Origin of the sequence: Pseudophaeobacter flagellatus, from assembly GCF_021228235.1 — a bacterium.
GTDB lineage: Bacteria > Pseudomonadota > Alphaproteobacteria > Rhodobacterales > Rhodobacteraceae > Pseudophaeobacter > Pseudophaeobacter flagellatus.
In genome coordinates this window covers 226,380-283,146 of record NZ_JAJQRG010000005.1, presented here as the reverse complement: position 1 = coordinate 283,146, position 56,767 = coordinate 226,380, and the positions used below count along the sequence as shown (strand labels likewise).

The following is a 56,767-nucleotide window of genomic DNA, read 5'->3' as shown; positions in this document are numbered from 1 at the left end:
CACCTGGGCAATCTGGTTGGCAGTCAGCTTCCAGCTGATCTCTATGCCCGCTACCAGCGCAGCATTGGCAACGAAGTACTGTTTCTCTGCGCCACAGATGAACATGGCACCCCGGCAGAGCTGGCCGCCGCCAAGGCCGACAAACCGGTTGCGGAATTCTGCGCCGAAATGCACCAGATCCAGGCTGATATTGCCAAGGGGTTCGGCCTTAGCTTTGACCACTTTGGCCGCTCTTCCAGCCCGCAAAATCATGCCTTGACCCAGCATTTTGCCGGCAAGCTGGCCGAGGCCGGCCTGATCCGCGAAGTTGATGACAGCCAGATCTATTCTCATGCGGATGGCCGGTTTCTGCCCGACCGCTATGTTGAAGGCACCTGCCCCAACTGCGGCTTTGAAAAGGCACGCGGCGATCAGTGTGAAGAATGCACCAAACAACTGGATCCCACCGATCTGATCAATCCGCGCTCGGCCATTTCAGGCTCAACCGATCTGGAGGTCCGCGCGACCAAACATCTGTTCCTGTGCCAATCCCAGATGAAAGACCAGCTAAACGCCTGGATCGACAGCAAAGCTGACTGGCCGATACTGACCACCTCTATTGCCAAGAAATGGCTGCACGATGGCGACGGCCTGCAGGATCGGGGCATCACCCGCGATCTGGACTGGGGCATTCCGGTGAAAAAGGGCAACGAAGACTGGCCCGGCATGGAGGGCAAGGTCTTTTACGTCTGGTTCGACGCCCCCATCGAATATATCGCCGCCGCCGGCGAATGGGCCGAAGCCAATGGCAAAACCGATGCCGACTGGCAGCGCTGGTGGCGCACCGACATGGGCGCCGAAGATGTGAAATATGTCCAGTTCATGGGCAAAGACAACGTGCCCTTCCACACCCTGTCCTTCCCGGCCACCATCCTGGGCTCTGGCGAGCCTTGGAAACTGGTCGACCACCTGAAAAGCTTCAACTATCTGAATTATGATGGCGGCCAGTTCTCTACCAGCCAGGGACGTGGCATCTTCATGGATCAGGCGCTTGAACTGCTGCCTGCCGACTACTGGCGCTGGTGGTTGCTCAGCCACGCCCCCGAGAGCTCTGACGCTGAATTCACCTGGGAAAACTTCCAGCAGTCCACCAATAAGGATCTGGCGGATGTTCTGGGCAATTTTGTCAGCCGCATCACCAAATTCTGCCGTTCCAAGTTTGGCGAAGCCGTTCCCGAGGCCGGCAGCTACGGCGCAGCAGAGCAGGCATTGATGGAAGATCTGACCAAACGGGTCCGCGCCTATGAGCAGCACATGGAAAACATGGAAGTGCGCAAATCCGCGCAAGAACTGCGCGCCATCTGGGTGGCTGGCAATGAATATCTGCAAAGCACGGCCCCTTGGTCCACCTTCAAGACCGACCCCGACCAGGCCGCAGCACAGGTGCGCCTGGGGCTCAACCTGATCCGTCTTTATGCCGTGTTGAGCGCACCTTTCATTCCCACCGCCAGCGCCACCCTGATGCAGGCCCTGAACTGCACCGATAACAGCTGGCCCAGTGACATAGAAACCGCCCTGGCTGCACTGCCTGCAGGCCATGGCTTTACGGTGCCAGAAAACCTTTTTGCCAAGATCACCGACGAAGAGCGCGAAGACTGGCAGGCCCGGTTCGCCGGTAGCCGCGATTAATCCGCTCCCGCGCAACAAATTCCAATCCGGCGGGCCCTCAGGCCCGCCACAATCTGCAAAGCCCGCCTGACTTCAGGTGGGCTTTTCCTTTTGTTAGCCCCTGATCCACCGATGCCCGCCACGGCCGCGAGACATTCCGCGTCCAGTCCCCCCGCAAATATGACAAGCAGGTATGCATAGATATTTTCTTGAGATACTTTTTCCGATAAAAACAGTCAGAAAGGGTTTCCTGATTAAAATAATAAGATATAAAAGACCTAGCCAACCTGACTCGACAGGCCAGCCCACCGCAGCTTCACAACTTAGAAATCGCCGCAATGTCGACCAAGCCTCTCCAGTCTCGCACGGCCCTACCCCGCCTTCCCCCCAAGGCCAGGCCTGATACATATCAGACCACGCCGGGCGCCGACCGCGACCCCCTCTCCAGCCCCGAGCTGGCCGAGTTGTCCTTGATCGGGTTCCCCCCGGCGGACGCAAATCTGGAATGGCTCTTGGACAAGGCGGACTTCAACAATGGGCAATCCTTATGAACCAGATGACATCTGATCCGGTGGCAACCACCGCCACCCCCGAAGTTTTCCCGACCTATCACGCAGAGGACCTGACGCGCGGCGGCATTCAGGCGCGCATTCTGCTCAATGGTCAGATCTACAGCCTGCGCATCACCCGAGCCGGAAAGCTGATCCTGACAAAATGACTCAGCCGCAGACCTCCCTTCGCGGCGGCGCTGCTGTCGGCCTGCTGGCCGATCTTCCCCCGCTAGAGGCGGGGACGGTGCGGTATTTTCGCTATTGGTTCAGCGGCCCATCGGCCCGCGCCGATCTTCAGCAGGCCTTTTGCAACAGCCTTGGCCCCGACAGCGCCCAAAGCGCCTATGACAGCTTTGGCAGGCTTTGTGATTTTTGCGTCACCCATGGCCGCCGCCCGCTGATCCGTCACGGCATGACCTGCTCCTGCCTGGGCGCTGACGAGAATTGTTTTGCCAATCTTGTCGCTGCGGCAACCCAGGGCGAGGCCGCCGATGCCGACCTCCTTGCGGCGCTGCTTGTCGCACCGCAAAAGGCCCGGGCGCTCAGCGCCCTTGCGGCCCAGACCGGTCTGTTTTTGCAACATCTCGCCGGTAGAGCCCCATTACGGCGTCACTATCGTCCGGAAGCTGCAACCCTGCATTGATCCCCTTTTCAACCGACCCACTCCGCAAAACCATCAAGGACTTTATATATGAAATCTCTGTTTCTGACGGGCTCCGCTCTGGCAGGTCTTGCCCTTGGCAGCACCTCGGCCCTGGCCGCCGATGCCAGCGGTGTTTTGACCAACTACGCCAATATCGCCCAGGCGAAATACCAAGACAGCCTGTCGACGGCGCAGACCCTGCAGGCCGCCGTCGAGGCCCTGATAGCCGCGCCTTCAGCCGAGGCCCTGACCGCCGCGCGCCAGGCCTGGCTGGCCGCGCGTGTGCCCTATCAGCAATCCGAAGTCTTTCGCTTTGGCAATGCCATCGTCGATGAGTGGGAAGGCAAGGTAAACGCCTGGCCGCTGGATGAAGGTCTGATTGACTATACAGATGCCTCTTATGGCGGGGCCACCAACGAAAATGCCCTGGCGGCGCTGAATGTGGTGGCCAACCCGGCCTTTGAACTCTCGGGCAAAACCATCGACACCAGCGAAATCACCCCTGTCCTGCTCGCCGAGACCCTGCACGAAGCAGATGGCGTCGAGGCCAATGTGGCCACTGGCTACCACGCCATTGAATTCCTGCTCTGGGGGCAGGATCTGAACGGCACCAACCCCGGCGCGGGCCAGCGCAGCTGGACCGACTATGCGGCAGGCGAAACCTGTAGCAATGGCAATTGTGATCGACGTGGTGCCTACCTGAAGGCCGCAACCGATCTGCTGGTCGCTGATCTGGACTGGATGGCGGCGCAGTGGTCCGACACCGGCGCGGCCCGCAGCACCCTGCTGGCGGATGAAAGTGCAGGCATTTCGGCCATGCTGACCGGCATGGGGTCACTGTCTTATGGCGAGCAGGCCGGCGAACGCATGCGGCTGGGCCTGATGCTCAACGATCCGGAAGAAGAGCACGACTGCTTTTCCGACAACACCCACAACAGCCACTACTACGATGGGCTTGGGGTGCAGAACGTCTATCTGGGTGAATATGTGCGGGTGAATGGCGCACTGGTCTCTGGCCCGTCGCTGTCGGATCTGGTCGCCGCAGCCGACGCCGATCTGGACAGCGAATTGCGCCGCAAACTGTCCACCACCATGCAGGCCCTGGGCCGCATCAAAACCACCGCCGAGGCAGGCTTTTCCTATGATCAGATGCTGGAACAGGGCAATGCTGCTGGCGAAGCCCTGATCATGGGTGGCGTCAATGGCCTGGTCGATCAGACACGATCCATTGAACGCGTGGTTAAAGTTCTCGACCTGGATGGCCTGGCCTTCGAAGGTTCTGACAGCTTGGATAATCCCAATGCGGTTTTCCAGTAACCCTCTATAATAATACCAAAACATAAAAGGGGGCAGCCAGCGTGTCTGCCCGCCCGCCCCCTTTTCCAGCAAAGAAATCTCCTGAAATGACACGAAATACAACTGCTGCGCTGGCCTTTGGCGCGCCCCTGCTGCTGTGCGCCAATGTGGCCCTGGCGGAACAAGGTTTCTCCTGGGAAGGCGAAATCGAAATCGGCAACGAACAGGTTGTCTCTTCTGATGTTGCAGGCAATGAAATCCGCAACACCTATGCCATCATCACCGCCACCGGCACCTATACATTTGGCTCTGGCGTTTCGATCTTTTCCACCCTCACCGCCGAGAGCGTGACAGATCCAACTGTAGACCGCAGCTTTGACGATATGGGGCTCTATATTGAAGAGCTCGGCCTCAGCTTTGGTCTGGGTCAGTCCACCACGGTGACACTTGGCAAACTACACCCTGTCTTTGGCACCGCCTGGGACGATACGGCTGGCTTCTTTGGCGGCACCCTGGCCGAAGATTATGAACTGGCAGAGCAGATCGGCGTTTTGGCCGATGTGGAACTGAACGGCGCAGGCACCCTGTCCTTTGGTATTTTTTTCGCCGATGACACGGGGCTAAGCCGGTCCTGGGGCACAGATCGGGGCCGCAACAGGTCCGACGCAGGCGGCGCGGGCAACACTGGCAACCTCGACAACTTTGCCATTCAGTGGGCCCATGAAGTTGACGGGACCCGTTTCCACGCTGGTGCCCGCCACCTGAGCGCTGGAACCGGCGATGTGGATGACGAACGGGGGATCGTGGTTGGTCTTGGTCATAGCTTTGACATTGGCCTTGATCTCTTTGCCGAATTTGCCAGCTTTGACAATTTTGGCGGCGGCGTGGATGACGCGACCTTTGCCACCCTCAACGCCGCCTATGCTATCGGCGACCTGACCCTTTCTGGCACTCTGTCGCAACGGGATCTTGACGCAGGCGGCAAGACAGATCTGCACTCGATCGCGGCGGAGTACGAGTTCCAGAACGGGATGACCCTGGGTGGCGCACTGGCCTATCAGGACGACAGCGGCATCAAAGACACTATTCTTGGCCTCAATCTGGTGGTTCCATTGGGCAGCTAACCCCAAAAATCAGGCCTGACTGGCTGGCTATCCTTTTTTCGGGGTCGGCCGGTCAGGTTTTGCGGATCAGACCAGAAGCCGCGCATATAAACAGGCCAAAACCGAAAAGAAGGAGCGCGATTTTACAGGGGATACCGGCGAAAATTCGTGCCCGACTAAAACGCTCAGAATTTCACTCTTGAAAACCCATTATTTTTGTCGGATATTCAGACCACCCCCCACGAGACACATCCTTGGGACCCTCGCATGATTATCTGCCACTGCACCTCTATCTCTGATCACGATATCCACGCCGCCATCGACTGGATGCGCAGCGCCGACCCAGAGACCATCATCACCCCCGGCAAAATCTACCATGCCCTTGGGAAAGCGGCTGATTGTGGCGGATGCATGCCACTCTTCCTCGACACCATGCGCAGCAATGATAAGGTGAACGTACCGGCGCAATTACAGAACCTGCGCCGCCGCACAAATCAGGAGATCACCTATGAAGGGCGACCCCAAAGTCATCGACTACCTCAACAAAGCGCTGCGACATGAGCTGACAGCTGTCAGCCAGTACTGGCTCCATTATCGCCTACAGGACGATTGGGGTCTTGGCAGCATGGCCAAGAAAAGCCGCGAGGAAAGCATCGAAGAGATGCAGCATGCGGATAATCTGATCGAACGTATTTTGTTCCTTGGCGGTCATCCGAACCTGCAAAAGCTGGATCCGCTGCGCATTGGCCAGACGCCCAAGGAAACGCTGGAATGTGACCTGGCGGCGGAAGAAAGTGCCCGCGCACTCTACAAAGAGGCCCGCGAGATCTGCAACCAGGCGGGTGATTACGTCACCATGAAACTGTTTGAAACATTGATGGCAGACGAAGAAGGTCATATCGACTTCCTCGAAACCCAGCTAGACCTGCACGACCGAATTGGCGCCGAAAACTATGCACAGCTCAACGCCACCAAAATGGAAGCGGTCGAAGAGTAATTTCTTGGTGGTTACCGCTCTGGCGGTGGCCACCCCCTTTGCCGGTCTTGCCCCTGCATGCGCTGGGGAACCCGTCTTTAAACTCTCGTCGATCCCCCTGTCGGATCCGCATCTGAACAGCCTGCCTCGCAGCGCCGCAGAACAGACCCGTATCGCAGCCGCCACCGCGCCGACACTGGATTTCACCGCTCCCGAAGCCTTTGAGGCCCGTCCCGCCGGCAGCGCCACCGTGCCCGCGCGCAGCGACACCACCGCCTTTTCGCAACATGGTGCCAATCTCTCTTTTGAACAGGAACTGGCCTTCAAGCTGGGCAATGGATTGTTCAAAAAAATCTGGGTGTTTTCCCCGGCCTCGACGCTTGCGTCAGATGGGTTGGGGCCGCTGTATAATGCGCGGTCCTGTCAGCGCTGCCATATCAAGGACGGGCGCGGCCAGGTGCCGCAAGACCTGGATTACCGCGCCGCCTCGATGTTTTTGCGCGTCTCAATCCCTGCACCACCACCTGTGCAGATGCGCGCCGTGCGCGACTATATTGGCACCGCGCCGGACCCGAACTATGGCGGCCAGCTGCAGGATTTTTCCCGCCCCGGTGTGCCCGCGGAATACCGCCTGCGGGTCAGCTATACCCCGCAAACCCTGACCTTGGCTTGCGGCGAAAGCGTCACCCTGCGCCGCCCAACCTACACCGCCGCCGCGCTGGGGTATGGGCCGCTGCACCCGGATGCGATGCTGTCGCCCCGGCTGGCGCCGCCGATGATCGGCCTTGGCTTGATCGAGGCAATTTCAACCGCTGATATCCTGGCCAATGTAGATGAGGCCGACGCCGATGGCGACGGCATATCCGGGCGCGCCAACCTGGTTTGGTCGGCCGAGTACGACCAGATCATGCTGGGGCGATTCGGCCATAAGGCCGGAATGCCCACGCTGCATCAGCAGTCAGCGGCGGCCTTTTCCGGCGATATCGGCATTTCAACGCCGCTGTTTGGCGCTGCTGCGGGCGATTGCACCGCCGCCCAAACAGACTGCCTTACGACGCCGCACGGCGATGGTGATATACGCGGCACAGAAATCGATCAGGCCAATATGGATCTAGTGACCTTTTACGCCCGCAACCTTGCCGTGCCTGCCCGGCGCGACCTGGACGACCCGCAGGTGTTGCGCGGCAAGGCCCTGTTCTATGGCAGCGGCTGCATCGGTTGCCATCAGCCCAAATTTGTCACCCAGCGGCTGACAGATCGTCCGGAAAACAGCTTTCAGCTGATCTGGCCCTATAGCGACCTCTTGCTGCATGACATGGGGCCGGATCTGGCCGACAATCGCCCCGAGGGCCGCGCGACGGGCCGGGAATGGCGCACGCCGCCGCTCTGGGGGATTGGCCTGACGCGACAGATCAACCCCAATGCAACCTACCTGCACGACGGGCGCGCCCGCAGCTTGCTGGAAGCCGTGCTCTGGCATGGCGGCGAGGCAGAGCCTGCGCGCAACCGGGTCATCGCCCTTACCCCAGCGGATCGCGCTGCTCTTCTTCGTTTCTTGGAAAGTCTTTGATGTGAAACACCTCCTTTTTGCCGTCGCCGCCATTGTCTGCCTTGCCCCGCCTGCGCTGCGGGCTGATGTTGTGGATGAGGTTCTCGACGATCAGATCCTGCCCGGAATGCAGGCCTTGGTCGATAGCAGCGCGTATCTGGCACAGACCGCGCAGACCAATTGCACCCCCGAAGAGAGCACGCTGCGGGATGCCTATGATCAAGCCTTTGATGACTGGATCCGTGTCAGCCACCTGCGCTTTGGCCCTAGCGAGACCGAAAACCGCGCCTTTGCCCTGGCCTTTTGGCCCGATAGCCGTGGCAAGATCCCCAAAACCCTGACGACACACCTGCAAGCAGCGGATCCCACCCTGCTGGAGCCGAAAACCTTTGTGCAGTCTTCAATCGCCGGGCGCGGGTTTTATGCGCTGGAGTTCCTCTATTTTGATCCCGCAGCCGCCAAGACACCCGCAGCTTCCTATCGCTGCGCGCTGGCCGCCGTCATGGCCCAGGATATCGCCACAACCGCCAGAGCGATCCAGCAGGACTGGCAGAACAGTTATGCCGCGCAGATGCGCAATGCCACCGGGCGCTATCAGGACAAATCAGAGGTCAAGCAGGAGCTGTTCAAATCGCTGAACACAGGGCTGCAGATGCTGGCGGATATGCGGCTGGGGCGGCCGCTGGGGCGGTTTGATGCGCCGCGCCCCAAACGGGCCGAGGCCTGGCGCTCTGGTCGCAGCCAACACCATATCGTGCTGGCCCTGCAAGCGCTGCATCCGCTGGCAACTGCGCTGGCAGATGGCGATGCGGCCCTGATTGCCCGCCTTGATGCCGCCTTTGAAAAGCCGACCCTACGTGCGCTGCGACTTGAGGACCCCATCCTTGCAGGTGTTGCGGCCCCCGCAAAACGCATCCACATTGAGGCCCTGCAGCAAGAGATCAATGACCTACGTGCCCTGATCACCAGTGATCTCGGCACGGCGCTTGTGGTCTTGGCGGGCTTCAACTCATTGGATGGCGACTAGGCTCTGGCCCCACTCACCCTCTGTCAGATTGGGAACAACAGATGACAACACGACGTAGCTTTCTCGCCGGACTCTTGGCGACAAGCCTTGCCCCCAGCCCCACCTGGGCTGATCTTGGCGGCCCTGCCTTTCTGGCCGCCGCCAAAACCCCGCAGGGCGGCTATCTGCTCGCGGGGCTCTCTGATCAGGGGGCAATCCGTTTTACCTGCCCCCTGCCCGGCCGGGGCCATGCCGCAGCCGCCCATCCGCAACGCCCCGAAGCCGTGGCCTTTGCCCGCCGTCCCGGACGGTTTGCCGATGTGATCGACTGCCGAACCGGCGCGCGCCTTGCCCGACTAGAGCCGCCACAGGGGCACCATTTCTATGGGCATGGCGTCTTTAGCCCCGATGGCAGCCGGTTGTACACCACCGAAAATGATTTTGAAAATGGCCGCGGCATCATCGGCGTCTGGGAGATCGCACAGGGCTATCGGCGCAGCGCCAATTTTAGCTCTGGCGGGATCGGACCCCACGACATGCTGCTGCGTCACCACGGGACAGGCCTGCACATCGTCGTGGCCAATGGCGGCATTGAAACCCACCCCGACAGTGGCCGCGCCAAGTTGAACCTGCCGCAGATGCGGCCCAACCTCAGCCTGCTATCGCTGGAGGGCGATCTGCAGGACGTGATGGAGCTGGCCCCGGATCTGCGCTTGAACTCAATCCGCCATCTTGCGCTCTCTGCTGATGGGACGGTGGGGTTTGCGATGCAGTGGCAGGGGGATCTGGGCGCGGAAGTACCGATTGTCGGCCTTTACCGTCCGGACACGCCCCCCCAGCTAATGGGCGAAGGTGATCCCCGGTTGCGGCATCTGCAGGGATATGGTGGCTCCGTCGCCTTTACGCCGGATGGGCGCAAGATCGCGGTCAGCTCTCCGCGTGGCGGGCTGGTGCAAATCATGCAGGTCGAAAGCGCCGAAATCATTCAGGAAATCCCGCTGACGGATGTCTGCGGCCTAGCGGCAACTGCAAGCGGGTTGATGGCCAGCACCGGGCTTGGCAAGGTTCTTACCCTGGATGGCCCCACAGTCACCCAACAGCAGAGCCATGATCTGGCCTGGGACAACCACCTTATTCGCCTAGGGTAATCTGGCAGGTTTCATCCTGGGCTGATGTTGGGGCAAAAACTGTAATCCATGGCAAGGCGCGGTCTCTGATCGCGCCTTTTTTCTTTCGCTAGATTCTTAATTCGAAAGCCAAACGAAAACAAATGATGACTCCTGAAATAGAATAGGCTAAATCTCCGCATCAAAAGGAAAGCCAATGGATGCAGCGACTCGTCATTCTCACATTCTGGATCTACTGAACGCCCAGGAACGGGTCGAGGTGGAGGATCTATCGCGCCGCTTTGCAGTCTCGCTGCAAACCATCCGCACAGATCTGCGCGACCTTTCCGCGCGAGGCGCGCTGTCGCGAGTCCATGGCGGGGCAGTGCGCATCAGCTCGGCGGCCAATCGTGCCTATGCAGATCGGCGCAAACAAAACGCCAGCGCCAAACAGGCCATGGCCGCCGTTCTGGCTGATCTGATCCCCGATCGCTGCTCTGTGGCGCTGAATATCGGCACCTCAACCGAACAGGCGGCACGGGCGCTCAGCAGCCACCGGGGATTGACCGTTCTGTCTAATAATATAAATATTATCAACCTGATGATCGGCGGAGAGGCCAAGGAACTGGTTCTGGTCGGCGGCACTGTGCGGCAAAGCGATGGCGCAATTATTGGTGAGGATGCGGTTGAATTCATCTCGCGATACAAAGTGGATTATGCCATCATCGGTGCCTCGGCACTGGATGCGGATGGCGCCATTCTGGACCATGACGCCAACGAGGTTTCTGTCGCCCGCGCCCTGTTGAAAAATGCCCGCAACAAGATCCTTCTCTGTGATGGCAGCAAATTTTCTCTCTCTGCACCGGTGCGGATCTGTGACCTGTCAGACCTGGATGTCGTGATCACCGACCAATTGCCGCCAGCCCAATTCTGCGATGTCGCCCACGCCGCTGGCACCCGCATTCTGACCACCGCCACAAACGAAAGCTACGAAAATGACTGATCCCAAGATCACCGATCTCTTTATCATTGGCGGCGGCATCAATGGCTGCGGCATCGCCCGTGACGCCGCAGGTCGTGGCCTCTCGGTCACGCTGGCCGAGATGAACGACCTCGCCTCTGCCACATCCTCAGCCTCGACCAAACTGTTTCACGGCGGGCTGCGCTATCTTGAATACTTTGAATTCAGGCTGGTGCGCGAGGCCTTGATCGAGCGCGAAGTGCTGCTGAAGGCGATGCCACATATCTCCTGGCCCATGCGCTTTGTGCTGCCATTTCATAAAGATATGCGGTTCGACAATGATACGCCGACCTCTAAACTGCTCACCACCTTTATGCCCTGGATGAAGGGGCGTCGCCCTGCCTGGCTGATCCGGCTGGGGTTGTTTCTGTACGATTCTCTGGGCAAGCGTGGCATCCTGCCGGGGACCAGCACAGTGGATCTAACCACCGATATTGCAGGCAAACCCCTGAAATCGAAATTCAAAAAAGCTTTCGAATATTCTGATTGCTGGGTCGAAGATTCCCGCCTTGTGGTGCTCAATGCCCGCGATGCCTTGGCGCGTGGCGCCCAGATCATGACCCGAACAGAGGTTCTAAGTGCCAAGCGCCACGCCGACCACTGGGAGATCACGGTCAAGGATCACACAAGCGGCGAGACCCGCACCCATCGCGCCCGGATGCTAGTCAATGCAGGCGGGCCCTGGGTGGCCGATCTGCTGCGGCAAAAGCTGGGACAAAACAACCGCGAAACCGTGCGCCTGGTGCGCGGCAGCCATATCGTGGTGCCAAAACTGTTTGACCACGGCCGCTGTTATTTCTTTCAAGGCACCGATGGCCGCATCATTTTTGCCATTCCCTACGAAGAAGATTTCACCCTGATCGGCACCACCGATGCGGATCACCCAGATCCTGAAATCGCGCCCGAATGCACGCCAGAGGAACAGGACTATCTGGTGAATTTTGCTTCGCAGTATTTTGCAAAGCCGCTCAGCCGCAACGATGTAATCTGGACCTACTCCGGAGTGCGCCCGCTCTATGATGATGGCGCCAGTTCGGCCACTGCGGCAACGCGTGAATATGTGTTGACGCTGGATCAAACGCAGGCACCGCTGCTGAATGTCTTTGGTGGCAAGATCACCACCTATCGCAAGCTGGCTGAATCCGCCCTGGCCAAGATCGGCGAGGCCCTGCCAGGTCTTTCAGGCAACTGGACCGCTGGCGTTCCAATGCCCGGAGGTGATTTCCCGGTCGAAGATGTCGCCAAGCTGACGGCCAAACTGGCCAGCGACTATCCTTTCCTCAGCGCCTATGCCACGCGCCGTCTGATCCGTGCCTATGGGCTGGAAGCCTGGGACGTTCTGGGTGCGGCAAAAGCACCACAGGATCTGGGCCAGGATTTTGGCGCCACCATCACCGCGCAAGAGCTGGACTGGGTGATCAAAAACGAATGGGTCCGCACGGGCGAGGATTTTCTATTGCGCCGCACCAAGCTGAACCTGCGGCTGGATGCAGCCCAGCGCGTGGCAGTGGATGGCTACATTCGCGAAAAGGCGGCATAACCACCGCGTCCACACAGAAAACCAGCCACGTCGGCCCAGAGCATGTTCTGGGCCGACGCTCTCTTAAAACTCGACGCCTTTTTGTGCCTTAACACCGGCACGAAAAGGATGCTTGATCTGCCCCATTTCGGTGACAAGATCGGCGATCTCGATCAGCTCTTCTTTGGCGTTACGCCCGGTCAGCACCACATGGGTCATCGGCGGCTTTTCCTCCACCAGGAATTCCAGCACCTCGTCCAGATCCAGATAATCATAGCGCAGGGCGATATTGATCTCGTCCAAAAGCACCATGGTGTTACGCTCATCTCGAATCATTTCTTTGGCTTTTTCCCAGCCCTTTTGCGCCGCAGCAATATCGCGCGCCTTATCCTGAGTTTCCCAGGTAAAGCCTTCACCCATTGCATAAAACTGGCACAGATCGCTGAAGTTTTCCTCAATCAGGCTGCGCTCGCCCGTCTGCCAAGCGCCCTTGATGAACTGCACCACAGCCGAGGGCATGCCATGGGCGATACAGCGCATGATCATACCGAATCCCGAGCTGGACTTGCCCTTGCCCGGGCCGGTGTGGACGATGATCAGCCCCTTTTCACCATCCTTGTTTTTCATCATGCGATCGCGGGCGGCCTTTTTCTTGGCCATCTTAGAAGCATGCCGTGCCGCTTCCTCTTCTGAAACGCCGGTTTCGGACTTCTCGCTCACTGGGGTCACTCCTGCTGTTTGTGCAAGTCTTGACAAGGAAGCCCCCAATAGCGCAAGGGGTTTTCGTTGGTTCCTGCAAATTGCAGGCGAAGAGGGAATGTGACAGGTTGGTGCCCCTTGGCATCTGTCTCAAGCACAGCCGCCCCCGCGACCGTGACCGGAGAGGTCTCTGATGCCACTGGTGCCCAGCGCCGGGAAGGCAAGAGAGCCGCAGACAGGCCCCAGGCCCGTTGAAATCCGCAAGCCGGGAGACCTGCCAACGCATGAGACAACGGGCGAACGGGGTGTGTCGCAACTGGTTGTGGGAGCGCATCTCTGCCCTCCCCCTGCTGGCACTGCCCCCTTGGCCCCACAATGGATGTGCGCGCTGATGGCAGACGATATGGCGGAACGCCCCGCCCCAAATACCGCAGAGGTCACCCTGACGATCTGCACAACCTGCAAACGCGAAGGTGTTGACCCCGAGGCCACACGCCCCGGTACCCTGCTGCTGTCGGCCCTCTCCGAGGCGACACTGCCAGCCGGGGTCGCAGTGCGCGGTGTTGAATGCCTCTCGGCCTGCAAACGCGGCTGCGCCATGGTGCTGACCGGCGGCGACACCCGCTGGAGCTACATCTACGGAGATCTCGATCCCGAAGCCCATGTGGACGACATTCTGGCGGGCGCTGCGGCCTATGCTGCCACCACCGATGGGCTGGTACCCTGGCGCGAACGCCCGCAGGTGTTTCGCAAGCAATCCATTGCCCGCATTCCCCCAATCACATTCCCCTGCAAGGACGAAACCACATGAGCGATCTCAACAAAATTCCTGTCACTGTCATCACTGGTTTCCTTGGCGCGGGCAAGACCACGCTGATCCGCCACCTGATGCAAAACCCACAGGGCAAACGTCTGGCGGTTCTGGTCAATGAATTTGGCACCGCAGGCGTCGATGGCGACATCCTGAAATCCTGCGCCGATGAAAACTGTCCTGAAAACAACATTGTGGAGCTGGCAAACGGCTGCATCTGCTGCACCGTGGCGGATGATTTCATCCCCACGATCGAGGCCCTGATGGCCCTGCCCCAGGCCCCCGAACATATTCTGATCGAGACCTCAGGCCTGGCCCTGCCCAAGCCGCTGCTCAAGGCCTTTGACTGGCCGGCCATCCGCTCGCGCATCACCGTTGATGGCGTCATTGCCCTGGCCGATGCCGAAGCCGTGGCCGCAGGGCAGTTTGCCCCCGATCTCGCCGCCGTTGAGGCCCAGCGCGCTGCCGACGACAGCCTGGATCACGAAACGCCGCTGTCGGAAGTGTTTGAGGATCAGATCTCTTGCGCCGATATCGTGCTCTTGTCCAAAGCCGATCTGGCAGGCGAGGCCGGGCTGGAACAAGCCCGCAAGGTGATCGAGGCCGAAGCCCCGCGCCAGGTGCCAATCCTCCCAATGAGCGAAGGGGTGATTGATCCGCGCATCATTCTAGGGCTGAATGCAGCCGCCGAAGATGATCTGGAGGCACGTCCCAGCCATCACGATGGTCACCACGACCACGAACATGACGATTTTGAAAGCATAGTTGTCGAAATGGGCGAAGTATCTGACCCGGAAGCGCTGCAAGATGCCATTGTGAACTTGGCCCGGACTCGCAATATCCTGCGGGTCAAAGGCTATGTTGCAGTAAAGGGCAAGCCAATGCGCATGTTGGTACAGGCCGTGGGCGAACGTCTGCGGGCACAATACGATCAGCCCTGGGGCGATGCACCGCGTCGCACCCAGTTGGTCGTTATTGCCGAACATGACAATATCGACGGGGCCGCCATCCGGGCAGACCTGGGCGCCTAGGCCACTGGCAAAGACAAAGCAAACGCGGGTGCCGCATTCTGGCTGCAAGGTCGGGCGGCACCCTAAACACTCTGCAAGAGGCCACACCAATGCACGTCGTTTTTCGTGAAAGCCACGGGTTGGATCAAACCGACACGCCACAGGATCTGGGGCAATCGCCTGCCGATCTGGTGGTACTGTCCTTTTCCGACAGCGACCTTGGGGCCTTTGCGGCAGGCTGGCATCGTGCCGATGGCACACTGCCCAGCCTGCGGCTGGCCAATCTGGTGGCGCTGAAACACCCGCTGTCGGTCGACACCTATGCCGAACAGACACTCGCCGGGGCCAAGGGAGTGCTGGTGCGGCTGATTGGCGGCGAAAGCTATTGGCCATATGGGCTGGCCACCCTGCAGGATCTGGCCCGCCGCCGCGGCATCGCACTGGCAATCCTGCCAGCCGACGGCCGTGAAGACCCTCGGCTGGACGCCCTGTCGACACTACCAGCCTCGACCCTGCGGCGGCTGCAGGCGCTTTGTGATGCGGGCGGCGCGGTGGCGGCGCAGGCGGCGTTGGCGCAGCTCTCGCTGGCGGCGGGGCTATATGCCGGGCCAGTTTTGGGGCTGAAATCCACGCCGCAGCACGGTTTCTATGATCCTGATCAGGGGGTAATTTCGCCCCCCGATGTGCAGGATAAACCCTTGGTTCTGGCCAGTTTCTACCGCTCTTATCTGACTGCCGCCGATACCGCCCCGGTGGATGCGTTGATTGCTGAACTGCGCGCCCGTGGCTACGCCGCCTACGGCGTGTTTGCCGCCAGCCTGAAATCCACACAGACCGCCGCCTGGCTCCGCGAGACCCTGCCGTCGCTGACGCCAGCCGCTATTGTTAACGCCACCGCCTTTTCGGCCCAGGGCAGTGATGGCAGCGCCTCGCCGCTGAATGCCACCGGCTGTCCGGTGTTTCAGGTGGCTCTGTCCACCGCCCGCAAAAAAGACTGGGCCGAAGCGGCGCGCGGGCTCTCGCCTGCGGATCTCGCGATGCATGTGGTTTTGCCCGAAGTAGACGGCCGTATCCTGGCAGGGGTTGTCAGCTTCAAATCCCCCGGCAAGCAGGATCCGGACCTTCAGTATTCCCGCTTTGCCCACCGCCCCGTTGCCGATCGCATCGCGGCGGTTGTCGACCGGGTCGAAGGCTGGCTGCGCCTTGCAGCCCAGCCCAATACGGCCAAGCGCCCGGCGCTCATCCTGTCGACCTATCCCGGCAAGGCCCACAATCTGGCCCATGCGGTGGGGCTGGATGCGCTGGCCTCCTGTGACGAAATCCTGGCAGAATTGGCCAGGCAGGGCTATGACGCCGCGCCGCAGGGGAATCTTGGCCTGCGGCTGGACAGCGCCGCTCTGCGCTTTTCGCTGCAAGAATATACCGCCGCGCTGGCCAGCCTGCCGCAGGTGCTACAGCAGGACCTGGCCGCCGCCTGGGGGCAGCCGCAGCAGGATCCCGACTGCAAGGATGGCGCGTTTCACTTCAAGGCACTTCAGGCGGGCAAGGCGCTGATCGCCCTGCAGCCCGAACGTGGCGAGGTGCAGACCCGCGTTGACGACTACCATGCTCTGGAACGCACACCGCGCCATGCCTATGTCGCCTTTTATCTCTGGCTGCGCCAGCACAGCGATGTGCTGGTCCATATCGGTGCCCATGGCACCCTCGAATGGCTACCCGGAAAATCCGTTGCACTCTCGGCGGCCTGCTGGCCCGAAGCGCTGACCGGCGCGCTGCCCGTTGTCTATCCCTTTATCGTGAACGACCCCGGCGAGGCCGCTCAGGCCAAGCGCCGCATTGGAGCCGTAACCCTAGGCCATGTGCCGCCACCCCTGGCCCAGACCACCCTGCCCGAGGGCATGGCACGGCTGGAAAACCTGCTGGATGAATATTCCACCGCCGATGGGCTGGACCCGGCGCGGCGCGACCGTCTGCTTGATGATATCCGCGCGGAGGCCCAGGGCACCGGCGTCGAGGCAGATCTCGGCCTCACCCCGGAGACCTCTGCGGCAGAGGCCATCACCCGGATCGATGCCTTTGTCTGCGACATCAAGGAAAGCCAGTATGGCGAGGGGTTGCATATCTTTGGCACCGGCGATTGCGGCGCGGCAGAACATGCTGGGCTGGTCGCTGCGCTGAATGGGCAGTTGGTGCCTCCCGGCCCTTCTGGCTCTCCGTTTCGCGGCCGGTCGGACGTGCTGCCCACCGGGCGCAACCTCTTCACCACCGACCCGCGCGCGGTGCCGTCACGGGCGGCGCAGGCGCAGGGGGTCAAACTGGCGGAAGAGTTGCTGCGCCGCCACCTGCAAGACCAGGGCGACTGGCCGCAGGGGCTGGTGATTGATCTCTGGGGCTCTGCCACCATGCGCACCGCCGGCGAGGAATTTGCCATGGCGCTGCATCTGGCCGGGCTGGCCCCCAAATGGGATAAGAATTCGGAACGAGTGTCCGGCTTTGAAGTCCTGCCCCTCTCCATGTTGGGACGCCCCCGCATTGATGTCACCCTGCGGGTATCAGGTCTGTTCCGCGATATCTTTCCCGGCCTGGCCCAAATGTTCGAAGCCGCCGCTGGTGCGCTGGCGGGGCGCGACGAAGACCCCAGCGACAATCCCTATCTGGTGCAGGGCCCACGGGTTTTTGGCCCCAAACCGGGCCTCTACGGTCTGTCCATGGGGCCACATATCGACAGCTACAGTGACGACGCACGCGCAGCAGCAGGCGAGGCCTGGATCACCGCCTCGTCACATGCCATTGACGCCCAGGGCGATATATCAGAGGCCCGCAGCGCCCTGGAGGCCCGCCTAAAGGGGGCCGACAGCTTTGTTCACCTGCAGGATCTGCCCGAAACGGACCTGTTGATCGCCGAAGACTACGCCGCCCATGAGGCAGGCTTTGCCGCTGCCATGGCCCGGATCGGCGCCCCGGCACCTGCGCTTTATCATCTGGATGCCACCCGGCCGGACCGTCCGCAGGCACGTTCCCTGGGCGAAGAGATTGCCCGCGTCACCCGCGCCCGCGCCAGCAACCCGGACTGGGCCAGCGCCATGATGCAACACGGCTTTCGTGGTGGGGCCGAGATTGCGGCCACGCTGGATCATATGGCGGCCTTTGCCCATCTGGCCCAGGTGGTGCCGCCGCATCTGTTTGATCTCTACTTCGAGGCCACCCTGGGGCGCGAAGATCTTGTTGCCTTTCTCGAACAGGAAAATCCCAAAGCCCTGGAGGCAATGCGCGACCGCTTTCGCGCCCTGGCAGCGGCCGATCTGTGGACCACGCGGCGCAATTCCATCATGGCCCTGCTGGAGGACACCGCGTGACCAAAGCCCCCGGCCCTGCTGCCTCCCCCGACCCAAAGGTCTATGGCTGGTGCCCTGGCGCCCTGCGACCGATGATGTCGGGGGATGGGCTGGTTGTGCGTATTCGCGCGCCACTGGGACAGCTGAGCCAAGACCAGGCGTCGGCAGTTGCGACGCTGTCTGAACGCTTTGGCAATGGTCTGATCGACCTCTCGGCACGGGCCAACCTGCAACTGCGCGGCATCACTGCCGACAGCTATCCTGCCCTGATTGCCGCCCTGCAAGACCTCGGCCTAGTGGATCATGACAGCGCTGCCGAGGCGCGGCGCAACGTGATGTTGACCCCCCTGTGGAAGCCCGAGGACATCAGTCACCGCATCGCCGCCCAGCTTGAACAGGCGCTCCGCGATGCCGAGGATCTCTTGCTGCCCGGGAAATTCGGCTTCGTGGTCGATGCCGGGGAGAGCCCCCAACTACGCGACTGCGTCGGCGATATTCGAATTGAGACCAGCGGTGCCGAGCTTTTGCTCCTGGCTGACGGTGCAGAATGTGGCCAATCGATTACCGCCGAGACTGCCGCCGAGGCAGCACTTGATCTGGCGCGCTGGTTCTTGCAACAGGGCGGCGCGCCCGAGGGGCGCGGCAGAATGCACCCGCTCATAGCGCGCCGCGGGCTACCCGCGTCACACATCACGCCCCGTAGCGCCAGCACTCCATCGCCAACGATCGGAAACTGCGCCATTGGCCAATTGGTCGGGCTTGAATTCGGCCAGATCACCGCTCAGGCCCTCGCAACGCTGGCAGAGCAAGGCGCCCTGCGCCTGACCCCTTGGCGCATGCTCCTTATCGAGGGCAGGCACGACATTGAAATCCCACGCCTGCCCGGCCTGATCCTTGACGCCCGCGATCCGCGCCTGCGGGTGAGCGCCTGCACCGGTGCGCCCGGTTGCCTGCAGGCGCTTTCGGCCACCCGCGATCTGGCCCGCGATCTGGCCCCCTTTGTACCAGAGGGGCAAGTGCTGCATGTCTCGGGCTGTGCCAAGGGCTGTGCCCATCCCCGCCCGGCGCCGCTGGTGCTGACCGCAACCGCCCCCGACACATTTGCCCTGATCCACCATGGCAAGGCCGGGGATCACCCGTTAAGAGACTCCCTAAGGGCCGGTGCCTTGCGCGCCGCGCCGCAAATCCTGACAGAGGGCAGCTGACATGCTCCACACCTATGAAACCAACGGCGCGGCCATCTATGCCGAGAGCTTTGCCACCATCCGCGCCGAGGCCGATCTGGCCCGGTTCAACAAGGATGAAGAAAGCGTCACCGTTCGCATGATCCATGCCGCAGGCATGGTTGGCCTGGAGGAGCACGTGCATTTTTCCCCAGGAATGGCACAAACCGCCCGCGCCGCGCTGGCGGGTGGTGCGCCGATCCTCTGTGATGCCTATATGGTCAGCGAGGGCATCACCCGCCCACGCCTTGCCGCCAATAACCCGGTTATCTGCACCCTGCGCGATGAACGTGTGCCCCAGATGGCCAAAGAGATGGGCAATACCCGCTCGGCCGCTGCGCTAGAGCTCTGGCGCCCGCATCTTGACGGCGCCGTCGTCGCCATCGGCAATGCCCCCACTGCCCTGTTTCACCTGCTCAACATGCTGAAGGATCCCGCCTGCCCGCGCCCCGCCGCCATCATCGGCTGCCCGGTTGGCTTTGTCGGCGCGATGGAATCCAAAGACGCCCTGATGCAGGATCTTCCGGTGCCCTCGATGATCGTAAAGGGCCGCCTGGGCGGCTCTGCCATCACCGTGGCAGCGGTCAATGCGCTTGCCAGCTGGAAAGAGTGACCATGCCAACAGTAACACCGGGTAAAGTGATCTGCGCCGGGCTTGGCCCTGGCGACCCCGACCTGATGAGCGTCAAATCCTGGCGTGCCATCCAGGGTGCCAAACATGTGGCCTATTTCCGCAAGGAAGGCCGCAAAGGTCAGGCCCGCGCTCTGGTAGACGGTCTTTTGCCCGCCGGGGTGATCGAACACGCGATGGAATATCCGGTCACCACCGAGATCCATTTCTCTGACCCCGAATATAATCGCATCCTTGCTGCCTTCTATGATCAATGGGCCGAAACCCTGGCCGGTATTGCCAAGAGCGACGGCGAAGATGTGGTGGTGCTCTGCGAAGGGGACCCCTTCTTTTACGGCTCTTACATGCATCTTTATACCCGGCTGCAGGGTCGTATCGCGCAAGAGATCATTCCCGGCATCACCGGCATGTCCGGCTGCTGGACAGCCACGGGTCAGCCCATCACCTGGGGCGATGATGTGCTGACCGTGGCCATGGCCACCCTAAGCGAGGATGAGCTGACCCGCCGCATCCGGGAAACCGACGCGCTGGTGGTGATGAAGATTGGCCGCAACCTGCCGAAACTACGCCGCGCCCTGGAGCGCGCCGACAAACTGCAGGATGCCTGGCTGGTGGAACGCGGCACCATGCCAAGCCAAAGCGTGCAAAAACTCTCCGAGCTCTCTGGCGATGTGCCTTATTTTTCGATCGTTCTGGTGCATGGACAGGGACGCAGACCATGACAGATGCAGCGACAAAAGGCTGGGTAAAGATCCTCGGCCTTGGCCCCGGCGACGAAACCATGGTGACAGCCCAGGTCCAGCAGGTGATCACCGAGGCCACCGATGTGGTGGGCTATATCCCCTATGTGAAACGCATTCCCGAACGCCCTGGCCTTACCCTGCATGCCACCGATAACCGGGTCGAGGTGGAGCGCGCCACCCATGCGCTGGAAATGGCAGCTGAAGGCAAGCGTGTCGCGGTTGTTTCCTCTGGCGATCCCGGCGTTTTTGCCATGGCCTCGGCCCTGTTCGAAGCGCTGGACCTGGCCAATCGCCCCGATTGGCTGGATCTCGATATTCAGGTGCTGCCGGGCATCACCGCGATGCTGGCGGCCTCGGCCCGGATTGGCGCGCCGATGGGGCATGACTTTGCCGCTATCAACCTTAGCGACAATCTAAAACCCTGGGGCCTGATCGAAAAGCGCCTGCGCCTTGCCGGCGAAGCGGGCTTTGCCATGGGATTTTACAATCCGCGCTCCAAATCGCGCCCACATCAGTTTGGCCGGGCACTAGAGATCCTACGCGAGGCCTGCGGTGGCGAGACATTGATCTCCTTTGCCCGAGATGTGTCCAAACCGACGGAGGAAATCACCACCGTTACCCTGACCGAGGCGCGGCCAGAGATGGCGGATATGCGCACCGTGGTCATCGTCGGCAACAAGGACACCCGCCGTGTCGGCCCGCATGTCTACACGCCGCGCTACGCGTCTGACACATGAGACAGCCAGGCCAAAACCTCTGCCAGAGTGCCCAGCATACGCCGGGCTGGCAGCCCGGGTCTGTCGATCATCACGATCGGCAGGCCAAGCCCACGCGCGGCAGTGAGTTTGGCTGCTGCGCCAGCGCCACCTGCGTTCTTGGCCACAATATGAGTGATGCGATGACGCCGCAGAAGCGCCAGATCGCCCGCCGGATCAAACGGTCCACGCGCCAGTTCCACCGTGCAGTCAGGCAACGGCAGATCCGCAGCCGGTGCATCGACCAGACGCAGCAGATAGTGATGCTGCGGCTTTGCCGCGAAGACTGCCAAATTCTGCTTGCCAATGGCCAGAAACACCCGCGCGGCCTGTTCGGGCAAAGCGGCAACTGCGCCAGCCATATCTGGCACATGACGCCATTTATCGCCTACCCTGGCCTGCCAGGCCGGGCGTTCAAACGCGCAGATCGCAACCCCCGCCTGGGCGCAGGCCTGCAGCGCATTGCGGCTCATCTGGGTAGCAAAGGGATGGGTGGCATCCACCACATGGCTGATGTCATTTTCCCGAAGATAGGCCAGCAAGCCGGCCACACCGCCAAAGCCCCCCACCCGCATCGGCAAGGGCTGCGGCACCGGCTTGGCGGTGCGCCCGGCATAGGAAAACACCGCATCGGCGCCGCTGTCGGCCAGGGCGAGAGCCAGCGTAGAGGCCTCGGTGGTGCCGCCCAGAACAAGTGTGCGTGTCATGTCTGATCCTGTCTTGCAAAGCGCAGGCCAACCCTGGCTCACGGTGATTGGTCTGGGCGAAGATGGACCGGCCGGCCTGTCAGAGGCAAGCCGCAAAGCGCTGGCGGATGCGGAAACCATCTTTGGCGGGCCACGTCATCTTGATCTGGTACAGGCCGGGGCCAAGGGGCTGCCCTGGCCGGTGCCTTTTTCAACCGCACCAGTGCTGGCGCTGCGCGGCCGCCCGGTGGTGGTTTTGGCTTCAGGGGATCCGTTCTGGCATGGTGCCGGCGGCTCGCTCGCCTGCGATCTGGAACCTGAAGAATGGGCATCACACCCGGCACCTTCGGTGTTTTCTCTGGCGGCCAACCGTCTACACTGGAAGTTGGAAGACAGTCTGTGCATCGGGCTACACGCCGCCCCCTATGAACAGCTGGTGCCGCTGCTGGCCCCCGGCCAACAACTGATATGCACCCTGCGCGATGGCGCGGCCCCGGCAGAACTGGCGCGGTTTCTGGTGACCCAGGGGTTTGGGACTGCGCAATTGCGGGTGCTGGAACGGCTTGGCGGACCGCGGGAACGCATCCGCAACTGCACCGCTGATACCTTTGATCTGACACGGGTACAGGCCCCTGTCGCAGTTGCCATAACCCCAAGCGGCTCCAAAGGCCTGCCGCGCGCCTCAGGCCTGCCGGACGATCATTTCCTCAGCGATGGGCAGATCACCAAGCGCCCCATTCGTGCGCTGACCCTGTCGGCCCTGGCGCCGCGCCCGCACGAACTGCTTTGGGATATTGGCGGCGGCTCTGGCTCTGTGTCGGTGGAATGGTGCCTGGCGGCCGCCGGAGCCCGCGCCATCAGCTTTGAACCCCGCGCCGAGCGTCTGGACAATATCCGTGCCAATGCCGCCCGCTTTGGCCTGAGCCACCGCATGGCCGGGGTTCTGGGCAGGGCGCCAGCGGTACTGACCGGGCATGACCTGCCCGACTGCGTCTTTCTAGGCGGGGGTGGCTCGCCAGAGCTGCTCGATCACCTGTGGCAAATCCTGCCACCCGGCACCCGGCTGGTGGCCAATGGCGTCACCCTGGAAACAGAAACCCTGCTGATGCAGGCCCACGCCCAGCACGGCGGCCATCTGTTGAAGGCGGAAATCGCCGAAGCTGGGCCTTTAGGGTCCATGCGTGACTGGCAGCGCGCCCGCCCGGTCATCCAGTGGAGCGTCACCCGATGATGATCGCCGGATTTGGGTTTCGCAGCACCGCAACATTGGCCGATCTGCGCGCCGCCCTGGCCCTGACCGGCGCGCAGCCCGATGCGCTGGCCTCGATCACAACCAAGGCAAGCCAATCCGCCCTTGTGGATCTGGCGCAGGCGCTGTCGGTGCCGCTGATTGCCCTGACCGAAGACGAAATTACCGGCACGCCGACCCTCACGTCGTCGTCGCGTATCCTCACCCGATTTGGCACCGGCTCTCTTGCCGAGGCCTGCGCCCTGGTTGCCGCCCGCAAGGGCCAGCCGCAGGGCGTACAGGCCCGCCTGATCGCCCCCCGAGTTATCACCGCGGATGGGTTCGCCACCGCGGCCATTGCAGAAAGAGTTGAGCCATGACCGTTCACTTCATCGGCGCCGGTCCCGGCGCTGCCGATCTTATCACCCTGCGCGGGCGCGACTTGATCGCCGCCTGCCCGGTCTGTCTCTATGCGGGCTCTCTGGTGCCCGAGGCCCTGCTGCAGCACTGCCCCAAAGACGCCAAGGTGGTCAATACCGCCGCCCTGTCACTGGATGAGATCATCACCCATATCCAGGCCGCCGATGCCGCCGGGCAAGATGTCGCGCGACTGCATTCCGGCGATCTGTCAGTCTGGTCGGCCCTTGGCGAACAACTGCGCCGGTTGCGCGCGCTGGACATCGCCTATGACATTACCCCCGGCGTACCGGCCTTCGCCGCCGCCGCCGCCACCCTGGGTGCAGAGCTGACGCTGCCGGGTGTGGCGCAATCGCTGGTGCTGACGCGCACCTCTGGCAAGGCCTCTGCCATGCCCGAAGGCGAAACGCTGGAGAATTTTGCCCGCACCGGTGCGACCCTGGCCATTCACCTCTCGGTACATGTGCTGGAGGATGTGATCGCCCGGCTCACCCCAAGCTATGGCGCCAAGTGCCCGGTTGCCGTGGTCTGGCGCGCCACCTGGCCTGATCAAAAGGTGGTCAAGGCGACGCTTGGCACCCTGGAAGAGGCTACCGGCGGGATGCGCGGGCGCACCGCGCTGATCCTGGTCGGACCGGCGCTTGGGAATGAAGGTTTTGACGAAAGCTGCCTTTACGCGCAGGATTATGACCGCCGCTACCGGCCACAAAGCGCCGATAGCCAATGGGCCAACTGGAGCGAAGGTGATGACTGATTTCCCCAAAGGTTTGATGATCTCCGCCCCGGCCTCTGGCACCGGCAAGACTACGGTGATGCTGGGCCTGCTGCGGGCCCTTGCCGAAGACGGCCTGGCGGTTCAGCCTTTCAAAAGCGGCCCCGATTATATCGACCCGGCCTTTCACTTTGCCGCTGCCAAACGCCCCAGCTTCAATCTGGATACCTGGGCGATGGACGCGGGGCTGCTGGATGCGGTTGCCGGACAGGCAACAGGGGCTGATATATGCATCGGCGAAGGCTCGATGGGGCTGTTTGACGGTGTTGCCACCCGTGGGCAAACCGGCTTTGGCTCTTCTGCCGAAACCGCCAAGCGCATGGGCTGGCCAGTGGTGCTGGTGATTGATGTGGGCGGTCAGGCGCAGTCTGCCGCCGCTACCGCGCTGGGGTTCAAGTCCTACGACCCAGAGGTGCCCTTTGCGGGCGTAATCCTGAACCGGGTCGCCAGCCCGCGCCACGAACGCCTGACCCGACTGGGTATGGAACGGGCTGGCGTCAAAGTTTTGGGGTCGCTGCCCCGTCGCGGCGATCTTGCCCTGCCCGAACGCCACCTGGGCCTGATTCAGGCGGTGGAGCATCCCGATCTGGAAGCCGCCATCGCAGGCTATGCCAATTTCCTGCGCGAACATGTGGATCTTGAGGCGCTCAAATCGGCAGCCATGGGCGCAGCCGCCCCAGCCCCCAACACGCTGCCAAAGCCCCCGGCGCAGCGCATCGCGCTGGCACGGGATGCGGCGTTTTCCTTTACCTATCCGCACCTTCTGACCGGCTGGCGCGCCGCTGGCGCTGAAATTCTGCCGTTCTCCCCCCTCGCAGACGAGGCCCCGGCCCAAGACGCCGATCTGGTCTGGCTGCCCGGAGGCTACCCGGAACTGCACGGCGGCACTTTGGCCGCCGCCGAGACCTTCCGTGCGGGCCTGCGCAAACATGCCGAGACCAAGCCAGTGCATGGCGAATGTGGTGGTTACATGGCGCTCGGCGCGGCGCTGATCGACAAGGAGGGCAACCGCCATCAGATGGCCGGGCTGCTGGGGCTGGTCACATCCTATGAGAAACGCAAATTCCATTTGGGCTATCGCCGCGCCGAACTGCTGGCGCCGATGCCGGGCTTTGCGACAGCTGCGCCCCTGCGTGGGCATGAGTTCCACTATTCCACCATACTGGATGAACCTGACGCCCCACTGGCCCATGTCATGGACGCCGATGGCAATCCGGTCCCCGAAACCGGATCCATCAAGGGCCATGTCACCGGCACCTTTTTCCATCTGATCACCGGAGAGGGCGCATGAGCGGCTTTGTCAGTTTTGTCTCCTCCGGCCCCGGTGACCCTGAGCTGCTGACCGTCAAGGCGGTGAAACGGCTGGAAGCGGCAGATGCGGTGCTGTTTGACGATCTCTCCTCAGGGCCAATCCTGACCCATGCCAGCGCCGAGGCCGATCTGGTGGGTGTTGGTAAACGCGCCGGGCGGCCCTCACCCAAACAGGACCACGTCAGCCAGCTGCTGGTGGACTATGCCAAAAGCGGCCTCAAGGTTGTCCGGTTGAAATCAGGTGACAGTGGTGTCTTTGGCCGTCTTGAAGAAGAGATCCTCGCCCTGCGTGCTGCGGGCATCCCGTTTGAGATCATCCCCGGTGTCACCGCAGCCTCAGCCGCGGCGGCTGCGGCCAATATCCCGCTGACCCGGCGACTGACGGCGCGCCGTATGCAATTCATCACCGGTCACGACGTCACCGGTGGCCTGCCAGATAGCCTGAATATGGCGGCTCTGGCCGACCCGGATGCCACCACGGTTGTCTATATGGGCAAACGCACCTTTGCTGCCCTGGCGGAAAAGCTGGTCGAAGCAGGTCTGCCACCTGAAACCCATGCGCTGGTGGCCCTGGGGGTCTCCACCCCCGACCAGCAGCTCAGCTGCCATACGGTCGGTGAATTGCCACAGGTTCTGCGTGCGATGGAGACCACTGCGCCGGTGCTGATCCTCTACGGCCCGCTGGCCGATACCGATCTGACCCCGGGAGGCTGAACCGGTGTCGCGGCCAACCCTGACCCTCTGCCGGAGCTGCAAGAGCGCCGATCTGGCCCTGCCCGGCCGTCTGACAGAGGCCCTGATACAGGTCGGGATCTCGGCGCGGGTGCAAGAGGTGGACTGCATGTCCGGCTGCACTCGCCCGCAGACCCTTGCAGTGCGGCAAAGCGGCAAGACGGCCTATCTCTTTGGCGAGATCACCGCAGCGGACCTGCCGGACATCCTCACCTTTTTGCGGCTCTTTAACGAAAGCTCCGATGGCACCCTGGCAGATGCCCGTCCGCTCGGAACCCTGCGGATGAAGGCCATCGCGCGAATCCCGGCAAATCTGGACTAGATCCTACAACAGGGTCAAAATCGCCCTGCCCACCGAAAAAATCGCATCTTTGTCCAAGCGGGACGGTTTCCAACTTGACCGGGCAGTATGACAAAGGGCACAACAAATGAACATGGTGTCCAACGGTGCAAAGCATCAGGGCTGAAACGGGAATGAGGAATGGCGGACCAAATCGCGGCGCCACGCCCTCAACCGCCCCCGCGACTGTGAGCAGCGAGTGGTTTTTCATATCCACTGGGGCCAATCTGGCCATCGGGAAGGGGAAAAACCGCTGTGACCTGCGAGTCAGGAGACCGGCCATGTACTGGACTGAAACTTTTGTCGTCGGGTGTGACGACGTGGAGAAAATGATGACAACAAAGACACTGAACAAATCCGCTGCAGGCACTGGTTTTGCACCAGCTCTGTTTGCCGTGATCCTTGGCCTGGGTATTGTCACCCTGACCGGTCACGTACAGGCCTCTGCCCTGCATGACGCGGCCCATGACGTCCGTCACGCAACCGGCTTCCCCTGCCACTAAGCAGATGATGAACCGTATCTTGACCAGCGCGTTGTTCGCTGGTGCTGCAGCAGGGTTGTTAACCGCTCTGCTGCAGCTTCTTTTTGTGCAGCCTGTTCTTTTGCATGCCGAACTCTATGAGAGCGGCGAGCTGGTGCATTTTGGCGGTGCCGCGGTTTCGGCGCATCCGGATCTGCCCGGCTTTGACGTCATGCGCAACGGGTTGAGCATCATTTTCACCATGCTGACCTACACTGGCTATGCGCTGGTCATGGTTGCCATGATGTCACTTGCCGAGAGCAAGGGCCATGTTGTCACCGCACGGGCAGGCATCCTCTGGGGGCTGGCAGGTTTTGTCACCTTCCATCTGGCGCCGGCGCTGACCCTGGCACCAGAAGTGCCCGGCGTAGCTGCTGCCGATGTCTTTGACCGCCAGATCTGGTGGACAGCAACCGTGGCTGCTGCCGGCATTGCCATGTGGCTCATCGCCTTTGGCGGCAATCTGGTCTCTTATGCCATTGCCGTGGCGCTGCTGCTGCTGCCGCATCTGATTGGCGCCCCGGAGCCAGATAGCTTTACCGGTCCGGTTCCAACCGAGATCGGCGCGCTGTTTGCCGCACGCGCCCTTGGCGTTGGCATGGCCGCCTGGGTTCTGCTTGGCACCTTTGCCGGCCATTTCTGGCAATCGGAAGCGCCGCGCACCGCCGCAGCGTAATCGAAAAAACCTCCGTCGGTGCATCTCCACCGGCGGAGGTTTCCGTTTCAAAGGATCAAGAATGTCCCGCTCCCTCGCTCTCTTTGCCATTGGTCTTACCTTTGGCAGCGGCATTGGTTTTGTTGTCGCTGCCGGCAATGGAATCACTTTCACCGGCCACGACCACGGCGACCCTGCCCAGCACGGCGGCGCAGAGCACCATGCCCATAGCCAACCTCTGATGATCACCCCAGGCAGCACCGCGCCCAAAATCGCAATAGACGTCCACAAAGACCCGATGTCCGGCTGGAACCTGCAGGTCACGACAGAGAATTTCCTCTTCTCGCCCGAGCATGTCTCTACCGCGGATCGCCCCGGCGAAGGCCATGCCCATGTCTATATCAATGGCAGCAAGCTGACCCGGCTCTATGGCAACTGGCTGCATCTGGGCGATCTGCCCAAGGGCAGGGTCGAAATCACCGTAGGGCTGAACGCCAATAGCCACAGCCCGCTGATGATCGGGACAGACCCGATTGCTGACAGCGTGATCATCGACAACCCCTGACCCCCTTGATGCCCCGGTTGCAGCCCCGGTCTGCCGCCTGACCTGACGCGAAGTCGATACAAAGCGGCCCGATCCCGCGAAGCAGCCGGATCCGGGCTTGATTATGCTCAAACACGGCGCCATAGCGGGCCGTGTTTCTTTTTGGCAGGAGCCCAACAGATGAACAATGACAGCACGGCCGCCATGATTGAGCTCTCGCTCATTGGCATTGGCACCGGCAACCCGCAGCATCTGACCCTGCAAGCGGTCGCCGCGCTCAATGCCTGCGATCTGATCCTGATCCCGCACAAGGGCGCGGGCAAAGACGACCTCGCCGGGCTGCGCCAGCAGATCTGTGCCCAGGTGATCCAGCCCCCCGGCCCGCGCATTGTTGAATTTTCCCTGCCGGTGCGCGACCCTGCGATCCGGGACTATACCGCCCGTGTGGATCACTGGCACGATGCCATTGCCGAGGTCTGGATCAAAACCATCCGCGACCACTGCCCCGGCGGCAAGGTCAGGGTTGGCTTTCTGGTCTGGGGGGATCCATCGCTATATGACAGCACCATGCGCATCGCCGAGCGCCTGAAGGCCACGCAGGATATTACGCTAAAGGTCATTCCCGGCGTAACCTCGATCCAGGCGCTGACCGCCGCCCATGCCATCCCGTTGAACGAGATTGGCGCGCCCTTTACCGTGACCACCGGGCGACAGCTGCGCGAGAACGGCTGGCCTGAGAGTGCCGATACCCTGGTGATCATGCTGGATGGGGAATGCTCGTTTCAGGCCATCGACCCCACAGGGGTGGACATCTGGTGGTCCGCCTATGCCGGCATGGAAAACCAGATCAGCCTCTCTGGCCCCTTGGCTGAGGTCGCCGAACAGATCATCCAAACCCGCGCCCAGGCCCGCGCCGATCACGGCTGGATCATGGATATCTACCTGCTACGCCGCACATCCCCCGCTTAAGACGCTGGGTTCAAGGCTGCGCCAGCCGCCGCCCTGCCAGCCACAGCGACGACAGCCCCGACAGGACAATCACGCAGAGCCCCAAGAGCGCCACCCAATCAGGCCAGGTGCCAAAGACAACACCGCCCAGCACCGTGGCAGCCAGCAGCTGGCTGTAGATCAGCGGCGCCACGACATTGGCAGGGGTTGTCCTGTTCACCAGCACCAAAAGGAAATTCCCCGCCGCCGATCCAAGGGCGCTGATCAAGACCAGCCCGGTCTGCGTTGGGTCCAGACTTTGCGGCAGCGCCTCGAGGGTAAAGGGCAGCAGCACAACAGCGCCAATAATCAACTGTGATATCAGCAAGAACCGAGGTCGGTACTGCCCTGCAAGGCTGCGCGTTGCCACCAGGTAGGACCCATGGAAACAACCCGCCAGCACGGCGAACCCCATACCGGCCTGCATGCCGAACCCCGGCTTCACCACCAAAAGCACACCGCCAAAACTGACCAGCAACAGTGCCACCCGGCTTGGATCTGCGCGCTCTTTCAGCACCAGCGCTGACAGCGCAAAGGCCACAATCGGCCCAACAAAAAAACCGCCAAAGACATTGGCAATCGGTTCGGTACGCAGAGCCGTCAAAATGCACAGGATGCCAGTGGCGATCAGCAGACCGCGCAACAGGATACGCCAATCTAGAAACCCGCGCAGCTCTGCCGCTTGCAAGCCGCTAAAGGGGAGAAGCACCACCGCCGCCACGGCAAAACGCGACCAGGCCACGAAAAATGGGCTGGCCCCCGCCATGGTCAGAGTCTTGCCAGCGGCATCACCGGTGACAATCAGGGTCATGGCCAGGACAACCACCCCCAGAACCCGAAACGGAATATGTGAGGTCATCGGCGCTCTCCTAGAGGGGGGGGGGATCGCGGCACCCGTCATCCCAGCCAATCCTTACGCAGGATGGCATCGCGCAGCGCCATCAGATCCTGACGTAACTGCGGCAGGCCGATGGGTCCGCCAAGGCACACGCGCAGGGCTTCACTGGGGGGGGCAGTAACGGTGAAGGCATCGCTGGGCATAATGCCAATCTGATGATTGGCCATGCGACCCATGATTTCTGCCCGGCTGGTGCCTGCGGGCAAATCAATCCACAGGTTAAAGGCCTCGGGCGCGCCACGCAGTGCGCAACCGCTCAGGCAGCTCTGCGCCAGCGCCTGTCTCTCTGCAGCTGCGCTGCGCACAAAGGCCTGGATCTCGGCAGCGGTGCCCTCTTCGATCCAGCGCCCCAGCAGCGCCAGGCTGAGTGGCGAGGCCATCACATTGATGCTGCGCAGGGCCTGCAAGAATCCGCCCATATCCGCCCGTTGCGGCACCGTGGTATAGGCAAGCCGCAGCCCGGCGCCAAAGCATTTGGAAATCCCTGCCACATGCCAGGCCAGATCAGGCAGAGACTGGGCAAGGGGCGGCGGCGCATTACGCGCGACAAAGCGGTAGGCATCATCCTCGATAAGCGGCATCTCATGCCGTTTCAACACCTCGGCAATCTCGCGGCGGCGACCCTCACTCAGGGTCTGGGTCGTTGGGTTTTGCAATGTCGGGTTGAGGTAAAGCGCCACTGGCCAATGGCTGGTAATCGCCTGGTCCAGCGCCTGCGGGCACATCCCGTCCTGATCAGCAGCAACTCCCACCAGACGCAGACCCAGGCGGGCTGCGATGGCGCGAATACCTGGGTAGGTCAGGGTCTCACAAAGCAGCACCTGCCCCGGCTCGCTTAGTTGCGTCAATATCGCATAAAGGCTGGCATGGGTCCCCGGTGTGATGGCAAAGCGATCCGGGGCATATTCCAGCCCATTGGCCTGCATCCAGCTCTGGGCAATGTCGCGGTCGGCGACACTGCCCCGCACCGATTGATAGCGCAGCAGCGGTACAAGATTGGCAGCAATATCGGAGACGCCAGCAGCCATCCGGGCGACCAGCACCGGATCGCTGGGCTCTGGCGGCATATTCATCATAGGGTCTTCTTCCAAAACCCGGCGCGGATCTGGCGGAGGCAGGGTTTTGTCGGGTTCTGTAGCGACCTCAGGTGCGCGCACAAAGGTCCCGCGCCCAACAAAGGATTCGATATCACCCCGGCGCACGGCTTCGGCGTATCCCCTTGAAACCGTAGAAAAATCAACGCCCAAATCCTGTGCCACCCCGCGCTGTGGCGGCAGGCGGTCGCCTGGATGCAGCACCCCGGCGCGGATATCGGCGCGAATGGCGTCGGCAATCTCCACATAGCGCGGCCGATCAGATCCCGGCAGGGTTGGATGCCATTGTTTCAAAACTCTCTCCCTTGGCAGGCGGTCCGATGGCAGGCTGTGCAGCGCTTTTGGATCCGGGCGCACCCGCAGGCGGTTCCCCGGTGCAGTCAAATTGATGGGTAATTGATTGCATAATTGATTGCAATCAATTTTCGGACCTTTTAGAAACCGTGCAATACAGGAGAGTCGCCATGACCACGCCCCAGTTCACCGCAGACACCACCCCCGACATCACGGCGACACCCTCGCAAGATAAAGCCCCTGCACAAACCACCCCGGCAGACGCAGAGCCGCGCCCCTGGAAACCCGCTGTCCTGCGCGGGCTACGGCTGCGCTGCCCCAACTGTGGTGAAGGCAAGATGCTGCATAGCTACCTGAAAGTAAAAGACAGTTGTGAGAACTGCGGTCAGCCGCTACACCACAACCGCGCCGATGATGGCCCGGCCTACCTGACCATTCTACTGGTGGGCCATCTGCTGGGGTTCGTACTGCATATCACCTACATCACCTACCGCCCCGATCCGCTGACCCTGGCCTTGATCATGTCTGTGGTGACCATCGGCGCCTCGCTGACGCTCTTGCCCCGCATGAAGGGGCTGGTTGTGGCCTATCAATGGGCCAAACGCATGCACGGCTTTTAACGCCAGCCCGCCTTCCAGCCAACAGCCGGTGACGTTTCCGATAGTGCAAGCCAGTATGGACCAATCCAGCGGTCGCCTGCAACGCGGTGACCTGCTCACGCCCTATCCCTGCGGCAAACGCATGTGTTCCCGGTCGACCGATCATCGATCACCTGGACCCTCTGAAGGCCAGGATCACCCTGGCGAGGCCGCTCCTGCGGATATCAAGCGGTCTGTCGGCTTGGCAGCCACGCTTATTGCACCTGCTGGCTGGGGCTTTCCTGCAAAAGCAAAAGCGCCTCCCACTCCTCCACCAATACACGTTTCAACGTGTCCATTGGAATGGGTTTGTAGAGATTTCGCCCAACCGAAAGATTTCTGGCCCGCGCCATCAATTTCGCCGCCAACATCGGGGCATCTGCGCCCCCGGTCATAAACCGAAATCGCAGCGGGCGCGAAATATTAGTCAGCTCTTCAATCACTTCGATGCCGTCTTTTTCTGGCATATTGATGTCAACCAATACGACAGCGGGATCTTGGCCAGACAGAAGAAGCGCAAGCAATTCATTGCCATTAGCGCAGGTATACACTTGCCACCCAGCGCGGCTTGCCACCGCCTGAAGGTATTCGACGAATTCGTAATTATCATCGGCGATATATAGTTTTCGTTCTGGCATTTCCGAAAACAGACCCCACTGAACATGAACTTGCAACACTCTACATGTAATAGACAAAATGCAACAAGCCGTTTTACTTTATCTTTCGACCCAACCGAACCGATCACACCTATAACACTGCGAATGCTAGAGAACTTTACCTTGTATTAAAGGCAAATTTTATAATTCTTGCAGAAGTTCAGCGTAAATAATAACGGCGCCCTAATACGGCTTTGCTTCACAACTCGGATTTTGACCGGATCTTCCTTTCCCCGGACAGATTTATCCTGCCCCCCCTGTGACAGGTCTGCCGAGCGCCCGCACATCCAGCGGTGCCTCGTCGACGCTGATGTGGATCTTGCACCATATTCGGCGTTTTGGGTCGCCATGTTTGCCCGCTGGCGGTGGCATCCAGGTCATCTCTGAATCGAACCAGATCGAAACCGATCCGCGTTGCTTCAGTGCATTCGCCAGTAGGCTCGAACTGGTGGCATCTTCACTGTCTCACGATACGAAGGCCAATTCCTGGTCTTGTACTTCGTAGATGCCCACTGCTCATGCCTTCCAGCTATCAAGCTGAATGCACACAGCGAATCCCTCAAGTAATTTGTGCAACAAAATCCAGATGGTGCAGAAATATCCGAAGGGCGAGAGACAAAAGCGCCTGGCAAAGGAGGCGCAAAGCCTTCGAGAACAGAACATGACGTGGGAAGCAAAGTGGGAAACCCACAAATCGGCCTAACCCGATCGGCGTGTCAAGAACCTGTAAGTGCTTGATTTAGTGGCGGGGAGACAGGGATTCGAACCCTGGGAACGCTCTCACGTTCAACGGTTTTCAAGACCGCCGCATTCGACCACTCTGCCACCTCCCCGGTCTGCGGGCGGTTTAAGGTGCGGCACTCCAACACGCAAGAGAAAATTACCGGCTCTGCGCTGTCGATCCGCTATTGTGGGGAAATATCGGAACTTTACCTAGTCGGGCCATCACGACGCGCAGAAAGATGCCCATCGCCCGGCTTTCACAAATGGCGCTGCACCATAGGGTTTTCATGCCAGCCATCGCAGGCTATCATCCGCCAAATCCCAGAGATGACCGGGAAACCCGGCAAGCGCGCTATGGCGTGGAAGAGCAGAGGCAAGGAAACCATCATGACACACCCCATGCCAAGACGAAGCCCCGGCGCGGGCCTCACCTTTGCGGCGCTCTCGCTGCTGATCCTTGGCGCCTGTGAAGAGGGACCCAACCTCTCTTTTCTGTCACCCAAAACAGCAAAGCCCGAGGTGGCAAGCTCCAGCAGCACCCAGCTGGTAGAGCGCGACGTCGAAGCGCCGGATGTCTTTCAGGTGAACGAGGCCGGGCTCTGGGATGGGCGCCCATCGCTGGGCGGGGTCTGGGTCGCGCACCCGGATGCCAAAGATCCAGAACGGGTGATCATTCGCAACACCTCCAATGGCAAATTCGTCATCGGCGCCCTGTTCCGCCGCGAGCGTGAAATCCCCGGTCCGCGTTTGCAAACCTCCTCGGATGCGGCAGCGGCGCTTGGTATGCTGGCCGGGGCGCCGGTTGAACTGAATGTCACCGCCCTGCGGCGCGAAGCCGAAGAGATGCCCGCAGATCCACTGCCCGCCGCCACCGGCGGAGATGCCCCCCTGGAAGCAGAGGCCGCCAGCGCCCTGAGCACCGATGACATCGAGGCGAGCCCGTTGGACCCGATTGCCAGTGCCGCTGCCGCCATCGAGGCCGCACCAAGCCAAAGCGCGCCGCAAGCGCCCGTCGCACAGCGCGTCTCTTCCCTGGCCAAACCCTATATCCAGATCGGCATCTTCAGCGTGGAAAGCAACGCCAAGAACACCGCCGGCCAGATGCGCAATGCCGGGCTGATCCCCACGGTTCTGGCGCAGACCAGCAACGGCAAGCCCTTTTGGCGGGTGGTGGTTGGTCCGGCCCAGTCAAGTTCGGAACGCAGCCATCTGCTGAAAGCCGTCAAAGCCGCCGGATTTACCGATGCTTATGCCGTCACCAACTAATTCCCATACCCCCGACCCTCAGGAGGACGCAGGCGTGAAATCACCGTTTCGCCCCATTGCCAAACAGCTTCTGGCCGCCGCCCTTGGGCTCTGCCTGACTGCACTACCGCTGGCCGCCTTTGATACCCGCGCCGAAGCCGCCTTTGTCTTGGATCAAGGCACCAATACCGTGCTGCTGTCGAAAAATGCCGAAATCCCTCTGCCCCCCGCGTCAATGTCAAAGTTAATGACGCTCTATGTGGCCTTCGAGGCGCTGCGCGATGGCCGTTTGACCCTGGATGAACAACTGCCCGTCAGCGCCCACGCCATGAGCTATGGCGGATCAACCATGTTTCTGGACACCACTGACCGGGTGCGTGTCGAGGATCTGTTGCGCGGCATTATCGTCTTGTCCGGCAATGATGCCTGCGTGGTGATTGCCGAAGCGCTGAGCCCCGATGGTACCGAGGCCGGGTTCGCCCGCTACATGACCAAACGCGCCCAGGAGCTGGGCATGAACAACGCAAGCTTTGCCAATTCCAACGGCTGGCCTGCGGCCGGGCATCGCATGTCGATGCGCGATCTGGGCATTTTGGCGCAGCATCTGATCGAAGATTTCCCGCAGTATTACCCGCTGTTTTCTGAAGAAAACTTTGCCTTTGATGGGCGCGCCCCCTCTAACACCCGCAACCGCAACCCGCTTTTGGGGCTGGGCATTGGCGCAGATGGGCTCAAGACCGGCCACACCAGCGAAGCGGGCTATGGGCTGGTCGGCTCTGCCGTGCAGGGGGATCGCCGGGTGATCTTTGTGATTTCGGGGCTGGACAGCACCAAGGCCCGCGCAGAGGAGGCCGAAGCCGTCGTTAACTGGTCGTTTCGTCAATTTGCCAAAAAGATCATCGCCAAAGCCGGCATCCCGGTTGCGCGCGCAGAGGTCTGGCAGGGAGCTGAACAATCGGTAGGGTTGGTGCCACAAACCGATCTGGAAATCCTGCTACCAGCCTTGGCGGGCAAGGAAATCGCCGCCGAGGTGGTCTATTCCGGCCCCATCAATGCGCCTATAAGCAAGGGCGATCCCCTGGCAGAACTGGTGCTGCAGCCCGATGATCTGCCGGAACTGCGCCTGCCTCTGGTGGCCGCCGAGGACATTGCTGCAGGCGGTTTTTTTGTCCGCATCAAGACCGCTGCTCAGGTTCTGTCAAAGCGGCTGATCAATGGACCAGAGGCCACAGAGTGAGCCCGGTCGAGTCAGAGGCGCAGGCCAGCGCCATAGCCGAAAAAGGCCTATTCCTGACCTTCGAAGGCATTGATGGGTCGGGTAAATCCACCCAGTGTCAGCGCCTGGCCGCAGCCCTGCGCGCCGCAGGCCATGACACGCTTGTCACCCGCGAGCCTGGCGGCTCTCCTGGAGCAGAAGAGATCCGCCGGATGGTGCTGGAAGGCGACCCCGACAAATGGTCCGCCGAAACCGAAATCCTGCTGTTCACCGCCGCGCGCCGGGATCATCTGGAACGCACCATCGCGCCCGCGCTGGCGGCGGGCAAGGTGGTGATCTGTGATCGCTTTGCCGATAGTACCCGGATGTATCAAGGGCTGTCGCGCGGCGACCTGCGCGCCACCGTCGACCAGCTGCACAGCCTGATGATCGGCCGCGAACCCGACCTGACCCTGCTAATAGACATGGACCCCGCCACCGGCCTGGCCCGTGCCAAGGGACGTCAGGGTTCGGAAGAACGGTTTGAAGATTTCGGCCTAGCGCTGCAGGAAAAAATGCGTGCCGGGTTTCTTGCACTTGCAAAGGAATTTTCCGATCGCTTCTGCGTCATCGACGGCAGCCAGGACATCGACAGCGTGGCAGCGGATATTCTGCAGCAGGCCACTGCGGCGCTTGCCGCGCGCGGCACCGCAACACCATGAGCCGTGCCACCAAGACCAAAGAGGCAGAGGCCCTGCCCCGTGCTGATCAAGCGCTCGGCGCGCCGCATCCACGGGAAACCGCGCAGCTGTTTGGCCAGGACCGGGCAGAGCAGGATTTCCTGACCGCCTTCAATTCCAATCGCCTGCACCACGGGTGGTTGCTGACCGGGCCGCAGGGCATCGGCAAGGCTACCCTGGCCTGGCGCATTGCCCGCTTTCTGCTGGCCACCCCGCCTGCCGACGAAGGGCTGTTTGGCGCGCCACCGCCGGTAACATCGCTGTCGGTAGACCCAGAGCTACCTGTCGCTCATCGCATTCAGGCCCTGGCAGAGCCGGGGCTGGCCTCCATCAGCCGCAGCTATAACGACAAGGAAAAGCTGCGCGACCAGATCGTGGTGGATGATATTCGCAAACTGAATCGCTTTTTTGGCCTATCCGCCACCGATGGCGGGCGCCGGGTGGTAATTGTAGACGCGGCGGACGACATGAATATCAGCGCCGCCAATGCGCTGTTGAAAATGCTGGAAGAGCCCCCCGCCCGCACCACCATGATCCTGATTTCTCATCAGCCTTCGCGACTGCTGCCCACCATCCGATCGCGCTGCCGCAGCCTTCGGCTCGCGCCGCTCGGCCCCGATGACATGCAGGCGGCTCTGGCCCAGGCAGGGGCGGAACTACCAGAAAACACGGCGCATTTGGCGGCTCTGGCGGCGGGATCCGTCGGGGCGGCTCTGCGCCTGTTGAATCTTGGCGGGCTAAAGACCTATGGCGAGCTGGTGCAGATCATGACCACCCTACCCCGGCTGGACCGACAGCGCACCATGGCCCTGGCAGAAACTGCCGCCCAGCGGGGCGCGGCAGAGAAGTTTGAGCTCTTGCTAACCCTGATCGAAATCGCGCTGGCGCGACTGGCGCGCACCGGGGCCATGGGCCAGCCGCCCCAGCCCGAAGCCGCCCCCGGCGAAAGCGCCATGCTGTCCCGCCTGGCCGCTACGCCGCACCAGGCGCGCGCCTGGGCCGACCTTTCCGCCGAAGCAACGGCGCGGGCGCGGCATGGCCAAGCAGTGAACCTTGACCCGGCTTCACTTGTCCTAGATACGGTTTTCAAGATGCAAGAGACCGCGTCCCGCTGACCCACCAACGGCAGCGCCCGGATCCGGCCAATGACGACAAGACGAGGCAGGCATGACGAGCACCCCTTCCCAAGCTATGACCCAAGGGCTGGCACAGATCACCGATAGCCATTGCCACCTGGATTTCCCTGATTTTGAAGGCGAGTTGGAGGCCGTGGTCGACCGCGCCGCCCAGGCCGGGGTGACCCGCATGGTCACCATCTGTACCAAGCTCAAGAACGAACCACAGGTCCGCGCCATCGCCGAGGCCCATCCCCCGGTGTTCTATGCAGCAGGCACCCATCCGATGAGCGTGGCAAGCGAACCCATGGCCAGCTTCGACGAGCTGACTGCCCTGGCCGATCATCCGAAATTTGTCGGCATTGGTGAAACCGGGCTGGATTACCACTACACGAGCGAAAGCGCCGAAATGCAGCAGCAATCGCTGCGGATCCATATCGCCGCCGCGCGCGAAACCAAGCTGCCGCTAATCATTCATGCCCGCGCTGCCGATGACGACATGGCGCGCATCCTGCGCGAAGAGATGCAGAACGGTGCCTATAGCTGCGTGATGCACTGCTTTTCCTCCTCGGCTGCGTTGGGGCGTACGGCGCTGGATCTGGGGTTTTATCTGTCGATGTCCGGCATCGCCGCCTTCCCCAAGAGCCAGGATCTGCGTGATATCTTTGCCGCCGCGCCGCTGGATCGCATTCTGGTCGAAACTGATGCGCCCTATCTGGCGCCACCACCGCATCGTGGCAAACGCAATGAACCCGCCTATAGCGCCCTGACCGCGCAGATCGGCGCCAAGGCCTTTGGTCTGGACTATGCCGATTTCGCCGCCGCCACCCAGGAAAATTTTGACCGCTTGTTCTGCAAGGCCGCCCGCTATGAGGCCGCGGCCTGATGGCTGAGCTGCGCTACACAATTCTGGGCTGCGGCTCTTCTGGTGGGGTGCCGCGGCTTGGCGGCCATTGGGGGGCCTGCGACCCGCAAAACCCCCGCAACCGCCGCCGCCGCTGTTCCATGCTGGTTGAGCGGGATGGCCCAGATGGCACCACCACGGTGCTGATTGATACCAGTCCGGATATGCGCAACCAGCTGCTGGACGCCGAGGTCGGGCGGCTGGACGCGGTAATCTACACCCATTCTCATGCAGACCATGTGCATGGCATTGATGATCTGCGCATGATTGTTTTCAACATGCATAACCGGGTGCCGGTCTATGCTGATGGCGAGACGCAAAATGCGCTGTTGTCGCGGTTTGGCTATGCCTTTGTGCAGCCCGAAGGATCGCCCTATCCGCCAATCCTGGAGCTGCGCACCATCGACGGCGCGTTTACCATTGACGGGCCGGGCGGGGAAATTCCGTTTCTCCCGTTTGAAGTCAATCACGGCGCGATGGATGCCTTGGGCTTTCGCATCGGCTCTCTTGCCTATCTGCCAGATGTGGCCGAGATCCCCGATCACTCTCTCGCTGCATTGGCAGGGCTGGACTGCTGGGTCCTGGACGCGCTGCGTCGCACCCCGCACCCCACCCATTTCAGCCTGGAACAGGCCCTGTCCTGGATCGCGCGGATGCAGCCTAAGCGGGCAGTCCTGACCAATATGCATATCGATCTTGATCACGACACGATCGCGGCAGAAACCGATGACCACATTACCCCCGCCTATGACGGAATGGTGATCCGCTGCCCGCTCTAGCTGCCATTTGACTTTGGTCGGGCCAAGGCTGACGCCTGGGTGCCGACTGCAAATTCATTCTGCCCCTCGGGTCTTGGCCCCGACGGTGTCCGCGTATTGATGCCACCTATTGGCCGACAGGAGATTACAATGCTGCAAAGCTTGATTGATGTCATCCTGCCAGTATTTCTGGTGGTTGCAGCGGGCTATATCGCAACACAGAAAGGATTTTTCAGCCCGGCGCAGATTGATGGGCTGATGAAGTTCACCCAGGGGTTTGCCATCCCCTGCCTGCTGTTTCGCGCCATGGCCAATCTGGACCTGTCCAGCAGTTTTGACCCGGCCCTGTTGATCAGCTTTTACACCGGGGCGGCGGTGTGTTTCTGCATCGGCCTGACCGGCGCACGGCTGATTTTCAAACGCGATTGGGAAGACTGCGTCGCCATTGGCTTTTGCTGCCTGTTCTCCAATTCCGTCCTCTTGGGACTGCCAATCACGGAGCGCGCCTTTGGGCCAGAGAACCTGACTGGCAACTATGCGATCATCGCCTTTCACTCACCCTTTTGCTATGGGCTGGGTATCACCGCGATGGAGGTGGTCAGAAACCGCGGCGCTGGCGGGTTCAAGACCGTTTCTTCGGTGCTGACCGCCATGTTCAAGAATGTTCTGATCCTGGGCATTGCCCTTGGTTTTGTCTTTAACTTGGCCGGGTTGTCCATTCCTGGTGCAGTTGATGCCGCGCTGCAATTGCTGATCCGTGCGGCGCTACCGACAGCGCTGTTTGCCCTGGGTGGGGTGCTGGTGCAATACCGCCCCGAAGGCGATCTGCGCACCATCGGCTTTGTCTGTGTGACCGCCCTGATGGTGCACCCCAGCATTGTCTGGCTCATGGGCGGCACGCTTGGGGTCAAACAGGATCTGTTCCGCTCTGGTGTGCTGAATGCGGCCATGGCACCGGGCTTCAATGCCTATATTTTTGCCAATATGTATGGGCGGGCCAAGCGGGTTGCCGCCTCTTCGGTGCTTATCGCAACTGCCGCTTCGGTGCTGACGATCTGGTTCTGGCTGCTGGTGCTAAGCTAACCATCCAGAATGCAAACCCGCGCTAGGGTCGCGGGTCCATCAGGCCCCGTTCAAACTGACGCGGCATCAACCCGGCCTGAAACCAGGTGATGAAACTGTGAATGGTAAAAACCGGCAGCCCGGTGACACGGCGCAGCATTGCAGCATAGGGCACCATATTGGTACATTCCAGCACCAGCGCCCCCAGATCCGGATTTTGCCCAATCAATGTCTGCGCCGCATCGCGAAGAATGTCGTGGGTGAAACAACGCAGCCCCTCGGGACTGCCGATGGGCGTATCCTCGGGGGCCCCCGCCGCGCGCAGATGAGCCGGGGTCAAAGAGTGGTCTGAAATGGTCAGGACCCCCACCCTCTTGCCCGGCGGCAACAGCGCCTGCACCATGGGGATCTGCATCAACGAGGACGTCGCCACCGGCACACCGAGGGCCTGTTTCACCTGATCCTGGATCAGCGCCAGAAAGCCACAGCTGGTGGTGATCCCATCGCAGCCCATGGCCAGCAGATCGCGCCCGGCCTCAATGAATAGATCGGCAATCTGGCCGGGATCCTGGCGCACCGCCAGATCCGGTGTAGCGCCGCGCACCACCCGGTAGTGCACCGGAAAATCCCAGCTCAGAGCATTGCCAATATCGCCCGGAATGCGTGGAAACTGCGTCTCAAGCATCAAGATCCCAACCGCAGCCCCATAGACTGTCTTGCCCCCTGCTGCATGCTGTCTCTCCGCTGGATGCCCCGTAAATTCGCCATATCCCTAGCAGCTTTACCCAGGCCGGGCATCCCCCAAGAGACCCGTTTCTGATGGCGCACCACGGCCTCCAACCCCAGAGATCCGCCCGGCCCAAGCCCCGCGCCTGCGGAACGCGCACCGCCGCACAATTTCGCCCGCAGCCACACCAACGCCATAAGATATCATTTGAAATGCCCCCGCGAAATCGGCATGGTCTGGGAAAAGATTAGTCCTTTGACAGGGCTTAGGCGACAATCCATGTGAAAACCATCCACCCACCGCAAGCGCTCAGCCGCGATCAAAAAGGCCACCTAGAATGACGACACAACATACAATCGTGGTAGGTGCAGGCATCGTCGGCGCGGCCACCGCGCTCTGGCTGAAACGCGCCGGGCATGACGTCACCCTGATCGATAAAGGCGAACCTGGTATGGGGGCCTCTTATGGCAATGCCTGTATTCTCGCCAGTTGCGCCATTGTGCCGGTGACCACGCCCGGCCTGCTGCCCAAGGGGCCAAAATATCTGCTGGACCCCAAGTTCCCCCTATTCCTGCGTTGGGGCTATACGCCCAGGCTGCTGCCCTGGCTGATGAAATATCTCTCGCATGCAAATGATCGCGACACCCGGCGCATTGCAAAATCGCTGACCCATATTATTGGCGACAGCGTCGAACAGCATCAGGCGCTGACTCTGGGCACCCCGGCGGCCAAGTGGATCCAGGAAAGCGAGTATAACTTTGCCTATCAGGATCGCGCTGCCTTTGAGGCGGATTCCTATGTCTGGGATCTGCGCCGCGAAGCCGGATTTGTCCCCGACCTGATCGAAGGCCCAGCCGTGCAGGAACACGAACCGGCCTTGGGGTCAAACACCAGCCTGCTGGCGGTGAACAAGAACCACGGCTTCATCCTGAACCCGGCGAACTACGTCAAGGATCTGGTCAAGCTTCTGGTGGAAATGGGTGGCACATTTGTGCAGGCAGAGGTCAAGAATTTTGATCTCAGCGGCGGGCATATTTCTGCCGTTGAAACGGATCAGGGACGCTTTGACTGTGACCAGGCGGTCATCTCTGCCGGGATCTGGTCAAAGCCTTTGATGCAAAAACTTGGTCTTTCGGTCCCAATGGAGACAGAGCGCGGCTATCACGTGGTTTATGAATCCCCCAGCATTACCCCGCGCGCGCCGCTGATGGTGGCCTCTGGTAAATTCGTGGCAACCCCGATGGATCAGGGGCTGCGCTGTGCCGGCATCGTCGAATTTGGCGGGTTGGACCCGACGCCGTCCAAGGCACCGCTTACCCTGCTGCGCCGCACCGTGGCCGAGACCTTTCCGCAGATGCGCGCCACCGGTGAGCAAGAGTGGCTGGGCTTTCGCCCTGCCCCTTCGGACAGCCTGCCGCTGATCGGCGAGGTTGGCAGCACTGGCGTCTATACCGCCTTTGGCCATCATCACATCGGCCTGACAGGCGGCGCAAAAACCGGACGCATGGTGGCCGGGCTGATAACCGGTCAGCCAATGAACCTTGACATGCACGCCTATGCCCCTGATCGTTTCAGGTAACACCGTTTGGCACCACCAAGAATAACAAGCTGACAAACAGCAAAATCGAACCTTCAGGGAGAACAGAAATGACAGCCAAAACCTCGCTCACAATGACCTTCACCGCGTCGACGCTGGCCCTTGCCGCCACGGGTGCCCTGGCCGAAAGCTGGGACATGCCGATGGCCTATGCGGCAACCAACTTCCATTCTGAAATGGGCGTGGTTTTTGCCGACAAGGTCCGCGACTACACTGGCGGCAATATTGACATCACCGTGCATGCTGGTGGATCGCTGTTCAAGGGCGGCGAAATCAAGCGCGCGGTGCAGACCGGTCAGGCCCCCATTGGTGAACGCTTCATGTCCGCCCATGCCAATGAGGCGCCGCTGCTGGGCTGGGATAACCTGCCCTTTATTGCCACCACCTACTCCGATAACGAAAAGCTCTGGCATGCCGCAAAAGACCGGGTGAATAGCCAGCTGGGCGATCTCAATCTTGTCGCGCTTTACACCTGCCCCTGGCCGGGCCAGGGCTTTTACTTCAACAAAGAGGTCTCCTCCTCCGAAGATACCCAGGGCATCAAGTTCCGCAGCTATAACACCGCAACCGCAACCTTTGCCGAAGAACTGGGCATGATCCCGGTGCAGGTTGAAGCCGCCGAGTTGAGCCAGGCCCTGGCCACGGGCGTCGCCGAGGCCTTTATCTCATCCGGCTCGACCGGGTATGACCGCAAGGTCTGGGAAAATCTGAGCCATTATTACAAGGTCAACGCCTGGTTGCCGCGCAACTATGTGATGGTCAACAAACAGGTCTGGGAAGGGCTGAGCGCCGAAACCCAGGGGCAGGTGCAAAAGGCTGCAGATGAAACCGGCGCGGCCTGTGCGGCCAAATCGGAAGAGCTGGCCAATTGGTACTTTGAGCAGCTCTCTGCAAACGGCATGACAGTCACCGATGCGGGCCCCGAATTCCTGGCAGAGCTGGAAGAGATCGGCGCCAAGATGACTGCCGACTGGCTGGCCAGTGCCGGAGAAGACGGCCAGGCCATTCTGGACGCCTATAACGCAAACTAAGCTAACCAAAAATCCGACGGCTCTGCCCCGGTGTGGGCGGAGCCGTCTTTTCTTTGACGTCTTTAGGGGATGGGCATGCGTGACTGGCAACCGTTTCTGGGCTTGCCCCTGTGGGTTTGGCTCTTTGTGATTCCAACAGTATTGGCGTTGGCCTGTCTGCTGTCGCCGACACCTATGAGCCGGGCATTACGGCCTGTGCAACGGCTGCTGGACCGGGTCTATCTGCTGTCAGGCATACTGGCCTCGCTGTGCATGATTACCATTCTTGCACTGATCCTGGCCCAAATGGTGGCGCGGTGGAGCAGCCTGACCTTCCCCGGCTCAACCGAATATGCCGGCTATGCCATGGCGGCGACCTCGTTTCTGGCCCTGGCCCATGCGCTGACCCGTGGCGCCCATATCCGGGTCTCGGTCTTTTTGAATATGGGCTATCGCTTTGGCCTGTGGCTGGATGCGGTGGCCATGTGGATTGCCGCCGTGACCGCCACCTATTTCGCCCGCTACGCGATCAAGACCAACATCATGTCGGAAATGCTGAATGATCGCACCCAGGGGCAGGATTTCACCCCGGAATGGCTGCTATCGTTTTTTGCCATGTTTGTTACAGCGCCCTCAAAATGGGGTACGCTCTGGGCTGAAACCGGATCCGACTGGGTCTATACCCCCGTCTGGCTGCCACAGCTGCCGATGTCGATTGGTACCGTCCTGTTGGCCCTGGCCCTGTGGGATTATCTGTGCCGTCTGCTGATCACCCGCAAGGCCAGCATCACATCGGAGGCCGTGGAATAATGGGCGAGATCTACACAACGCTTATCTTCATCTTTGTGCTGTTTGCGCTGCTTGGCAGTTCCGTCTGGATTGGGCTGGCGCTGATGGGTGTGGCCTGGTTCGGCATGGAACTGTTCACCACCCGCCCCGCAGGCGATGCCATGATCACCACCATCTGGACTGGGGCCTCCAGCTGGACCCTGACGGCGCTGCCACTGTTCATCTGGATGGGAGAGATCCTCTATCGTACCCGCCTGTCGGAAGACATGTTTCGCGGCCTTGCCCCCTGGATGCGCTGGCTACCGGGGGGCCTGCTGCACACCAATATTGCGGGCTGCACCATCTTTGCTGCAGTCTCGGGCTCTTCGGCGGCGACGCTGACCACCGTGGGCAAAATGTCGATCCCCGAGCTGCGCAAGCGCGGTTATCCCGAATATATGATCGTCGGCACCCTGGCCGGGGCTGCCACCCTTGGGCTGATGATCCCGCCCTCGCTGACGTTGATCGTCTATGGCGTTTCAATCAATGAATCGATCACCAAGCTGTTCCTGGCCGGCATTTTCCCCGGCCTGGTGCTGGCCAGCCTGTTCATGGCTTATATCATGGCCTGGCATTTTCTGGCCAAAGACCAGCGCCCCAAACCCGAGCCCGCGATGTCTTTTGGCGCCATGCTTGCCGAAAGCAGATTCCTGATTCCGGTGCTGATCCTGGTCACCGTCGTCATTGGCTCTATGTATCTGGGCCTGGCCACCGCCACCGAGGCCGCCGCCGTGGGCGTTGTCGGGGCGTTGACGCTGGCGCTATTGCAGGGCTCGCTCAACTGGGCGACCTTCAGCGCCTCTTTGATGGGGGCGACGCGCACATCGGCGATGATCGCGCTGATCCTGATGGGGGCCTCTTTCCTGTCACTCGCCATGGGCTTTACCGGCTTGCCACGGGCGCTGGCGGCCTGGATTGATCAGATGAACCTGTCCCCGCTAGTGCTGATCATTGCGCTTACCCTGTTTTACGTGGTGCTGGGAATGTTCCTGGATGGGATTTCCTCGGTTGTTTTGACCATGGCGATTGTGGAGCCAATGATCCGGCAAGCTGGCATTGATGTGATCTGGTTTGGCATCTTTATCGTGGTGGTGGTTGAAATGGCGCAGGTCACGCCGCCGATTGGCTTCAACCTCTTTGTCTTGCAAAGCATGACCCGGCACGAAATTTCCTATATCGCCAAGACCGCCCTTCCGATGGTGGGGCTTATGCTATTGATGGTAGTTATCCTGGTGGCCTGGCCAGAGCTGGCAACCTGGCTCCCCAACACCCAGCGCGGCGGGCCTGTCGGCGGATAGCGGATGATATCCCTGCCGGGCCTAGTCGCCCGGCAGGGACAGCTGACGTTGATGCCTGTGACCGTTGAGCTGGCCTTTCTGTGTCGGCACCTATTGGCACCCCACCTGCCGGAATAGCGTGCCCGCGCGGTGGACGGGGTGACCATTCCAGCCCTTGGCATCATTGTCATTGGCTTTGATGGGAGAGCTGGGGCCGACGCTGCACCACGCCCCTTACGACGTGTTCCAGTGGCGCTGCGTAGTGACCCTTGCCAACCCTGGGTCGCAGCGCCTGTGTTTTTGCTGGCTGCTGTGGCGCTGGGTCAGGCAGAACGCGGTGTCGACCGCTGTCGGTGCAGGCAATCGCAATTTTGCCCTGTTTCTGATCGCACTACCGGCCGCCACCACCGATCCACTGCCCATCTTTCTGGGCTGCTATCAGGTGCCAATGTATCTGACTACCGTGGTAATGCGTCGGACCTCTGCCAAAGCCTGGGCAACAGGCCGCTAACCTCCGGCACCGTCTCTCAGCTGGGGAAGATGCGCGCCATCTCTGCGTCAAAGCGCGCCCAGCTAAGCACCGCACGATTGCCAGCCAAGCCATGATAATAGGATTTACCAGTCGAGGTGGGCAGCCCGGCCCAGATCTTGGACAGGTTATGCATGAAATCGCGCCGGTCCATCTTGCGCGCCATCACCGCACTCAGGCCGGCCTCTTCCAGCAACTGATGTGCCAGACGGTCCTGTAACGCGGGGGAAAAGACCTCTCCGCGTTCAGCACCAATCTGACGCGCCAGACGTTTTAGGGTGGCGGGAATGAACTGATAGCGCCCGATGGCGTGCTGCTGTCCAGGGGTGCGTGCAATCCAGTCGTATATTTCTCCCAGCGTCAGCTGGGTTGGCTGTTTTTGCGGGCGGACCTTGGCGGCATGCTGCACCGCATCATATTGTGCGCTGCCGGCCTCGGCGCTGGCGATCAGCTGCATCAGCTTGGCCACCGCACCGCGGGCACTACCATTCTGGGGCATGGCGCGGAACAGGCTAGTGCCGCGCCGATCGGCAAAGAGGCTCGCCAGATTGGCTTGCACCGCTTCCATCTCGGCCTCAAGCTCCTGCCCCTGGAGATGGTCTTGACCCAGTGCTACCTCACCCGCCAGAACCGAAGCCGGACTATGGCGCGCCAACATCGGCTGCGCCGCTGTCGTAGATCCCTGACGAAAGAACCCTTCGTTGACGATAGAAAACTGTTCTGTCGCCCCAACAGCTGAAAAGCTGGCAGGCGAAAGAAAAAGAGCCAAGCTCAAAGAAATAAGGCGCGGGCCTAATTGGGATTTGCTCATATCAGCCTTCTGTCTGAAACCGCAGGTTCCTGCTGTGATATCGTGACAGAATTGAGATTTCCTTTACCAAGCCTCGGGGCGGGGCGCTAAAATGCCCCCCATCCCTTCGCGGCCAAAGGGTCAGGCGGCGTAGCGACGGACATTTTTGGCATCCACCTTCAAATGGTAGGCTTGGCAGGTCTCGCCGCCGATTTCAACGCGCGGCCCGGCTGGGGAAATGGTCAAACCAGTTCGCCGCATCAGTAGCCCCGCCGCCACCGAGGTCAGGCAGATATAATCCTTGAAGTTCCAGGACTCGGCCAAACGGGCAAGGCTGATGCCAATCTCTCCCCGCACCTGCATCCGTTCCCGGCTGCTTAGGGTGTCGGCAACAAAAACCCGGCTGACCTCCCAGATTTTAGGGTCCTGCGGGGCTGGCTCGTCAAGAATATCAGAGGGAAGATCCGGCAACAGGCCCAGTTGGGCATCGCGCAACATGTAGCTGGCGTTGATATTCTGCGCCGTTGTCGGCGTTACCCGCAGCCCGCCATACACTGTCAGCCCATCATGGATCACATAGTAAATGCTTTCCGGGCTGTCATATTGATCAAATTCAAGCCCACGTGTATTTGGCAGCTTCCAGCCACGGGCTTCAATAAAGTGGTGATACCTAGCGCGCAGAAGCGCGGTGAATAAGGTTCCTGTTTCACCAAAATTGTCAAAGGTGATCTCTGTCGATTGCATCGGTGCGCCTGTCCACTCGCTGGAGGATTTCTAGCCCCCCTCATGGGGGTTTTAATAAAATTCAACACAACTCTTACAGGCAATCGTAAATTTTACATTAACGCAACTAGTATTACTTAACGGCACGACGCAGCTCTGTGTCAACCGAAACGGTGGCATCCTCTGTCTCTGCCGAGGAGAACTGACCGGTCTCTGTGCCCTGCCCCGGAATGGCTTGCTCTCCGGCCTCTGTAGGCAGGCGATCTGGGCCTGACGATTGACCCGATTGCTGCGGCTCACCTGACGCCAGCCCCCGCGCAGACAAAACCTTGCGGATCTCTGACACCAGGACTGATTTTTTCACCGGTTTGGCGATATAGCCCGAGGCCCCAAGAGCCAGATAACGCTCGCGGTCTTCTGCTCCGGCATTTGCCGTCAGCATGATCACTGGCGTAGCACCGATACGCCCGCCACGCCGGGCCATTTCCATCAGGGTCTCACCGCCATCCATCACCGGCATTTTCATATCCAAAAGTACCAGATCAACTGCCCGCTGTTCCAGACAGTCCAGCGCCTCGACACCATTGCCGGCCTCCAATATTTCAAAATCCCCCTTCTTGAGAAAGGCCCGCACCACCATTCGGTTTGATCTGGTATCATCAACCAGCAGGATGGATTTGATATTAAGATCCTGCGCCAGATCTTGCAGGTCATCCCTGCTGGGCTGCGCCGCCGCCCCTGAGTGCTGCTCGGTCTCAAGCGGCACATCGGCCTCTTCCAGAACCTTGATCTGGCAGGTCACCGTAAAACAACTGCCCTCAGACAACGTTGAAACAACCGTGATATCCCCCCCCATCATGCGGGCAAAGCGGCGCGCGATCGCCAGGCCAAGCCCAGTGCCCGGCACCGTAGGCGCGTTTTTGTCTTCAACGCGGTAGAATTCCGTAAACAGCTTGCCAAGTTGATCTGCCGCAATGCCCCGCCCCGTGTCGCAGACCTCAATTGCCAGCAGGGTTTCGCCCCGGACCAGCACGCCGCTCGCCTTGACAGAAACATAACCTATTTCGGTGAATTTGATCGCATTGGAGACCAGATTCCCAATCACCTGACGCAGGCGTAGCGCATCAAATTCGGCATAGGCTGGCAAGCCTTCGCCAATTTCAACATCCAGCCGCAGCCCCTTCGCATCCGCAGCCGCGCGAAACATCTCTACCGCGCTGGCGATTTCCAGCTTGGGGGCTGCGGCAGCCAGGCTTACTTCGATATGGCCGGCCTCGACCTTGGCGTGGTCCAGAACATCGTCCAGAATTCCCGTCAGCGCCTGGGCAGATTTGCGCAACAAAACCGTGCGCTCGCGCCGAGTCTCTGTATCGGTATCTTCCTCATCGATAAGTTCAGACATGCCGCAAATCGCATTCAGAGGCGTGCGGATTTCATGGCTCATGGCCGCTAAAAAGCGACTCTTGGCACGGCTACCGGCTTCGGCGGCGCTAAGTGCCACGCGCAAGCGCCTGGTCAGCCGGTGCAGCACCCACATGCTATGGGCAACATAACAGGCCCCCAAAATCATGATGATCAACGCGATGACAAATTCCATCGGGCTGGCAAAGGAGTACAGGAAATTGATGATCATGAAGCCCACAGCGCAGATAATCGGCACCGCAGTCAAAAGACCGAATAGCATCCATTCCGACCGTGCAACCACGCTATGATTAAGCGCAATGATCAGCAACATCGTGCCGGCCAGTTTGGGAAAGGGCTCTGGCTGTAAAAACAAAAGCACCGGAATCGCATTAAAGACCCAAATCCCGACAAAGGCAGAGCCAAGCAACAACACAACCCCGCCAGGCGTCACCTCGCGGTCCAGCTTGCGATAGGCAAAAATACCGATCACTTCGATCAGGCAAAGGCAGGCATAGATCGCACAAACCGTCACAAAAGGCAGGTAATATAGGGACAGAACCGAGACGAGCGTGATGGAGGCAAACCGAGATGGCAGGTCGCCGCGTACAAGCCGGTTCTGTGCAGCAACCGAAGCCTTCAAATCGGCTGGTAATTCAAACATGCGCATCATCCCCGAAGCGTCATTCACGTCGTCCTTTTTCTCGCTGAACGGACACCAAAGGCACCCAATCACCGCCATCGCCTGAGCACGCGTATGGACGGTCCGGTACTTTCACCTGAACATAAGGCCAAAAGATGGCGGTGGTTCGAAAGAATAGGATCCTATCCTAACAATTTATGCAAGTTTGAAGGCATCTTCCCGCGAAAACCCTGCGTTCAGACGCAGGTTGCACAATTAACAGGCAGAGCCAGGATTCACGTTGCTCCGCTATTTTTTCTGGCATCCGTCAGGCAGGCCTGTTGGGCCATAAAAGGCGGCTGGCTGGCCTGCGGCAACAGCCCAGACCCAGTTACCATAGTCAAAATGCCACCATTCGCTTGCCAAATTGGTAAACCCAGCCTGAAACATCGCCTGGCACAGCAGCTGTCGGCGCTCGACCTCGGGGGATCCTACAAGCGCACCTGTCCAACTGCGCGCACTGGGTTCGTCAAAGCCGCTGCCCATAGGCAAGATTGCGCCGGTTTCATCCGCCAGTGTCACGTCGATCGCGCCGCCGGTGACATGCGGGCTGTGTCTTGTCTGGCTATCCGAGGGCGGTGCCGCAAACTGCATGGTAATTTGGTCAATCTCCGGGGCGCTGGCCTCTGGGTGGCGTGCGACAACATCGCTTCGGATCTTTTGGTACAGTGCCTGCTGCAGGGCTTTGGAACGCCATCCATCCAGCAGGACCAGCCGATAGCCCTGCGGCAAAGCACGCGCCGCCATGCGCAAACGATCATAGACCCCGGCGCGCACCCAGACATCTGGCAGAGCGTTTGGCAGGCCATCGGCATGGTAAACAGGGCGCGTCAGCCAGCATGCACAACCGGAGGTCGAAACAAGCACTTCGCCGTTCTCAGCGATGTTAAGCCGCGCGGCGGCCTCCCAATTCAGAACATTTGACTGTGGTTTAGACATTTAGTGCAACAGTGTTGGCAGCCAGGTGGTAAGCCCGGGCACAAGAATGATGATCAACAGCACGCTCAGCGCCACGGCAATAAAGGGCCAGATCGCCACGAACAGACGGGCGATATCAACCTTGCCAACCGCAGAGGCGACAAAGATACAGGCCCCCATCGGTGGCGTAATCAGCGCGATGGTGATGTTCAGGGTGATGACAATGCCCAGATGTACCGGATCAATCCCCGTCGCCTGGGCCACAGGCAAAAAGATCGGAGTCAACAGCATCAGCGCCGAGACCTCCTCCATGAACATACCGGTGATGAAGGTCACAAATGAGATCGCGATCAGGGTTAGCGCCGGATTATCGGCAAAGGGTGCCAGGATATCGGCAAAGGCTTCGGGCGCATTGGCAAAGGCCAGCTGCCACGAAATGATTGAGGAAATCGCGATAATGGCAAACACCGCCGAGGTCAGCATCGCCGTGTCTTTGAAAGACATCCAAAGACTGCGCAGGTTCAGATTGCCCGACATCACCCCCCAGATTGCCACATAGGCCACGGTCAGGGCGCCGGATTCCGTCGGCGTCACCACGCCAAATACGATCCCCGCGACGATGATCAGCGGCGCAATCAGGGCCGGTAACGCGGCATAGGCCGCACAGAGAATTTCGCTAAAGCGCGCAGGTTTGTCCAGTTTTTCAACGTTATAGATGCGCGCATAAACAATGTTCATCGCCATGAATGCGCCGCCCAGCGCCAGCCCCGGCAAGACCCCGCCAAGGAACAGCGCCCCGACAGAGGTCCCGGTTTGGCTGGCATAGAGGATCATAAAGATCGACGGCGGAATAATCGGCCCGATCAGCGAACTGGCGGCCGTCAGCCCTGCCGCATAGGTGCCGGGAAACCCGGCTTTGCGCATCCCCGGCACCAGCAGGGTGCCCAGCGCCGAGGTATCGGCCACGGCAGAGCCGTTGATGCCGGCAAAAAAGACACTGGCCACAACATTCACATGGCCCAGGCCGCCGCGCAGATGCCCCACAAGGCGCGTTGCAAGGTTCAATAGCCGTGGCGTCATATTGCCATTGTTCATCAGGTTCCCTGCCAGAATGAACAACGGAATGGCCATTAGGGAAAACACGTCAATGCCGCCAAAGGCCTGCTGCGGCATGATGCGGCTCATCTGTTCAAAGCCAACAAAGGAAAACCCGATCACCGCGGTGGTCATCAGGCTGAGGAAAAGCGGCATCCCAATGATCACATTGAGCAGCATCACCGCAAGCATGGTGGCAATCATTCGTCGTCCTCAACGGTCTGGGCAGGCATTGGCTTGGGGCCATTTAGCAGTGCCAGAAGGAAAAGCAGCCCAAAACCAACCGGCAGGATCGCCACCGGGATAGAGCGCGAAATCTGCAAACCCGGCGTTTTGAAAAAGCCGACGCTGCCAACATATTCATAAGAAAACCAAGTCATTGCCCCCGTCAGCGCCAGGGTCAACAGCCATTGATACCAAATGATCACACGCTTGATCGGTGCCGAAACACGGTTTTCCAGGATCGCAACACGCATATGCGCGCCTTCAATCCAAACCGCGCCCATCCCCAGCATCGCAGACCCAATGATGCAATAGCGGGCCAACTCATCAAACCAGATAGGCGAAGCGCCAAGGAAATAGCGCGCCCCCACCCCATAGAGGATAAACACCGTCACCCATGCGATGAGCAGCGTTGACACGCCTGTTGAAAGGCGTGTCAGCAATTTTTGCAAAGCGAGGATCATTACTTGATCAGGTCAGATTTGCCGAGATCCGCGAAGGCGGCTTCCAGGAAACTCTTGTCGATATCCTGGGTGCCAAGCCATGTGATAAAGCCGGGCTGACCGATTTTCTGGAATTCTGCCATAGCCTCGGCGGTGGGGGTGATCACCTCGACGCCATTTTGCGACAGCCATTCTACCCGGCCCTCGACATTGGCCTGCACATCTTCGCGTGTCAGCGCGTTGGCCTCGATAACCGCCTCTTCCAAGATCCTGCGCTCTTCTTCGGAAAGACCTGCCAGCCATGCGCCATTGGCGGTCAAGAACTGCATGGAATACTGAATGTTGGCGCGGGTCATATAGCCCTGCACCTCGTTCAAGGATCCGATAATAATATAGAGCGGCGGGTTCATCTGCCCGTCGACAACCCCGGTTTGTAGCGCGTTATATACTTCGGTCCATGGAATCGGCGTGCCGGAAGCGCCCATAGCTTCATACAGCGCCACCTGCGATGGATCCATCGCGCGGAACTTCATGCCGTCAAAATCGGCGGGCGAATGGATCGGCTTCTCTGTGCTGGTGAACGCGAGGAAACCGCCCTCTTCCACCACGGCCAGGATTTCCGACCCGCCGGTGCGCTCGGCAAAGGCCTCTTCGACCATGCCCCAGTATTTGCCGTCATCAAAGAAGCTGCGGGCCTCTTCGGGGCTGGTGAACATGAAGGGCGTGTTGGAAACGAAGACCTCTGGCACCACCGGCGACACACCGGCAAAGCTGGCGATGTTCAACATCGGCGAGGCCAGCGTGTTTTCCATACGCTCCTGCTCTTCGCCCAGCTGCGAGTTGGCAAACAGCTCCAGCTCGATATCGGTCTTGGCCTCGACGATCTCTTCCAGTTTGGTAGCAAAGAAATGCACCGCGTTCTTTTCGGCGTCTGGGGGACCGTTATAGCCAAGTTTGATGGCGTCAGCCTGGGCGGCAACCGCAGTGCTGGTCAGCAAAGCGGCAAGGGCGAGAGACTTGAATTTCATTTCAGAAACCTTCCTGTTGAGCGATATATGATCTGCCGCCAAACGCGTGACGTCCTCGGCACTTCACGGTGTTGCCTTAGTGGCGGCACGCGGTTCGGGCGTGACCATGAAATAGAAAAGTTTGAAAATGTTATCAAGCAAACATCCTAATAAAAAAAGTTTGCTACAAAACATTTACTGTTATACAGTTGAATATACTCAAAAATTACATGTGATGAAACCGTAAGCACAGGGGAAAAGGGGCGAAAGGTGCAGGAAGAGCAGGATCTATTGGCCAATGCCATCGCCAAGGCAGAATCAAAGCTCACCCAAAAAGAGAAGCGGATCGCGGCCTATTTTCTGGCGCGCCCCGATGCGGTGATTGTCGAAAAGAACGCTGACATTGCCAAGAAACTTGACCTAAGCACCATGACGCTGACCCGGTTTTTCCGCAAAATCGGCTTCACCGATACGGCTGATGCGCGCGCACAGTCCATCCAGAAGACCTATCGGCCAGGGAATGACCGCGTCGACAAACGGTTTGAAGATAGCTTTTCGCGCCCCAGCTCTGAAAAGGCCATAAAGGATCTTCAGCTAAGCCGGGCCTCTGTTGAGGCCGCCTATGAACTGCGCGGCAGCGCCATCTGGGAGCAGATCGTCGAGTTGGTTGCGCACTCGGATGCGGTGCATGTCACCGGCTTTCAAACCATGCATTTCCTTGCCGATGGTTTTTTCCGCCGTCTGTCCTATCTGCGCAACAAGGTTCACCTCGAGGATGGGATTGATGGCGTCTATGCAGGCTTATTGCCAGAACCCGGCGAACATGTTGCGCTGATCATGATGGATGTCTACCGCTACGGGGCGCATGGCCCCCGCCTGGCTGCACTCGCCCAAGAGCGTGACATTGATGTCATTGTTTTAGCTGATGAATTTTGCGACTGGGCTGGCGGCATCACGCCCTATGTCCTGCGCTACCCGGCAGAGACCCACTTTTTCCTGGCGATGCCGCAGGGAATTACCACCGGGCTGAACCTGCTGCTGCAGGATGTTAGCGCCAGCCTTGGCGATACCGCCGGACGCCGGGTCAAAAAACTGTCCGAAGCACAGGACTATTTTGGCCTGTTCCTGGACTAGCTGCCACCTCTCCGACTGGCACCGGAACTGACCCACGACATGCGTAAAATTTAGGCAGAGATGGTCAAAATCTGACGGCGCGCCACCGGGGCTGCCGATGATCCGGGTTTTGCAGCCCAAGACACCGCCAAAGCCTTGTGTCGCGTGGGTTTTCGGATTTCCTTTTCACATGCCTAAAGACCAGACAGATGCATTCGCAAACCGGTTGGCGGCGCTGATACGGCAGATCTATCCTGATCTGGATGCCGCAGCGCTTTCCAGAAAAATTGTTGCCGCCTTCTGGCCCGACAACAGACACCGTCGCAAACGTGGACGGCGGCCAAGCAACAATCTCTGGACGGAACGGGATGCGCTGCTGATCACCTATGGCAACTCTATCCTGGATGGTGCCCATAAACCGCTGGATCTTCTACATGATTTCCTTCTTCGCCGGATGAAGGGGGTCGTCAACGGGGTACATATCCTGCCGTTCTTTCCCTTCACCTCTGATGATGGCTTTGCGGTGTCGGACTTTCGGACTGTGAACCCTCAGCTGGGGGATTGGCCAGATATCAACCGGATCGGCAAAGATTTCCACCTGATGTCCGATCTGGTACTGAACCATGTCTCTAGCCAGGGAACCTGGTTCAACAGCTACCGTCAGGGCCAGGCCCCCTATGCGGATTTTTTCTTCGAAGCCTCCCCGATGGATGACCTGCGCGCGGTGGTTCGCCCCCGCATAACGCCGCTGCTGCAAGAGGTCGAAACAGTCAATGGCCCGCGCCATGTTTGGTGTACCTTCAGCCATGACCAGATCGATCTCGACTTTCGCAACCCCGAGGTCCTGCTAGAGTTCCTGCGAATTATCCGCCTGCATGTGGACAACGGCGTGCGAACCATCCGCCTGGATGCAATTGCCTTTTTATGGAAAGAGGTTGGCACCACCTCAATCCATCTGCCCCAGACCCATGCGATTGTGCAACTGATGCGGCTCCTGTGCGACTACGCCGCCGAGACCATTATCCTTCTCACCGAAACCAATGTGCCAAAGGCTGAAAATCTCAGCTATTTTGGCAACCGCAACGAAGCCCACGCAATCTATAATTTCCCGCTGCCGCCCTTGATCCTGCATGCGATCATGTCCGGGTCGGCTCAGTATTTGCGCCGCTGGCAGAGCGGCATGCCCCCGGCCCAGCTGGGATGCGCCTATCTGAACTTCACTGCCAGTCACGATGGGATCGGTATGCGTCCGGTCGAAGGCATCCT

56 protein-coding genes, 1 tRNA gene, 2 pseudogenes and 2 riboswitches (2 of these 61 only partly in view) are annotated in these 56,767 nt (G+C 60.4%); of the genes and pseudogenes, 44 read left to right on the top strand and 15 right to left on the bottom strand.

All coding sequences use genetic code 11. The features are described from left to right. The 12 genes from metG to glpD form a co-directional block, all read left to right on the top strand. Positions 1-1,668: the 3' portion of a methionine--tRNA ligase gene (gene metG, locus LRK71_RS12235; protein ID WP_232404083.1), read on the top strand. The gene continues 51 nt to the left of window position 1, outside the view; the window shows 1,668 of its 1,719 coding nt (coding positions 52-1,719); the start codon falls outside the window, past its left edge; it ends in the stop codon at positions 1,666-1,668. A 526-nt stretch (positions 1,669-2,194) separates the two neighbouring features. Next, entirely contained in the window at positions 2,195-2,365 is a 171-nt protein-coding gene (gene hemP, locus LRK71_RS12230) for a hemin uptake protein HemP (RefSeq protein WP_232404082.1), read from the top strand. Next, a complete protein-coding gene (locus LRK71_RS12225; RefSeq protein ID WP_232404081.1) occupies positions 2,362-2,841 on the top strand; it encodes a hypothetical protein in 480 nt (159 codons plus the stop codon). Before hemP ends, LRK71_RS12225 begins: the two co-directional genes overlap by 4 nt. A 48-nt stretch (positions 2,842-2,889) precedes the next feature. Next, the gene (locus tag LRK71_RS12220; protein ID WP_232404080.1) at positions 2,890-4,158 is read left to right on the top strand and encodes an imelysin family protein; all 1,269 of its coding nucleotides are present in this window, start codon (positions 2,890-2,892) and stop codon (positions 4,156-4,158) included. An 86-nt stretch (positions 4,159-4,244) separates the two neighbouring features. Further along, positions 4,245-5,261, top strand: a complete 1,017-nt coding sequence (locus tag LRK71_RS12215) for a porin (RefSeq protein ID WP_232404079.1) — start codon at positions 4,245-4,247, stop codon at positions 5,259-5,261. Between the two features lie 246 nt (positions 5,262-5,507). Beyond that, positions 5,508-5,801, top strand: coding sequence for a (2Fe-2S)-binding protein (locus LRK71_RS12210; RefSeq protein WP_232404078.1), 294 nt, complete (start codon positions 5,508-5,510; stop codon positions 5,799-5,801). Continuing rightward, on the top strand, positions 5,749-6,237 hold the full coding sequence (gene bfr, locus LRK71_RS12205) for a bacterioferritin (RefSeq protein ID WP_232404077.1): 489 nt from the start codon (positions 5,749-5,751) through the stop codon (positions 6,235-6,237). Before LRK71_RS12210 ends, bfr begins: the two co-directional genes overlap by 53 nt. Continuing rightward, positions 6,194-7,786, top strand: a complete 1,593-nt coding sequence (locus LRK71_RS12200) for a di-heme oxidoreductase family protein (RefSeq protein ID WP_232404076.1) — start codon at positions 6,194-6,196, stop codon at positions 7,784-7,786. The genes bfr and LRK71_RS12200 overlap by 44 nt, the downstream gene beginning before the upstream one ends. A gap of 1 nt (position 7,787) precedes the next feature. Beyond that, positions 7,788-8,792 carry an imelysin family protein gene (locus tag LRK71_RS12195; protein WP_232404075.1) on the top strand — a complete coding sequence of 335 codons (1,005 nt, stop codon included), beginning with the start codon at positions 7,788-7,790 and terminating at the stop codon, positions 8,790-8,792. A 41-nt stretch (positions 8,793-8,833) separates the two neighbouring features. Then, a complete protein-coding gene (locus LRK71_RS12190; protein ID WP_232404074.1) occupies positions 8,834-9,919 on the top strand; it encodes a DUF1513 domain-containing protein in 1,086 nt (361 codons plus the stop codon). 175 nt (positions 9,920-10,094) lie between these two features. Then, the gene (locus tag LRK71_RS12185) at positions 10,095-10,880 is read left to right on the top strand and encodes a DeoR/GlpR family DNA-binding transcription regulator (RefSeq protein WP_232404073.1); all 786 of its coding nucleotides are present in this window, start codon (positions 10,095-10,097) and stop codon (positions 10,878-10,880) included. Further along, positions 10,873-12,438 (top strand): glycerol-3-phosphate dehydrogenase, encoded by a 1,566-nt coding sequence (gene glpD / locus LRK71_RS12180; RefSeq protein WP_232404072.1) that lies wholly within the window; start codon positions 10,873-10,875, stop codon positions 12,436-12,438. Before LRK71_RS12185 ends, glpD begins: the two co-directional genes overlap by 8 nt. Positions 12,439-12,501: 63 nt before the next feature. Here glpD and cobO read toward each other — a convergent pair whose 3' ends face one another. After that, positions 12,502-13,137 carry a cob(I)yrinic acid a,c-diamide adenosyltransferase gene (gene cobO, locus LRK71_RS12175; RefSeq protein WP_232404071.1) on the bottom strand — a complete coding sequence of 212 codons (636 nt, stop codon included), beginning with the start codon at positions 13,135-13,137 and terminating at the stop codon, positions 12,502-12,504. A 50-nt stretch (positions 13,138-13,187) separates the two neighbouring features. Further along, positions 13,188-13,412, top strand: a riboswitch (cobalamin riboswitch). 95 nt (positions 13,413-13,507) lie between these two features. Here cobO and LRK71_RS12170 point away from each other — a divergent pair. The 7 genes from LRK71_RS12170 (at position 13,508) to cobJ (ending at position 21,606) form a co-directional block, all read left to right on the top strand. Then, positions 13,508-13,927, top strand: coding sequence for a DUF1636 family protein (locus tag LRK71_RS12170; protein ID WP_232404070.1), 420 nt, complete (start codon positions 13,508-13,510; stop codon positions 13,925-13,927). After that, positions 13,924-14,958, top strand: a complete 1,035-nt coding sequence (cobW, locus tag LRK71_RS12165) for a cobalamin biosynthesis protein CobW (RefSeq protein ID WP_232404069.1) — start codon at positions 13,924-13,926, stop codon at positions 14,956-14,958. The genes LRK71_RS12170 and cobW overlap by 4 nt, the downstream gene beginning before the upstream one ends. Before the next feature lie 89 nt (positions 14,959-15,047). After that, on the top strand, positions 15,048-18,293 hold the full coding sequence (gene cobN / locus LRK71_RS12160; RefSeq protein ID WP_232404068.1) for a cobaltochelatase subunit CobN: 3,246 nt from the start codon (positions 15,048-15,050) through the stop codon (positions 18,291-18,293). Positions 18,294-18,364: 71 nt separating this feature from the next. Further along, positions 18,365-19,477, top strand: coding sequence for a precorrin-3B synthase (gene cobG / locus LRK71_RS12155; protein ID WP_232404172.1), 1,113 nt, complete (start codon positions 18,365-18,367; stop codon positions 19,475-19,477). Between the two features lies 1 nt (position 19,478). Continuing rightward, positions 19,479-20,108, top strand: a complete 630-nt coding sequence (locus LRK71_RS12150) for a precorrin-8X methylmutase (RefSeq protein WP_232404067.1) — start codon at positions 19,479-19,481, stop codon at positions 20,106-20,108. 2 nt (positions 20,109-20,110) lie between these two features. Beyond that, positions 20,111-20,848 (top strand): precorrin-2 C(20)-methyltransferase, encoded by a 738-nt coding sequence (locus LRK71_RS12145; RefSeq protein ID WP_232404066.1) that lies wholly within the window; start codon positions 20,111-20,113, stop codon positions 20,846-20,848. Next, positions 20,845-21,606 (top strand): precorrin-3B C(17)-methyltransferase, encoded by a 762-nt coding sequence (cobJ, locus tag LRK71_RS12140; protein WP_232404065.1) that lies wholly within the window; start codon positions 20,845-20,847, stop codon positions 21,604-21,606. Before LRK71_RS12145 ends, cobJ begins: the two co-directional genes overlap by 4 nt. Here cobJ and LRK71_RS12135 read toward each other — a convergent pair. Next, positions 21,588-22,331, bottom strand: a complete 744-nt coding sequence (locus LRK71_RS12135) for a cobalt-precorrin-6A reductase (RefSeq protein ID WP_232404064.1) — start codon at positions 22,329-22,331, stop codon at positions 21,588-21,590. The genes cobJ and LRK71_RS12135 overlap by 19 nt on opposite strands. Between LRK71_RS12135 and cbiE the strand changes: the two genes are divergently transcribed. The 10 genes from cbiE (at position 22,330) to cobF (ending at position 29,799) form a co-directional block, all read left to right on the top strand. After that, entirely contained in the window at positions 22,330-23,541 is a 1,212-nt protein-coding gene (cbiE, locus tag LRK71_RS12130; RefSeq protein WP_232404063.1) for a precorrin-6y C5,15-methyltransferase (decarboxylating) subunit CbiE, read from the top strand. The two genes, LRK71_RS12135 and cbiE, sit on opposite strands and share 2 nt — an antisense overlap. Further along, positions 23,538-23,918 carry a cobalamin biosynthesis protein gene (locus LRK71_RS12125; protein WP_232404062.1) on the top strand — a complete coding sequence of 127 codons (381 nt, stop codon included), beginning with the start codon at positions 23,538-23,540 and terminating at the stop codon, positions 23,916-23,918. The genes cbiE and LRK71_RS12125 overlap by 4 nt, the downstream gene beginning before the upstream one ends. Then, positions 23,915-24,709, top strand: a complete 795-nt coding sequence (cobM, locus tag LRK71_RS12120; protein WP_232404061.1) for a precorrin-4 C(11)-methyltransferase — start codon at positions 23,915-23,917, stop codon at positions 24,707-24,709. Before LRK71_RS12125 ends, cobM begins: the two co-directional genes overlap by 4 nt. Then, positions 24,702-26,018 carry a cobyrinic acid a,c-diamide synthase CobB gene (locus tag LRK71_RS12115; protein ID WP_232404060.1) on the top strand — a complete coding sequence of 439 codons (1,317 nt, stop codon included), beginning with the start codon at positions 24,702-24,704 and terminating at the stop codon, positions 26,016-26,018. Before cobM ends, LRK71_RS12115 begins: the two co-directional genes overlap by 8 nt. Beyond that, the gene (gene cobA, locus LRK71_RS12110; protein WP_232404059.1) at positions 26,015-26,752 is read left to right on the top strand and encodes a uroporphyrinogen-III C-methyltransferase; all 738 of its coding nucleotides are present in this window, start codon (positions 26,015-26,017) and stop codon (positions 26,750-26,752) included. The genes LRK71_RS12115 and cobA overlap by 4 nt, the downstream gene beginning before the upstream one ends. Before the next feature lie 4 nt (positions 26,753-26,756). Beyond that, the gene (locus LRK71_RS12105; protein WP_232404058.1) at positions 26,757-27,092 is read left to right on the top strand and encodes a DUF1636 family protein; all 336 of its coding nucleotides are present in this window, start codon (positions 26,757-26,759) and stop codon (positions 27,090-27,092) included. Between the two features lie 96 nt (positions 27,093-27,188). Next, positions 27,189-27,408, top strand: a riboswitch (cobalamin riboswitch). Positions 27,409-27,442: 34 nt separating this feature from the next. Beyond that, positions 27,443-27,613, top strand: a complete 171-nt coding sequence (locus tag LRK71_RS12100) for a CbtB domain-containing protein (RefSeq protein ID WP_232404057.1) — start codon at positions 27,443-27,445, stop codon at positions 27,611-27,613. A 4-nt stretch (positions 27,614-27,617) separates the two neighbouring features. After that, complete coding sequence (locus LRK71_RS12095) at positions 27,618-28,307, top strand: CbtA family protein (RefSeq protein ID WP_232404171.1); 690 nt, start codon at positions 27,618-27,620, stop codon at positions 28,305-28,307. 61 nt (positions 28,308-28,368) lie between these two features. Further along, complete coding sequence (locus tag LRK71_RS12090; protein ID WP_232404056.1) at positions 28,369-28,851, top strand: hypothetical protein; 483 nt, start codon at positions 28,369-28,371, stop codon at positions 28,849-28,851. 183 nt (positions 28,852-29,034) lie between these two features. Next, positions 29,035-29,799: a precorrin-6A synthase (deacetylating) gene (gene cobF, locus LRK71_RS12085; protein ID WP_232404170.1), complete on the top strand. Its 765-nt coding sequence runs from the start codon at positions 29,035-29,037 to the stop codon at positions 29,797-29,799. A gap of 10 nt (positions 29,800-29,809) precedes the next feature. On the opposite strand, the gene LRK71_RS12080 is transcribed toward cobF, so the two are convergent. Continuing rightward, positions 29,810-30,676 (bottom strand): DMT family transporter, encoded by an 867-nt coding sequence (locus LRK71_RS12080; protein ID WP_232404055.1) that lies wholly within the window; start codon positions 30,674-30,676, stop codon positions 29,810-29,812. 38 nt (positions 30,677-30,714) lie between these two features. Then, on the bottom strand, positions 30,715-32,103 hold the full coding sequence (locus LRK71_RS12075) for an aminotransferase-like domain-containing protein (RefSeq protein ID WP_232404054.1): 1,389 nt from the start codon (positions 32,101-32,103) through the stop codon (positions 30,715-30,717). Positions 32,104-32,273: 170 nt separating this feature from the next. Between LRK71_RS12075 and LRK71_RS12070 the strand changes: the two genes are divergently transcribed. Further along, complete coding sequence (locus LRK71_RS12070) at positions 32,274-32,723, top strand: DUF983 domain-containing protein (RefSeq protein ID WP_232404053.1); 450 nt, start codon at positions 32,274-32,276, stop codon at positions 32,721-32,723. Between the two features lie 233 nt (positions 32,724-32,956). On the opposite strand, the gene LRK71_RS12065 is transcribed toward LRK71_RS12070, so the two are convergent. From LRK71_RS12065 to LRK71_RS12060, 3 genes and pseudogenes are all read right to left on the bottom strand, one after another. Beyond that, positions 32,957-33,379, bottom strand: a complete 423-nt coding sequence (locus LRK71_RS12065) for a response regulator (RefSeq protein ID WP_232404052.1) — start codon at positions 33,377-33,379, stop codon at positions 32,957-32,959. 363 nt (positions 33,380-33,742) lie between these two features. Beyond that, positions 33,743-33,930: pseudogene (locus tag LRK71_RS20550) on the bottom strand (hypothetical protein); the annotation flags it as partial. A gap of 210 nt (positions 33,931-34,140) precedes the next feature. Further along, a tRNA-Ser gene (locus LRK71_RS12060) sits at positions 34,141-34,230 on the bottom strand. A 277-nt stretch (positions 34,231-34,507) separates the two neighbouring features. Here LRK71_RS12060 and LRK71_RS12055 point away from each other — a divergent pair. The 7 genes from LRK71_RS12055 (at position 34,508) to LRK71_RS12025 (ending at position 41,160) form a co-directional block, all read left to right on the top strand. Next, positions 34,508-35,386 (top strand): SPOR domain-containing protein, encoded by an 879-nt coding sequence (locus tag LRK71_RS12055; RefSeq protein ID WP_232404051.1) that lies wholly within the window; start codon positions 34,508-34,510, stop codon positions 35,384-35,386. Between the two features lie 34 nt (positions 35,387-35,420). Next, positions 35,421-36,602 carry a D-alanyl-D-alanine carboxypeptidase family protein gene (locus LRK71_RS12050; protein ID WP_408636003.1) on the top strand — a complete coding sequence of 394 codons (1,182 nt, stop codon included), beginning with the start codon at positions 35,421-35,423 and terminating at the stop codon, positions 36,600-36,602. Next, positions 36,599-37,282, top strand: a complete 684-nt coding sequence (gene tmk, locus LRK71_RS12045; RefSeq protein ID WP_408636002.1) for a dTMP kinase — start codon at positions 36,599-36,601, stop codon at positions 37,280-37,282. The genes LRK71_RS12050 and tmk overlap by 4 nt, the downstream gene beginning before the upstream one ends. Beyond that, a complete protein-coding gene (locus LRK71_RS12040) occupies positions 37,279-38,415 on the top strand; it encodes a DNA polymerase III subunit delta' (protein ID WP_232404050.1) in 1,137 nt (378 codons plus the stop codon). Before tmk ends, LRK71_RS12040 begins: the two co-directional genes overlap by 4 nt. 76 nt (positions 38,416-38,491) lie before the next feature. Further along, entirely contained in the window at positions 38,492-39,301 is an 810-nt protein-coding gene (locus LRK71_RS12035; RefSeq protein WP_232404167.1) for a TatD family hydrolase, read from the top strand. After that, a complete protein-coding gene (locus LRK71_RS12030) occupies positions 39,301-40,098 on the top strand; it encodes an MBL fold metallo-hydrolase (RefSeq protein ID WP_232404049.1) in 798 nt (265 codons plus the stop codon). The genes LRK71_RS12035 and LRK71_RS12030 overlap by 1 nt, the downstream gene beginning before the upstream one ends. Positions 40,099-40,227: 129 nt before the next feature. After that, positions 40,228-41,160, top strand: coding sequence for an AEC family transporter (locus LRK71_RS12025; protein WP_232404048.1), 933 nt, complete (start codon positions 40,228-40,230; stop codon positions 41,158-41,160). Positions 41,161-41,182: 22 nt separating this feature from the next. Here the strand turns inward: LRK71_RS12025 and LRK71_RS12020 are convergent. Beyond that, positions 41,183-41,863: pseudogene (locus LRK71_RS12020) on the bottom strand (aspartate/glutamate racemase family protein); the annotation flags it as partial. 340 nt (positions 41,864-42,203) lie between these two features. On the opposite strand from LRK71_RS12020, the gene LRK71_RS12015 reads away from it, so the two are divergent. From LRK71_RS12015 to LRK71_RS11995, 5 genes are all read left to right on the top strand, one after another. Further along, positions 42,204-43,445: an NAD(P)/FAD-dependent oxidoreductase gene (locus LRK71_RS12015; RefSeq protein ID WP_232404046.1), complete on the top strand. Its 1,242-nt coding sequence runs from the start codon at positions 42,204-42,206 to the stop codon at positions 43,443-43,445. A gap of 68 nt (positions 43,446-43,513) precedes the next feature. Then, on the top strand, positions 43,514-44,494 hold the full coding sequence (locus LRK71_RS12010; RefSeq protein WP_232404045.1) for a TRAP transporter substrate-binding protein: 981 nt from the start codon (positions 43,514-43,516) through the stop codon (positions 44,492-44,494). A 75-nt stretch (positions 44,495-44,569) separates the two neighbouring features. Then, the gene (locus tag LRK71_RS12005; protein ID WP_232404044.1) at positions 44,570-45,283 is read left to right on the top strand and encodes a TRAP transporter small permease; all 714 of its coding nucleotides are present in this window, start codon (positions 44,570-44,572) and stop codon (positions 45,281-45,283) included. Continuing rightward, positions 45,283-46,599, top strand: coding sequence for a TRAP transporter large permease (locus LRK71_RS12000; protein ID WP_232404043.1), 1,317 nt, complete (start codon positions 45,283-45,285; stop codon positions 46,597-46,599). The genes LRK71_RS12005 and LRK71_RS12000 overlap by 1 nt, the downstream gene beginning before the upstream one ends. 169 nt (positions 46,600-46,768) lie before the next feature. After that, positions 46,769-47,089 carry a hypothetical protein gene (locus LRK71_RS11995; protein WP_232404042.1) on the top strand — a complete coding sequence of 107 codons (321 nt, stop codon included), beginning with the start codon at positions 46,769-46,771 and terminating at the stop codon, positions 47,087-47,089. 16 nt (positions 47,090-47,105) lie between these two features. On the opposite strand, the gene LRK71_RS11990 is transcribed toward LRK71_RS11995, so the two are convergent. From LRK71_RS11990 to dctP, 7 genes are all read right to left on the bottom strand, one after another. After that, on the bottom strand, positions 47,106-47,918 hold the full coding sequence (locus tag LRK71_RS11990; RefSeq protein WP_232404041.1) for a lysozyme family protein: 813 nt from the start codon (positions 47,916-47,918) through the stop codon (positions 47,106-47,108). Positions 47,919-48,038: 120 nt separating this feature from the next. Continuing rightward, positions 48,039-48,641 carry an acyl-homoserine-lactone synthase gene (locus LRK71_RS11985; RefSeq protein ID WP_232404040.1) on the bottom strand — a complete coding sequence of 201 codons (603 nt, stop codon included), beginning with the start codon at positions 48,639-48,641 and terminating at the stop codon, positions 48,039-48,041. A 112-nt stretch (positions 48,642-48,753) separates the two neighbouring features. Next, on the bottom strand, positions 48,754-50,685 hold the full coding sequence (locus LRK71_RS11980) for a response regulator (protein ID WP_232404039.1): 1,932 nt from the start codon (positions 50,683-50,685) through the stop codon (positions 48,754-48,756). Positions 50,686-50,952: 267 nt separating this feature from the next. Continuing rightward, positions 50,953-51,642, bottom strand: coding sequence for a M15 family metallopeptidase (locus LRK71_RS11975; protein ID WP_232404038.1), 690 nt, complete (start codon positions 51,640-51,642; stop codon positions 50,953-50,955). Next, entirely contained in the window at positions 51,643-52,920 is a 1,278-nt protein-coding gene (locus tag LRK71_RS11970) for a TRAP transporter large permease (protein WP_232404037.1), read from the bottom strand. Further along, positions 52,917-53,402, bottom strand: a complete 486-nt coding sequence (locus LRK71_RS11965; RefSeq protein ID WP_232404036.1) for a TRAP transporter small permease — start codon at positions 53,400-53,402, stop codon at positions 52,917-52,919. Before LRK71_RS11965 ends, LRK71_RS11970 begins: the two co-directional genes overlap by 4 nt. Next, on the bottom strand, positions 53,402-54,409 hold the full coding sequence (gene dctP, locus LRK71_RS11960; RefSeq protein WP_232404035.1) for a TRAP transporter substrate-binding protein DctP: 1,008 nt from the start codon (positions 54,407-54,409) through the stop codon (positions 53,402-53,404). The genes LRK71_RS11965 and dctP overlap by 1 nt, the downstream gene beginning before the upstream one ends. A 249-nt stretch (positions 54,410-54,658) precedes the next feature. Between dctP and LRK71_RS11955 the strand changes: the two genes are divergently transcribed. Both LRK71_RS11955 and LRK71_RS11950 read left to right on the top strand, forming a co-directional pair. Then, the gene (locus LRK71_RS11955) at positions 54,659-55,522 is read left to right on the top strand and encodes a MurR/RpiR family transcriptional regulator (protein ID WP_232404034.1); all 864 of its coding nucleotides are present in this window, start codon (positions 54,659-54,661) and stop codon (positions 55,520-55,522) included. 169 nt (positions 55,523-55,691) lie between these two features. After that, positions 55,692-56,767: the 5' portion of a sugar phosphorylase gene (locus tag LRK71_RS11950; protein ID WP_232404033.1), read on the top strand. 673 nt of this gene lie beyond the right edge of the window; only the first 1,076 of its 1,749 coding nucleotides appear in the window; it begins with the start codon at positions 55,692-55,694; its stop codon lies beyond the right edge, outside the window.

Coding starts and splice junctions, on each gene's coding strand:
- LRK71_RS12170 (WP_232404070.1), top strand. CDS start 13,508: ATGGCAGACGATATGGCGGAACGCCCCGCCCCAAATACCGCAGAGGTC.
- LRK71_RS12035 (WP_232404167.1), top strand. CDS start 38,492: ATGACCCAAGGGCTGGCACAGATCACCGATAGCCATTGCCACCTGGAT.
- LRK71_RS11970 (WP_232404037.1), bottom strand. CDS start 52,920: ATGATTGCCACCATGCTTGCGGTGATGCTGCTCAATGTGATCATTGGG.
- LRK71_RS12215 (WP_232404079.1), top strand. CDS start 4,245: ATGACACGAAATACAACTGCTGCGCTGGCCTTTGGCGCGCCCCTGCTG.
- cobG (WP_232404172.1), top strand. CDS start 18,365: ATGATGTCGGGGGATGGGCTGGTTGTGCGTATTCGCGCGCCACTGGGA.
- glpD (WP_232404072.1), top strand. CDS start 10,873: ATGACTGATCCCAAGATCACCGATCTCTTTATCATTGGCGGCGGCATC.
- LRK71_RS12125 (WP_232404062.1), top strand. CDS start 23,538: ATGATGATCGCCGGATTTGGGTTTCGCAGCACCGCAACATTGGCCGAT.
- LRK71_RS12090 (WP_232404056.1), top strand. CDS start 28,369: ATGTCCCGCTCCCTCGCTCTCTTTGCCATTGGTCTTACCTTTGGCAGC.
- LRK71_RS12030 (WP_232404049.1), top strand. CDS start 39,301: ATGGCTGAGCTGCGCTACACAATTCTGGGCTGCGGCTCTTCTGGTGGG.
- dctP (WP_232404035.1), bottom strand. CDS start 54,409: ATGAAATTCAAGTCTCTCGCCCTTGCCGCTTTGCTGACCAGCACTGCG.
- cobN (WP_232404068.1), top strand. CDS start 15,048: ATGCACGTCGTTTTTCGTGAAAGCCACGGGTTGGATCAAACCGACACG.
- cobJ (WP_232404065.1), top strand. CDS start 20,845: ATGACAGATGCAGCGACAAAAGGCTGGGTAAAGATCCTCGGCCTTGGC.
- LRK71_RS12040 (WP_232404050.1), top strand. CDS start 37,279: ATGAGCCGTGCCACCAAGACCAAAGAGGCAGAGGCCCTGCCCCGTGCT.
- LRK71_RS12010 (WP_232404045.1), top strand. CDS start 43,514: ATGACAGCCAAAACCTCGCTCACAATGACCTTCACCGCGTCGACGCTG.
- LRK71_RS12015 (WP_232404046.1), top strand. CDS start 42,204: ATGACGACACAACATACAATCGTGGTAGGTGCAGGCATCGTCGGCGCG.
- LRK71_RS12150 (WP_232404067.1), top strand. CDS start 19,479: ATGCTCCACACCTATGAAACCAACGGCGCGGCCATCTATGCCGAGAGC.
- LRK71_RS11990 (WP_232404041.1), bottom strand. CDS start 47,918: ATGAGCAAATCCCAATTAGGCCCGCGCCTTATTTCTTTGAGCTTGGCT.
- cobF (WP_232404170.1), top strand. CDS start 29,035: ATGATTGAGCTCTCGCTCATTGGCATTGGCACCGGCAACCCGCAGCAT.
- LRK71_RS11980 (WP_232404039.1), bottom strand. CDS start 50,685: ATGTTTGAATTACCAGCCGATTTGAAGGCTTCGGTTGCTGCACAGAAC.
- cobW (WP_232404069.1), top strand. CDS start 13,924: ATGAGCGATCTCAACAAAATTCCTGTCACTGTCATCACTGGTTTCCTT.
- LRK71_RS12225 (WP_232404081.1), top strand. CDS start 2,362: ATGACTCAGCCGCAGACCTCCCTTCGCGGCGGCGCTGCTGTCGGCCTG.
- cobM (WP_232404061.1), top strand. CDS start 23,915: ATGACCGTTCACTTCATCGGCGCCGGTCCCGGCGCTGCCGATCTTATC.
- LRK71_RS12185 (WP_232404073.1), top strand. CDS start 10,095: ATGGATGCAGCGACTCGTCATTCTCACATTCTGGATCTACTGAACGCC.
- LRK71_RS12100 (WP_232404057.1), top strand. CDS start 27,443: ATGACAACAAAGACACTGAACAAATCCGCTGCAGGCACTGGTTTTGCA.
- LRK71_RS12200 (WP_232404076.1), top strand. CDS start 6,194: ATGCACAGCTCAACGCCACCAAAATGGAAGCGGTCGAAGAGTAATTTC.
- hemP (WP_232404082.1), top strand. CDS start 2,195: ATGAACCAGATGACATCTGATCCGGTGGCAACCACCGCCACCCCCGAA.
- LRK71_RS12055 (WP_232404051.1), top strand. CDS start 34,508: ATGACACACCCCATGCCAAGACGAAGCCCCGGCGCGGGCCTCACCTTT.
- LRK71_RS12190 (WP_232404074.1), top strand. CDS start 8,834: ATGACAACACGACGTAGCTTTCTCGCCGGACTCTTGGCGACAAGCCTT.
- LRK71_RS11975 (WP_232404038.1), bottom strand. CDS start 51,642: ATGTCTAAACCACAGTCAAATGTTCTGAATTGGGAGGCCGCCGCGCGG.
- LRK71_RS12065 (WP_232404052.1), bottom strand. CDS start 33,379: ATGCCAGAACGAAAACTATATATCGCCGATGATAATTACGAATTCGTC.
- cbiE (WP_232404063.1), top strand. CDS start 22,330: ATGTCTGATCCTGTCTTGCAAAGCGCAGGCCAACCCTGGCTCACGGTG.
- cobA (WP_232404059.1), top strand. CDS start 26,015: ATGAGCGGCTTTGTCAGTTTTGTCTCCTCCGGCCCCGGTGACCCTGAG.
- LRK71_RS12025 (WP_232404048.1), top strand. CDS start 40,228: ATGCTGCAAAGCTTGATTGATGTCATCCTGCCAGTATTTCTGGTGGTT.
- LRK71_RS11985 (WP_232404040.1), bottom strand. CDS start 48,641: ATGCAATCGACAGAGATCACCTTTGACAATTTTGGTGAAACAGGAACC.
- LRK71_RS12135 (WP_232404064.1), bottom strand. CDS start 22,331: ATGACACGCACACTTGTTCTGGGCGGCACCACCGAGGCCTCTACGCTG.
- LRK71_RS12005 (WP_232404044.1), top strand. CDS start 44,570: ATGCGTGACTGGCAACCGTTTCTGGGCTTGCCCCTGTGGGTTTGGCTC.
- bfr (WP_232404077.1), top strand. CDS start 5,749: ATGAAGGGCGACCCCAAAGTCATCGACTACCTCAACAAAGCGCTGCGA.
- LRK71_RS12070 (WP_232404053.1), top strand. CDS start 32,274: ATGACCACGCCCCAGTTCACCGCAGACACCACCCCCGACATCACGGCG.
- LRK71_RS12080 (WP_232404055.1), bottom strand. CDS start 30,676: ATGACCTCACATATTCCGTTTCGGGTTCTGGGGGTGGTTGTCCTGGCC.
- LRK71_RS12210 (WP_232404078.1), top strand. CDS start 5,508: ATGATTATCTGCCACTGCACCTCTATCTCTGATCACGATATCCACGCC.
- LRK71_RS12115 (WP_232404060.1), top strand. CDS start 24,702: ATGACTGATTTCCCCAAAGGTTTGATGATCTCCGCCCCGGCCTCTGGC.
- LRK71_RS12095 (WP_232404171.1), top strand. CDS start 27,618: ATGATGAACCGTATCTTGACCAGCGCGTTGTTCGCTGGTGCTGCAGCA.
- LRK71_RS12145 (WP_232404066.1), top strand. CDS start 20,111: ATGCCAACAGTAACACCGGGTAAAGTGATCTGCGCCGGGCTTGGCCCT.
- LRK71_RS12220 (WP_232404080.1), top strand. CDS start 2,890: ATGAAATCTCTGTTTCTGACGGGCTCCGCTCTGGCAGGTCTTGCCCTT.
- LRK71_RS12000 (WP_232404043.1), top strand. CDS start 45,283: ATGGGCGAGATCTACACAACGCTTATCTTCATCTTTGTGCTGTTTGCG.
- LRK71_RS11965 (WP_232404036.1), bottom strand. CDS start 53,402: ATGATCCTCGCTTTGCAAAAATTGCTGACACGCCTTTCAACAGGCGTG.